Source organism: Streptomyces sp. Ru62 (assembly GCF_002920615.1).
Lineage (GTDB): Bacteria > Actinomycetota > Actinomycetes > Streptomycetales > Streptomycetaceae > Streptomyces.
The window spans coordinates 225,914-283,435 of the sequence record NZ_PQSU01000002.1; the positions used below are offsets into that span (position 1 = coordinate 225,914).

49 protein-coding genes and 1 pseudogene (2 of these 50 only partly in view) are annotated in these 57,522 nt (G+C 72.1%); 21 read left to right on the forward strand and 29 right to left on the reverse strand.

Going from position 1 to position 57,522, the window contains the following annotated elements; translation table 11 throughout:
• Positions 1-406 carry the 3' portion of a hypothetical protein gene (locus C3492_RS03465; RefSeq protein ID WP_103810213.1) on the forward strand. 149 nt of this gene lie to the left of the window's left edge, so the window shows 406 of its 555 coding nt (coding positions 150-555); its start codon lies beyond the left edge, outside the window; the stop codon is at positions 404-406.
• Positions 407-477: 71 nt separating this feature from the next.
• Here the strand turns inward: C3492_RS03465 and glmS are convergent, their stop codons facing one another.
• Together glmS and C3492_RS03475 are read right to left on the reverse strand one after the other, a co-directional pair.
• Positions 478-2,295 (reverse strand): glutamine--fructose-6-phosphate transaminase (isomerizing), encoded by a 1,818-nt coding sequence (glmS, locus tag C3492_RS03470; RefSeq protein ID WP_103810214.1) that lies wholly within the window; start codon positions 2,293-2,295, stop codon positions 478-480.
• Positions 2,296-2,357: 62 nt separating this feature from the next.
• The gene (locus C3492_RS03475; protein ID WP_103810215.1) at positions 2,358-2,615 is read right to left on the reverse strand and encodes a hypothetical protein; all 258 of its coding nucleotides are present in this window, start codon (positions 2,613-2,615) and stop codon (positions 2,358-2,360) included.
• A gap of 165 nt (positions 2,616-2,780) precedes the next feature.
• On the opposite strand from C3492_RS03475, the gene C3492_RS03480 reads away from it, so the two are divergent.
• Entirely contained in the window at positions 2,781-4,379 is a 1,599-nt protein-coding gene (locus C3492_RS03480; RefSeq protein ID WP_181140177.1) for a metallophosphoesterase family protein, read from the forward strand.
• A gap of 34 nt (positions 4,380-4,413) precedes the next feature.
• On the opposite strand, the gene C3492_RS03485 is transcribed toward C3492_RS03480, so the two are convergent.
• Positions 4,414-5,286 (reverse strand): DUF4429 domain-containing protein, encoded by an 873-nt coding sequence (locus tag C3492_RS03485; RefSeq protein ID WP_103810217.1) that lies wholly within the window; start codon positions 5,284-5,286, stop codon positions 4,414-4,416.
• A gap of 79 nt (positions 5,287-5,365) precedes the next feature.
• On the opposite strand from C3492_RS03485, the gene C3492_RS03490 reads away from it, so the two are divergent.
• Positions 5,366-6,967 (forward strand): beta-N-acetylhexosaminidase, encoded by a 1,602-nt coding sequence (locus tag C3492_RS03490; RefSeq protein WP_103810218.1) that lies wholly within the window; start codon positions 5,366-5,368, stop codon positions 6,965-6,967.
• Positions 6,968-7,043: 76 nt separating this feature from the next.
• Here the strand turns inward: C3492_RS03490 and C3492_RS03495 are convergent, their stop codons facing one another.
• From C3492_RS03495 to C3492_RS03540, 10 genes are all read right to left on the reverse strand, one after another.
• Positions 7,044-8,813, reverse strand: a complete 1,770-nt coding sequence (locus tag C3492_RS03495; protein WP_103810219.1) for an IucA/IucC family siderophore biosynthesis protein — start codon at positions 8,811-8,813, stop codon at positions 7,044-7,046.
• Entirely contained in the window at positions 8,810-9,349 is a 540-nt protein-coding gene (locus tag C3492_RS03500; RefSeq protein ID WP_103810220.1) for a GNAT family N-acetyltransferase, read from the reverse strand. The genes C3492_RS03495 and C3492_RS03500 overlap by 4 nt, the downstream gene beginning before the upstream one ends.
• Positions 9,346-10,632, reverse strand: coding sequence for a lysine N(6)-hydroxylase/L-ornithine N(5)-oxygenase family protein (locus C3492_RS03505; protein WP_103810221.1), 1,287 nt, complete (start codon positions 10,630-10,632; stop codon positions 9,346-9,348). Before C3492_RS03505 ends, C3492_RS03500 begins: the two co-directional genes overlap by 4 nt.
• Positions 10,616-12,073: a lysine decarboxylase DesA gene (desA, locus tag C3492_RS03510; RefSeq protein ID WP_103810222.1), complete on the reverse strand. Its 1,458-nt coding sequence runs from the start codon at positions 12,071-12,073 to the stop codon at positions 10,616-10,618. Before desA ends, C3492_RS03505 begins: the two co-directional genes overlap by 17 nt.
• A gap of 107 nt (positions 12,074-12,180) precedes the next feature.
• Positions 12,181-13,029: a siderophore-interacting protein gene (locus C3492_RS03515; protein ID WP_103810223.1), complete on the reverse strand. Its 849-nt coding sequence runs from the start codon at positions 13,027-13,029 to the stop codon at positions 12,181-12,183.
• Between the two features lie 50 nt (positions 13,030-13,079).
• The gene (locus C3492_RS03520; protein WP_103810224.1) at positions 13,080-14,126 is read right to left on the reverse strand and encodes an ABC transporter substrate-binding protein; all 1,047 of its coding nucleotides are present in this window, start codon (positions 14,124-14,126) and stop codon (positions 13,080-13,082) included.
• Positions 14,127-14,366: 240 nt separating this feature from the next.
• Entirely contained in the window at positions 14,367-15,527 is a 1,161-nt protein-coding gene (locus tag C3492_RS03525; protein ID WP_103810424.1) for an acyl-CoA dehydrogenase family protein, read from the reverse strand.
• A gap of 5 nt (positions 15,528-15,532) precedes the next feature.
• Complete coding sequence (locus C3492_RS03530) at positions 15,533-16,477, reverse strand: hydroxymethylglutaryl-CoA lyase (RefSeq protein WP_103810225.1); 945 nt, start codon at positions 16,475-16,477, stop codon at positions 15,533-15,535.
• Positions 16,474-18,384, reverse strand: coding sequence for a biotin carboxylase N-terminal domain-containing protein (locus C3492_RS03535; protein ID WP_103810226.1), 1,911 nt, complete (start codon positions 18,382-18,384; stop codon positions 16,474-16,476). Before C3492_RS03535 ends, C3492_RS03530 begins: the two co-directional genes overlap by 4 nt.
• Positions 18,385-18,395: 11 nt before the next feature.
• Positions 18,396-20,012, reverse strand: a complete 1,617-nt coding sequence (locus C3492_RS03540; protein ID WP_103810227.1) for a carboxyl transferase domain-containing protein — start codon at positions 20,010-20,012, stop codon at positions 18,396-18,398.
• A 97-nt stretch (positions 20,013-20,109) separates the two neighbouring features.
• Between C3492_RS03540 and C3492_RS03545 the strand changes: the two genes are divergently transcribed.
• From C3492_RS03545 to C3492_RS44435, 4 genes are all read left to right on the forward strand, one after another.
• Positions 20,110-20,706: a TetR/AcrR family transcriptional regulator gene (locus tag C3492_RS03545; RefSeq protein WP_103810228.1), complete on the forward strand. Its 597-nt coding sequence runs from the start codon at positions 20,110-20,112 to the stop codon at positions 20,704-20,706.
• 525 nt (positions 20,707-21,231) lie between these two features.
• Positions 21,232-22,389: an acyl-CoA dehydrogenase family protein gene (locus C3492_RS03550; protein ID WP_103810229.1), complete on the forward strand. Its 1,158-nt coding sequence runs from the start codon at positions 21,232-21,234 to the stop codon at positions 22,387-22,389.
• A gap of 47 nt (positions 22,390-22,436) precedes the next feature.
• On the forward strand, positions 22,437-23,309 hold the full coding sequence (gene tesB, locus C3492_RS03555; RefSeq protein ID WP_103810230.1) for an acyl-CoA thioesterase II: 873 nt from the start codon (positions 22,437-22,439) through the stop codon (positions 23,307-23,309).
• Positions 23,310-23,551: 242 nt separating this feature from the next.
• On the forward strand, positions 23,552-23,920 hold the full coding sequence (locus C3492_RS44435; RefSeq protein WP_103810231.1) for a hypothetical protein: 369 nt from the start codon (positions 23,552-23,554) through the stop codon (positions 23,918-23,920).
• 88 nt (positions 23,921-24,008) lie between these two features.
• On the opposite strand, the gene C3492_RS03565 is transcribed toward C3492_RS44435, so the two are convergent.
• Positions 24,009-24,797, reverse strand: a complete 789-nt coding sequence (locus C3492_RS03565; protein ID WP_103810232.1) for a phosphatase — start codon at positions 24,795-24,797, stop codon at positions 24,009-24,011.
• 78 nt (positions 24,798-24,875) lie between these two features.
• A complete protein-coding gene (locus tag C3492_RS03570) occupies positions 24,876-26,510 on the reverse strand; it encodes a PucR family transcriptional regulator (protein WP_181140178.1) in 1,635 nt (544 codons plus the stop codon).
• Between the two features lie 189 nt (positions 26,511-26,699).
• Here C3492_RS03570 and C3492_RS03575 point away from each other — a divergent pair, with 189 nt between their 5' ends.
• From C3492_RS03575 to C3492_RS03585, 3 genes are read left to right on the forward strand one after another with little or no spacing between them, the layout of a single operon-like run.
• Positions 26,700-28,160, forward strand: coding sequence for a sodium:solute symporter (locus C3492_RS03575; RefSeq protein ID WP_103810234.1), 1,461 nt, complete (start codon positions 26,700-26,702; stop codon positions 28,158-28,160).
• A 56-nt stretch (positions 28,161-28,216) separates the two neighbouring features.
• Positions 28,217-29,197: an agmatinase gene (gene speB / locus C3492_RS03580; protein WP_103810235.1), complete on the forward strand. Its 981-nt coding sequence runs from the start codon at positions 28,217-28,219 to the stop codon at positions 29,195-29,197.
• Positions 29,194-30,891 (forward strand): thiamine pyrophosphate-binding protein, encoded by a 1,698-nt coding sequence (locus C3492_RS03585; RefSeq protein ID WP_103810236.1) that lies wholly within the window; start codon positions 29,194-29,196, stop codon positions 30,889-30,891. Before speB ends, C3492_RS03585 begins: the two co-directional genes overlap by 4 nt.
• Before the next feature lie 418 nt (positions 30,892-31,309).
• Here the strand turns inward: C3492_RS03585 and C3492_RS46600 are convergent, their stop codons facing one another.
• Together C3492_RS46600 and C3492_RS03595 are read right to left on the reverse strand one after the other, a co-directional pair.
• A complete protein-coding gene (locus C3492_RS46600) occupies positions 31,310-31,669 on the reverse strand; it encodes a peptidase inhibitor family I36 protein (RefSeq protein ID WP_103810237.1) in 360 nt (119 codons plus the stop codon).
• 154 nt (positions 31,670-31,823) lie between these two features.
• Complete coding sequence (locus C3492_RS03595) at positions 31,824-32,243, reverse strand: hypothetical protein (RefSeq protein ID WP_103810238.1); 420 nt, start codon at positions 32,241-32,243, stop codon at positions 31,824-31,826.
• Between the two features lie 131 nt (positions 32,244-32,374).
• Here C3492_RS03595 and C3492_RS03600 point away from each other — a divergent pair, with 131 nt between their 5' ends.
• The 6 genes and pseudogenes from C3492_RS03600 to C3492_RS46790 all read left to right on the forward strand — a co-directional run.
• Positions 32,375-33,298, forward strand: coding sequence for a serine hydrolase (locus C3492_RS03600; RefSeq protein WP_103810239.1), 924 nt, complete (start codon positions 32,375-32,377; stop codon positions 33,296-33,298).
• 53 nt (positions 33,299-33,351) lie between these two features.
• Positions 33,352-34,377 (forward strand): esterase-like activity of phytase family protein, encoded by a 1,026-nt coding sequence (locus C3492_RS03605; RefSeq protein WP_103810240.1) that lies wholly within the window; start codon positions 33,352-33,354, stop codon positions 34,375-34,377.
• Between the two features lie 93 nt (positions 34,378-34,470).
• Entirely contained in the window at positions 34,471-38,199 is a 3,729-nt protein-coding gene (locus C3492_RS03610) for an ABC transporter ATP-binding protein (protein WP_103810241.1), read from the forward strand.
• A 111-nt stretch (positions 38,200-38,310) separates the two neighbouring features.
• Positions 38,311-38,715: a hypothetical protein gene (locus C3492_RS03615; protein WP_103810242.1), complete on the forward strand. Its 405-nt coding sequence runs from the start codon at positions 38,311-38,313 to the stop codon at positions 38,713-38,715.
• 123 nt (positions 38,716-38,838) lie between these two features.
• Positions 38,839-40,254, forward strand: a complete 1,416-nt coding sequence (locus C3492_RS03620) for a S28 family serine protease (RefSeq protein ID WP_103810243.1) — start codon at positions 38,839-38,841, stop codon at positions 40,252-40,254.
• Positions 40,255-40,386: 132 nt separating this feature from the next.
• Positions 40,387-40,752: pseudogene (locus C3492_RS46790) on the forward strand (hypothetical protein); the annotation flags it as partial.
• 122 nt (positions 40,753-40,874) lie between these two features.
• Here the strand turns inward: C3492_RS46790 and C3492_RS44445 are convergent.
• From C3492_RS44445 to C3492_RS03640, 3 genes are all read right to left on the reverse strand, one after another.
• Complete coding sequence (locus C3492_RS44445) at positions 40,875-41,327, reverse strand: hypothetical protein (protein WP_181140180.1); 453 nt, start codon at positions 41,325-41,327, stop codon at positions 40,875-40,877.
• Between the two features lie 231 nt (positions 41,328-41,558).
• The gene (locus tag C3492_RS03635; RefSeq protein WP_103810244.1) at positions 41,559-41,876 is read right to left on the reverse strand and encodes a CU044_2847 family protein; all 318 of its coding nucleotides are present in this window, start codon (positions 41,874-41,876) and stop codon (positions 41,559-41,561) included.
• Positions 41,877-42,027: 151 nt separating this feature from the next.
• Positions 42,028-43,917, reverse strand: coding sequence for a glycoside hydrolase family 3 protein (locus C3492_RS03640; protein ID WP_103810245.1), 1,890 nt, complete (start codon positions 43,915-43,917; stop codon positions 42,028-42,030).
• A 198-nt stretch (positions 43,918-44,115) separates the two neighbouring features.
• On the opposite strand from C3492_RS03640, the gene C3492_RS03645 reads away from it, so the two are divergent.
• Positions 44,116-44,712 carry an alpha/beta hydrolase gene (locus C3492_RS03645; RefSeq protein ID WP_103810246.1) on the forward strand — a complete coding sequence of 199 codons (597 nt, stop codon included), beginning with the start codon at positions 44,116-44,118 and terminating at the stop codon, positions 44,710-44,712.
• On the opposite strand, the gene C3492_RS03650 is transcribed toward C3492_RS03645, so the two are convergent.
• Complete coding sequence (locus C3492_RS03650) at positions 44,687-45,928, reverse strand: MFS transporter (protein ID WP_103810247.1); 1,242 nt, start codon at positions 45,926-45,928, stop codon at positions 44,687-44,689. The two genes, C3492_RS03645 and C3492_RS03650, sit on opposite strands and share 26 nt — an antisense overlap.
• 226 nt (positions 45,929-46,154) lie before the next feature.
• Positions 46,155-47,033 (reverse strand): alpha/beta fold hydrolase, encoded by an 879-nt coding sequence (locus tag C3492_RS03655; protein WP_103810248.1) that lies wholly within the window; start codon positions 47,031-47,033, stop codon positions 46,155-46,157.
• A 57-nt stretch (positions 47,034-47,090) separates the two neighbouring features.
• On the opposite strand from C3492_RS03655, the gene C3492_RS03660 reads away from it, so the two are divergent.
• Positions 47,091-47,564, forward strand: a complete 474-nt coding sequence (locus tag C3492_RS03660; RefSeq protein WP_103810249.1) for a MarR family winged helix-turn-helix transcriptional regulator — start codon at positions 47,091-47,093, stop codon at positions 47,562-47,564.
• On the opposite strand, the gene C3492_RS03665 is transcribed toward C3492_RS03660, so the two are convergent.
• The 4 genes from C3492_RS03665 to C3492_RS03680 all read right to left on the reverse strand — a co-directional run bounded on the left by C3492_RS03665 (position 47,565) and on the right by C3492_RS03680 (position 51,456).
• On the reverse strand, positions 47,565-48,365 hold the full coding sequence (locus C3492_RS03665; RefSeq protein ID WP_181140181.1) for a sugar phosphate isomerase/epimerase: 801 nt from the start codon (positions 48,363-48,365) through the stop codon (positions 47,565-47,567).
• Positions 48,366-48,600: 235 nt separating this feature from the next.
• Positions 48,601-49,527 carry a bifunctional helix-turn-helix transcriptional regulator/GNAT family N-acetyltransferase gene (locus C3492_RS03670; protein ID WP_103810250.1) on the reverse strand — a complete coding sequence of 309 codons (927 nt, stop codon included), beginning with the start codon at positions 49,525-49,527 and terminating at the stop codon, positions 48,601-48,603.
• A 77-nt stretch (positions 49,528-49,604) separates the two neighbouring features.
• Positions 49,605-50,201: a dihydrofolate reductase family protein gene (locus C3492_RS03675; protein ID WP_103810251.1), complete on the reverse strand. Its 597-nt coding sequence runs from the start codon at positions 50,199-50,201 to the stop codon at positions 49,605-49,607.
• Positions 50,202-50,409: 208 nt separating this feature from the next.
• Positions 50,410-51,456 (reverse strand): LacI family DNA-binding transcriptional regulator, encoded by a 1,047-nt coding sequence (locus C3492_RS03680; RefSeq protein ID WP_103810252.1) that lies wholly within the window; start codon positions 51,454-51,456, stop codon positions 50,410-50,412.
• 235 nt (positions 51,457-51,691) lie between these two features.
• Here C3492_RS03680 and C3492_RS03685 point away from each other — a divergent pair, with 235 nt between their 5' ends.
• Genes C3492_RS03685 through C3492_RS03695 form a run of 3 tightly spaced genes read left to right on the forward strand, consistent with a single transcriptional unit; the run spans position 51,692 to position 54,890 of the window.
• Positions 51,692-52,843 (forward strand): Gfo/Idh/MocA family protein, encoded by a 1,152-nt coding sequence (locus C3492_RS03685; protein ID WP_103810253.1) that lies wholly within the window; start codon positions 51,692-51,694, stop codon positions 52,841-52,843.
• Complete coding sequence (locus C3492_RS03690; protein WP_103810254.1) at positions 52,840-53,991, forward strand: dihydrodipicolinate synthase family protein; 1,152 nt, start codon at positions 52,840-52,842, stop codon at positions 53,989-53,991. The genes C3492_RS03685 and C3492_RS03690 overlap by 4 nt, the downstream gene beginning before the upstream one ends.
• On the forward strand, positions 53,988-54,890 hold the full coding sequence (locus C3492_RS03695) for a sugar phosphate isomerase/epimerase (RefSeq protein ID WP_258055466.1): 903 nt from the start codon (positions 53,988-53,990) through the stop codon (positions 54,888-54,890). The genes C3492_RS03690 and C3492_RS03695 overlap by 4 nt, the downstream gene beginning before the upstream one ends.
• Before the next feature lie 125 nt (positions 54,891-55,015).
• Here the strand turns inward: C3492_RS03695 and rbsD are convergent, their stop codons facing one another.
• From rbsD to C3492_RS03710, 3 genes are all read right to left on the reverse strand, one after another.
• On the reverse strand, positions 55,016-55,405 hold the full coding sequence (gene rbsD, locus C3492_RS03700) for a D-ribose pyranase (RefSeq protein ID WP_103810255.1): 390 nt from the start codon (positions 55,403-55,405) through the stop codon (positions 55,016-55,018).
• On the reverse strand, positions 55,402-56,304 hold the full coding sequence (locus tag C3492_RS03705) for a ribokinase (RefSeq protein ID WP_103810256.1): 903 nt from the start codon (positions 56,302-56,304) through the stop codon (positions 55,402-55,404). The genes rbsD and C3492_RS03705 overlap by 4 nt, the downstream gene beginning before the upstream one ends.
• A 79-nt stretch (positions 56,305-56,383) precedes the next feature.
• Positions 56,384-57,522, reverse strand: partial view of a substrate-binding domain-containing protein gene (locus C3492_RS03710; RefSeq protein WP_103810257.1) — the 3' portion only. 811 nt of this gene lie beyond the right edge of the window; 1,139 of the gene's 1,950 nt are visible here — the last part of the coding sequence; the start codon falls outside the window, past its right edge; its stop codon occupies positions 56,384-56,386.

The following is a 57,522-nucleotide window of genomic DNA, read 5'->3' on the forward strand; positions in this document are numbered from 1 at the left end:
GGGCGGGGTCGCCCTCTTCCTCGTCGGCCTGCTGGCCCTGCGCGACGGCACCTCCGGCGTGGGGTACGTCGCCCTCGGCGCCCTGTGGTTCACCTGGGCGGTGTCGGACCACGGCTCGGCCAACGCGGCCGGACTCCTCCTGCTGCTGTTCGCCCTGGTCGCCCTCACACTGACCGTCGCCGGCGGGGACACCCTCGGTCAGCTCCTGCACGGGCTGCTGTTCCTGGCCATGGTGGTGCTGGCCGTGGCGGCCTTCGCCGACAGTTCCGCCCTCGCGAAGGCCGGGGGCTGGGTGGCCGTCGCCTCGGGGGCGGTGGCCTGGTACGCGGCGACGGCGGCGCTCGCCCACTGGCCGACGGCCCTTCCGGGGCGTGCTGCGGGCCGGGGGGTGACGGCCGCCGGCTGAAGTCGAGCAGCACGGAAAGGACCCCCACGTGAAAGGTGGCACACGTGGGGGTCCGTTCTGTCTGCCGGCTGCTACTCCACCGTCACCGACTTGGCGAGGTTGCGGGGCTTGTCGATGTCCCGGCCCAGGGCCTTCGCCGTGTGGTACGCCAGGAGCTGGAGGGGGATGCCCATCAGGATCGGGTCCAGCTCGTCCTCGTTCTTCGGGACGACGACCGTCTGGTCCGCCTTCTCCTGGTGCTGGTGGGCCACCGCCAGGATCTTGCCCTCGCGGGCCTTGATCTCCTCCAGCGCGGCGCGGTTCTTCTCCAGCAGGTCGTCGTCGGGGACGATCGCGACCGTGGGGAGGGCCGGCTCGATGAGGGCCAGCGGGCCGTGCTTCAGCTCGGAGGCGGGGTAGGCCTCGGCGTGGATGTAGGAGACCTCCTTGAGCTTCAGGGAGGCCTCGCGGGCCACCGGGTAGCCCCGGACGCGGCCGATGAAGAGCATCGAGCGGGCGTCGGCGTAGCTCTCCGCGAGCTTCTTGATCTCCTCCTCCTGGTCCAGGATCTCGGTGATCTGCTGCGGCAGCTTGCGCAGGCCCTCGATGATCCGCTTGCCGTCGCGGACCGAGAGGTCGCGGGTGCGGCCTAGGTGCAGGGCGAGCAGCGCGAAGGCGACCGTGGTGTTGGTGAAGCACTTCGTGGAGACCACGCAGACCTCGGGGCCCGCGTGGACGTAGATGCCGCCGTCGGCCTCGCGGGCGATCGCGGAGCCGACGACGTTGACCACGCCGAGGACCCGCGCGCCCTTGCGCTTGAGCTCCTGCACGGCGGCCAGCACGTCGTACGTCTCACCGGACTGGGAGACCGCGATGTACAGGGTGTCGGGGTCGACGACCGCGTTGCGGTAGCGGAACTCGGAGGCGGGCTCGGCGTCGGCGGGGATGCGGGCCAGCTCCTCGATCAGCTGGGCGCCGATCATGCCCGCGTGGTACGAGGTGCCGCAGCCGAGGATCTTCACGCGGCGGATCTGCCGGGCCTCGCGGGCGTCCAGGTTGAGGCCGCCCAGGTGCACGGTGGAGAAGCGGTCGTCGATGCGGCCGCGCAGCACGCGGTCCACGGCGTCGGCCTGCTCGTGGATCTCCTTGTGCATGTAGGTGTCGTGGCCGCCCATGTCGTAGGAGGCCGCCTCCCACTCCACGGTGGTCGGCTCGGCCGAGGTGCGGGTGCCCTCGGTGGTGTACGTGCGGAAGTCGTCGGCCTTGAGGGTGGCCATCTCGCCGTCGTCCAGCGTCACTATCTGCCGGGTGTGGGCGACCAGGGCGGCGATGTCCGATGCGACGAACATCTCCTTCTCGCCGATGCCGAGGACGACCGGGGAGCCGTTGCGGGCCACCACGATGCGGTCGGAGAAGTCGGCGTGCATGACCGCGATGCCGTACGTGCCCTCGACCACCCGCAGGGCCTCGCGGACCTTGTCCTCCAGCTTCTCGGCCTGCGCGCGGGCGATCAGGTGGGTGAGGACCTCGGTGTCGGTCTCGGAGAGGAACTCGACGCCGTCGGCCTCCAGCTTGCGGCGCAGGTCGGCGGCGTTGTCGATGATGCCGTTGTGGACGACGGCGACCTTGTTGTCGGCCGACATGTGCGGGTGGGCGTTCACGTCGGACGGGGCGCCGTGGGTGGCCCAGCGGGTGTGGGCGATGCCGGTGGTGCCCTTGAAGCGCGCCGGGACCTTGGCCTCCAGGTCGCGCACCCGGCCCTTGGCCTTCACCATCTTCAGGCCGGGCGTCTTCGGGGAGCTGACGACGACGCCCGCGGAGTCGTAGCCGCGGTACTCCAGGCGCTGGAGGCCCTCCAGGAGGAGGGGAGCGACGTCACGCTTCCCGATGTATCCGACAATTCCGCACATGTATAGAGGTATCCCTTGGCTGTCGCTGGACCGGGCTGGCGCCGGCCGGGTTCCGGCTGGTTTCAGCCGTAGACCATGCGGCGCAGCTGCCTGAGCGTCAGCTCCGGCGGCGCCACCGCCCGGTACTTCAGGTCCGCCCCGATCCGTTCGAAGATCTCCGCGTTCACCAGGCCCTGGGCCTGGAGTTCGCGGTGGCGGCGACGGACGAACTCATGGATCGTCTCGTCGAAGTAGGCGAGCACGTCCTGGACCACGCGCAGCGCCTCGCCCCGGCTGAGGGGCGTGGACCGCGTCAGGTGATCAACAAGTTCGTCGTGCACCCGGTAGATCCTGGAGTACCGGCGCGTGTTTCGCAAGAATCGTGCCCGATTCCGGGCAAGCTGCTGTTGAAACTCTTATGGGGCTCTGTTCGCGAGCTGTCCATCCCACGTCCTGCGACTCGTTGTCCGAACAGACGAGTTTCAGACGCCATGGACATTCCTCGTATGGGAGTACCCGAGAAGCTGGCCGCGCGCATGAGCATGGCCGAGCAGCATGAGTACCTGCGCGCCAGATTCTCGCGGCGCACCATGATCAGGGGCGGCGCGGTCACGCTGGGCGCCGTCGCGGGTGGCGCGTTCGTGCCGGGCGCCACCGCCCAGGCGGCCGTGCCGACCCTGGGGGCACCTCCCACGCCCTTCGGGCAGTGGGGGAGGACGGCCCCCGCCGCCCAGCACGTCGACGGCGCCCTCGTCGCCCCCTTCGGCCGCCACCTCGCCTGGGGCAACGACCCGCGCACCGAGATCACCGTCTCCTGGCAGGTCCCGGTCGCCGTCAAGAAGCCGTTCATCCGCATCGGCGCCCACCCGTGGGACCTCTCGCGCAGGATCGACGCCGAGGTCCGCACCCTCCACACCCCGGCCGGTGTCGGCGCGAGCGGCGACCACACCCAGTACTACCTGCACGCCAAGCTGACCCACCTGCGCCCCGGCAAGACCTACTACTACGGCGTCGGCCACCAGGGCTTCGACCCGGCCGAGCCGCACCTGCTCGGCACGGTGGGCACGTTCACCACCGCCCCCGCGCACAAGGCGCCTTTCACCTTCACGGCCTTCGGCGACGAGGGCGTCGGCTACCACGGCCTGGCCAACAACAGCCTGCTGCTCGGCCAGAACCCGGCCTTCCACCTGCACGCCGGCGACATCGCCTACGCCGACCCGGCCGGCGCCGGCAAGACCGCCGACACAGGCTTCGACTCGCGCACCTGGGACTCCTTCCTCGCCCAGACCGAGTCGGTCGCCAAGCAGGTCCCGTGGATGCCCGCGTACGGCAACCACGACATGGAGGCCTGGTACTCGCCCAACGGTTACGGCGGCGAGGAGGCCCGCTGGAACCTCCCGGACAACGGCCCCGACAAGAAGAACCTGCCGGGCGTCTACTCCTTCGTCTACGGCAACACGGCGGTCATCTCGCTCGACGCCAACGACGTCTCCTTCGAGATCCCGGCGAACCTGGGCATATCCGGCGGAACCCAGACCAAGTGGCTGGAAGGCCAGCTGAAGAAGTTCCGCGCCTCGAAGGACGTCGACTTCATCGTCGTCTTCTTCCACCACTGCGCCTACTGCACCTCCACCGCGCACGCGTCGGAGGGGGGCGTGCGCCAGGAGTGGGTGCCGCTGTTCGAGAAGTACACGGTGGACCTGGTCATCAACGGCCACAACCACCAGTACGAGCGCACCGACGTCATCAAGGCGGGCAAGGTCGCCAAGAAGCTGCCGATCGGCGGCACGGCCTACCCCGAGACCGACGGTGTGGTCTACGTCACCGCGGGCGCCGCCGGCCGCAGCCTGTACGCGTTCTCCGCCCCGGACTCCTACGAGGGACACGAGCACGAGACCGACTCCGTGGCCTCGTTCGTCAACACCAAGGACGGCAAGGTCGACGAGACCGTCGCCTGGTCCCGGGTGCGTTACCTCAACTACTCCTTCCTGCGCGTGGACGTCGCCCCCGCGCCGAAGGGCCGGCAGACCACGCTGACGGTGTCGGGCATCGCCGAGACCGGCGACCGCATCGACCACTTCACGGTGTCCCGCAAGGCCAAGTAGGCGCCTGCCGAGCGGGCGGTCCCCGGCGCCTTCGTCACAGGCGCTTGAGGACCGCCCCCTTGGCCAGGGCGAACTCCTCGTCCGTCAGCACCCCGTCGCGGTGCAGCTCGCCCAGCTCGCGCAGCCGGCGCAGCAGCACGTCGTGGTGGTCTCCGGCGCCCTCCCCGGCCGGCCGGGGAGCGTCCTGCCGTACGTCCGGCTCCGCCGCCGAAGGATGCGGCAGGCGCGCCTGCACCGCCGCCGCGACCAGGGCCATCAGCGGATCCCTCTTGAAGCCCCACAGCTCGACCGCGTTCGGGTCGTACTTGGGCGGCGCGGTGACCGGGGCGCCGCGCACCAGGAACCGCAGGTGACCGTTCTCCAGGCCGGCCGCGGGCTGCCACTCGACGCCGGTGATGTCCGCGAGGGGGATCGTGCGCGGCCCGGCGGAGGCCTTGGCCTCCTCGGTCTTCCAGTTCCACTCCAGCCGCACCCGCTCCCCGTCGAAGCCCGCCGTGCCGTCCCCGGCCGAGGCGGACACCGGCACGGACGGGCCCGGCAGCAGATACCCGTCGACCGGCTCCGGCGGCACCCCGTCCAGCAGCAGGGCGTTGCGCACCTCGTCGGCGACGTACTCGGCGACGCCGTACCGGTCGGGCTCCACCGTCAGCTGGTACGGGTCGTGCGGCTCGGCGAGCCGGCCCCCGGTGGCGTGCAGCAGCGGGTCGGCGCCGTCGCGCAGCCGCAGCCGGAGCCGCCCCGACTTCCGGCCCTGTTCGAAGGAGACGCCGGCCAAAGCGCCGAGCGGCACGATGAGTTCGCCCAGCTCACGGCGGAGCAGGCCCACGTTCTTGTCCCGGCCCGGGGTGAGGCGCAGGGCGTCCCCGTCGAAGGCCCAAGTACCGTCCTTCTGGATGATTTCCGCCATGCGGGGATTGTTCCACCCGATCTGCGGGACAGTGGTCTCGACCAAGTCTGACGGTCACCCCCTTCCGGAGGGAGCGCTTGTGAGACGGAACCACGGCACGACTCCCCGCCTGTCCCACGTCCTCGGTTCCCTGCTGCTGCTCGCGGCGGCCGGCGTCGTCACCCTCGGCGCGGACCGCACGGCGCAGGCCGCCGCCCCGACACCCCTGGACCGGGTGGTCCCGGCCCCGGCGTCGGTGACGCCCGGCGGAACGCCGTACCGCATCACCCGTGACACCCGCATCCGCGTCGACGGATCCGCCGGGGTCCGCCGCATCGGCGGCTACCTGGCCGGCCTGCTGCGCCCGGCCACCGGCTATCCGCTGCCGGTCACCGACCACGGCACCGGCGGCATCCGACTCTCCCTGGAGCAGGGCGACTTCGGCGCCGAGGGCTACCGCCTGCACAGCGGCGCGGGCGGAGTCACCCTCACCGCGCGCACCCCCGCCGGCCTCTTCCACGGCGTCCAGACCCTGCGCCAGCTCCTCCCGGCGGCCGTCGAGAAGAGGACCGTCCAGCCCGGCCCCTGGCCGATCGCCGGCGGCACCGTCCGGGACCGCCCCCGCTACGCCTACCGGGGCGCCATGCTCGACGTCTCCCGGCACTTCTTCACGGTCGCCCAAGTCAAGCGCTACATCGACCAGTTGGCGCTCTACAAGGTCAACGAGCTGCATCTGCACCTCAGCGACGACCAGGGCTGGCGCATCGCGATCGACTCCTGGCCGCGCCTGGCCTCCTACGGCGGCTCCACCCAGGTCGGCGGCGGCCCGGGCGGCCACTACACCAAGGCCGACTACCGGGAGATCGTGCGGTACGCGGCCTCCCGCTACCTGGAGGTCGTGCCCGAGATCGACATGCCCGGCCACACCAACGCGGCCCTCGCCTCCTACGCCCGGCTCAACTGCGACGGCGTGGCACCCCCGCTGTACACCGGGACCGAGGTCGGCTTCAGCTCGCTGTGCGTGCCCAAGGAGGCCACCTACGACTTCGTGGACGACGTCGTCCGGGAGGTGGCCGCCCTCACCCCCGGCCGCTACCTGCACATCGGCGGCGACGAGGCGCACTCCACCAGCCACGCGGACTACGTGACGTTCATGGACCGGGTGCAGCCGGTCGTCGCCCGCTACGGCAAGACGGTCATCGGCTGGCACCAGCTCACCGGCGCGCACCCGGCGAAGGGCGCCCTCGCCCAGTACTGGGGCCTGGACGACACCAGCGCGGCGGAGAAGGCACAGGTAGCCGAGGCCGCCCGGAACGGCACGGGCCTGATCCTGTCCCCGGCCGACCGGACCTACCTCGACATGAAGTACACGCGGAACACCGGCCCCGGCGCGGACTGGGCGGGCCTGGTGGAGGTGAAGCGGTCGTACGACTGGGATCCGGGCGCCTATCTCACCGGGGTGCCGGCCTCGGCGGTCCGGGGCGTCGAGGCACCCCTGTGGACGGAGAACGTGACGGACACCGCCGAGATCGAGTACATGGCGTTCCCGCGGCTCGCCGGCGCGGCCGAGCTGGGCTGGTCACCGGCGGCCGGCCACGACTGGAACGCCTACCGGGTCCGGCTGGCGGCCCAGGGTCCCCGCTGGGACGCCCTCGGCATCCGCTACTACCGCTCACCCCAGGTGCCCTGGCCGGCCCGCTGACCGGAAGCCGACGGGCACCCCGCAGGACCGTACTCCGGGGTGCCCGTCAGGTCTGTGCCCGTCGTCCGCGGTGCCGTCAGAACCCGGCGATCGGGTTCTTCAGGGTGCCGACGAGCTGGAGCGCGCCGGACGGGTCGGCGAGGTCCACCATCTGCCTGTTGTCGCGCAGCTGGAGACGGTTCAGGCAGGACAGCGCGAACTCGGGGGCGAACATGTCGTACTGGCGGAACCTGTCCGCCAGGTGCGGATTCGCCTCCTGGTACTCGCGGGTGACCTCGGCGACCGTGCGCCAGAAGCCGTCCTCCTCCAGGATGCCCTCGGCGGCGAGGCGGGCGGCGAGGAAGCGGAAGAAGCAGTCGAAGACGTCCGTGAAGACGGACAGCAGCTTCTTGTCCTCGGGGACCTCGACGCGGATCCGCCGCACCTCGGGCGGCAGGGCCGCGTCCGGGTCCATGACGGCGATCTCCTCGGCGATGTCCTTGTAGACCGCCCGCCGCACGGCCCCGTCCCGCAGCACCAGGATCGTGTTCTCGCCGTGCGGCATGAACACCAGGTCGTAGGCGTAGAAGCTGTGCAGCAGCGGGGTGTAGTAGGCCCGCAGGTACTGCCGCAGCCACTCGGTGGGGGCCAGGCACGAGCGTTCGATCAGGGCGCCCGCGAAGGAGGCGCCCTCGTCGTCCACGTGCAGCAGCGAGGCCATGGTGGCCAGGGTCTCGCCGTCCCGCAGCGAGGACACCGGGCTCTCCCGCCACAGCGCGGCCAGCATCTTGCGGTACGGCGAGTAGCGGTCGGTGGCCCGCTCGTACTCCAGGTGCCGGTAGCCGACGGCGGCCCGCTCCCGGATGATGGACAGGCCCGTCGACTTCAGCACCGGGTCGCTGTCGATCAGCTGGGCCAGCCAGTCGTTGATGGCCGGGGTCGCCTCCATGTAGGCGGCGGACAGACCGCGCATGAAGCCCATGTTGAGGACCGACAGGGCGGTCTTCACGTAGTGCTTGTGCGGGTCGCTGGTGTTGAAGAAGGTGCGGATCGACTGCTGGGCCAGGTACTCGTCGTCGCCCTCGCCCAGGCAGACCAGATACTGGCGGGCCACCTCGGCGGCGAACGTGACGCTGAGCTTGTTCCACCACTGCCAGGGGTGGACCGGCATGAACAGGTAGTCGGCGGGGTCCAGGCCCCGGTCGGTGAGGACGGCACGGAACCGCTCCACCGTCTTCTCGCCCAGCTCCGCCCGCAGGAACGACTCGTACTCGATCCCGGCACCGGCCGTGAACGCGGCCCGCGAGCGGTGCGCGGCCAGCCACACCAGCCGCACCGGGCTCGCCGTCTCCGGCGCGTACGACAGGTACTCGTGGACGCCGAAGCCGAGCCGTCCGTTGTTCGCGACGAAGCACGGATGGCCCTCGGTCATCCCGGTCTCGATCGCCTGGAAGCCGCTCCGCGCCAGCTCGGCCGAGGTCACGCGGGGCTTGGTGAGCTTGTAGCAGGTGCCCGAGAGGGTGGAGGAGATCTCCTCCAGGTAGACCGGCAGGACCTCGTCGCTCAGCCCCAGCGACTCCTTCAGCTCGATGAAGAAGTCCAGGGCGGCCAGCGGGAGTTCGGTGCCTTCGCGGTGCCGGGTGAGGGAGCCGGGGTCGATCTCCCAGTGGTCGAGGGCCCGCCGCACGGCGCTGAACCGGTAGGTGGTGAGCCCGTCGTCGCTGCGGACGACGTACCGGCCGCCGTCCTCCTCGGGCGTGATCAGCCGCTCGTGCGCGAACTCGGCGAGCGCCTTGCGCAGCAGCAGCCGGTTGGCGGTCGCCCAGCGCTCGGGGGACAGATGGGCCACGGCGTCGGCGAGGGTCATATGGTCACCGCCTTCTCGAACTGCTCGCGGGTGCAGAAGCTCAGCAGCGCCCGCTTCTCCGGCTTGTCGATCTCCCGCTCGGGCACGAACCCGACGGCCGCGTTCAGGGCGTGCACCGCCGTGTTGCGGACGTCCGGCTCGACGACGACCCGCCGCACCGCCGGGTCCTCGAAGAGACGGGCCATGACGGCGGTGATGACGGCCCTGGTGAAGCCGTGCACGGGGGTGTCGGTGGCCGGGGTCAGGAAGTGCATCCCGACATCGCCCGGCAGTGGCTCGTACAGCCCGGCCAGCTCCCGGTGCGCAGGGTCGTACGTCTCCGTCAGGAAGACGGGCGTGCCGTCGCGCAGCCCGAGCAGGGCGTGGTGGTGCTCGTCCGCCGCGATCTCCATGTAGGCGCGCTCGACGTCCTCCAGCCGCGCGTCCTGCATCATCCAGAAGGCCGCCTTGGGATGGGTGACCCAGGAGTGCAGCAGCTCGGCGTCGGTGAGCGGGTCGACGGGACGGAACGTGAAGGTCAGGGTCGTGCCGGTCATACCGCGAACTCCTGGAAGGCGATGGTCTTCTCCACCGGGTAGTACTCCGTGCCGAGCAGTTCCCGGATGATGTACGCGTTCCGGTACGCGCCCATGCCCAGGTCGGGGCTGGTGATGCTGTGGGTGTGGACGCCGGCGTTCTGGAGGAAGACCCCGCGGCCGGTGACGTCCACGGAGTAGTTGCGGGCGACGTCGAAGCGGCCGTGGCCGTCGAAGCGGAGCCGGTCCTGGACCGGGGCGAGGAACGCCGGCGGGGTGTAGTGGTAGCCGGTGGCCAGGACCAGGCCCTCGCTGCGGATCTCGAAGTCCTTGCCCTGCTCGTCCTGGTGGAAGCCGAGGGTGTACGTGCCGTCCTGGTACGTCGCCGTGCGCAGCGTGGAGTTGGTGAGCAGCCGGGTGGGGACCGGGCGGTCGCCGCTCTCGACGTTCTTCTGGTACAGCAGGTCGAAGATCGCGTCGATGAGGTCCGAGTTGATGCCCTTGAACAGGCCCTTCTGCTGCTTCTCCAGCCGGTAGCGGGTCTCCTCGGGCAGCGCCCGGAAGTAGTCGACGTAGTCCGGGGAGGTCATCTCCAGGGTCAGTTTGGTGTACTCCAGCGGGAAGAACCGCGGGGAGCGGGTGACCCAGTTGAGCCGGTAGCCGTGGACGTCGATCCCGGCGAGGAGTTCGTGGTAGATCTCGGCCGCGCTCTGGCCGCTGCCGACGATCGTGATGGACTTCTTCTCCAGCAGCTCCGCCTTGCGGTGCATGTACTGGGAGGTGTGCAGGAAGTCGCCGCCCAGCCCCTGGCACGCCTGCGGCACGAAAGGGACCGTGCCGGTGCCGAGGACCAGGTGCCGGGCCCGGTAGGTGTCCCCGGCGCCGGTGCGGACGACGTACCGCTCGTCCTCGTACGTCACCTCGGTGACCGTGGTGCCGAAGCGGACGCTGCTCAGTTTGTTCGCGGCCCAGCGGCAGTAGTCGTCGTACTCGACCCGCAGCGGGTAGAAGTTCTCGCGGATGTAGAACGAGTACAGTCTGCCCTTCTCCTTCAGGTAGTTGAGGAAGGAGTACGGCGAGGTCGGGTCGGCCAGGGTGACCAGGTCCGACATGAACGGGGTCTGGAGGTGGGCGCCGTCCAGGAACATGCCGGCGTGCCACTCGAAGTCGGGCTTGGACTCCAGGAAGACGCCGTCCAGTTCGGCGATCGGCTCGGTGAGGCAGGCGAGACCGAGGTTGAAGGGGCCGAGCCCGATCCCCACGAAGTCGTAGGTCTTGCCGTGGGCTTCAGGACGCGCGGTCAAGGGACTCTCCCAGGTACTGCTCGGCGTGGCCGGCGATCAGATCGAGGACGGCGGCGATGTCGGCCGTCTGTGTCTCGGGGTTGAGCAGGGTGAACTTCAGGTAGTGGCGGCCGCCCACCTTGGTGCCCGCGACCACGGCGTCACCGGAGGCGAACAGGGCCTTGCGGGCGTGGAGGTTGGCGCGGTCGGTCTCGGCCGGGTCGGTGACGGCCGCGGGGATGTAGCGGAAGACGAGGGTGGAGAGGCTGGGCTCGACGACGACGTCGTAACGGGGGTCGGCCACGAGCAGCTTCCAGCCCTCCCGGGCCAGGTCGCAGACCTCGTCGAAGAGCCGGCCGATGCCGTCGGCGCCCATCGTGCGCAGCGTCATCCACAGTTTGAGGGCGTCGAAGCGGCGGGTGGTCTGGAGGGACTTGTCGACCTGGTTGGGAATGCGTTCCTGCACCATGCGGCGCGGGTTGAGGTACTCCGCGTGGTAGGTGGCGTGCCGCAGGGTGGCCGCGTCCCGGACCAGTACGGCGGACGAACTGACCGGCTGGAAGAAGGACTTGTGGTAGTCGACGGTGACCGAGTCGGCGCGTTCGATGCCGTCGATCCGGTCCCGGTACTTCAGGGAGGCGAGCAGGCCGCAGCCGTAGGCCGCGTCGACGTGCATCCAGACGCCGTACTGGGCGCACAGCCCGGCGATCTCCGGGAGCGGGTCGATGGAGCCGAAGTCGGTGGTGCCGGCGGTGGCGACGACGGCCATGGGGATCAGGCCGTCCTGCCGGCAGCGCTCCAGCTCATGGGCGAGGGCGACCGTCTGCATGCGCTTGTCGTGGTCGACGGGGACGGTGACGACGGCGTCCGGCCCGAGCCCGAGCAGTTTCGCGGACTTCCTGACGCTGAAGTGGCTGACCTCGGAGGCGAACACGCGCAGCCGGCCGAGCGAGTCGCCTCCTTCCCGCCCTGGCCCGGCCTCCTCCCGGGCCAGCAGCAGCGCCTGGAGGTTGGACTGGGTGCCGCCGGAGGTGAAGACGCCGTCGGCGGCCGGGCCGAGGCCGATACGGGCGGCCGTCCAGTCGATGAGCTTGCGCTCGATGAGGGTGCCGCCGGCCGACTGGTCCCAGGTGTCCAGCGAGGAGTTGACCGCGGAGAGCACGGCTTCGCCGAGTACCGCCGGGATGACGACCGGGCAGTTGAGGTGGGCGAGGTAGCGGGGGTGGTGGAAGTAGACCGCGTCCCGGAGGTAGACGTCCTCCAGTTCGTCCAGCACGGCGAAGGTGTCGCCCAGCGGGCGGTCGAGGTCGATCGCGTCGATGGCGGGGGAGAGGGCGTCCACGGTGATGCCGGTGAACGGACGGTCGGTGGTGGCGAGTTTGGCCGCCACCCGCTCGACTCCTTCGGTCACGGAGCGGCGGTAGTGCTCCGCGGTGAGGCCATTGAGCAGGTGCGAGCGCATGTGGGGGTCCTCCGAGGGGACGGTCCGTGCGAGATCAACTTAGGTTAGCCTAACCTAAATTCTACGGGTCAGGGCATGCCGTGACCCGTGGCCGATGTCACGAAGGGTCAGGTTTGTTCCGCGGCGCGGAGCTGTTCCTCCGTCATCCCCTGCCGCCAGTAGCCGACGAAGGTGACGCGCCGCCGGTCCACCCCGCGCTCACCGACGAAGTGCCGCCGCAGCGCCTTCACCTGACCGGACTCACCGGCGATCCACACGTACGCCCGCTCGGCGTCCGGCAGGGGGGCGGCTCGTACGGCGTCGACGGCCATGGGGGACCCGTCGTGCCGTACGAGCCACGTGATCTCCGCGTCCGCCTCCGTGCGCACGTCCTGGATGTCTCCGGCGTGGGGCACCTCCAGCCAGGCCCGGGCCCGGGTGCCGGCGGGGAGGGCTTCGAGGATCGCGGTCGCGGCGGGCACGGCGGTCTCGTCGCCGCACAGCACGACGGGACCGGTGTCCTCGGGCGGACGGAACCGGATCGCCCGGTTGTCGGCGACGGCCGGGCCGAGCAGCAGCACCCGGTCACCTGCGGCGGCGCGCGCGGCCCAGCGGGAGGCGGGGCCGGCGGGCGCGGCGGCACCCGGCTCCACGCCGTGCAGGGCGAAGTCGATGTCGATCTCGTCGGGGTCGCGGCGCAGTGCCCGGAGCGTGTACGAGCGCATCACCGCCCGCACGTCGTCCGGGAGTTCCCGCCATCCCTGCCACCAGCCCTCGCCCAGCTCCAGCGGGACCACGGGTTCGCTCTGCCCGGGGTGCGGCAGGAAGAGCGACAGGGACTGGTCCCGCCCGTCCGAGTGGAAGGCGTGCAGATCGGCGCCGCCGAAGGTGACCCGGACCAGAGACGGACCGAGCCGCCTCGTCCGTACGACCTGGAGGGCGAAGAAACGGAACGGGGCGGCTACGGCCGTCGTCATATGGAGCTCCTGAGGGTGGGGGTCAGGACTTTGTCAGTGGTGCTTACGGGTCAACTGACCTTCTTGGCCTTCTCCAGGGCTTCCGCCAGGTTCGTCAGCAGCGGCACGCACTTGTCGTACGACAGGATCGGCTCGGGGGACCGGGGGATGACCTGACCCGCCTTCACCGCGGGCAGCTTCTTCCAGGTGGCCTTGGTGATGTCGGCGGGCTGGATCGCCGAGGTGCGGTCGTCCATCATGATGATGTCGGCCTGGTACTTGTCGACGTTCTCCCAGCTCAGCGACTCGTACCAGCCACCGCCCTGCTTCTTGGCGCTCTCCGGCGGCTCCACGAAGTTCACGCCGAGGGCCTTGAAGTACTCCAGGTCGATGGAGAGGTTGGTGCCGGAGACGTAGAAGAGCTGGTCGCTGGCGCTGCCCGCCATCACCTTGATGCCGGGCTTGGCCTTGGCGGCGGCGCGCAGCCGGGCGGCGGCGTTCTCGAACCGCTTCCTGGCGTCGGTGACCTCGGCGGCCTTCATGTCCGCGCCGAGCGACTCGGCGAGGTCCCACATGCGCTGCAGCGGCTCGGTGAGCTGGCGGTCGTAGACGGAGATGCCGACGCTGGGAGCCAGCTGGGCGATCTTCTTCTTCGACTCCTCGGGGACGTACCAGAGGGTGCCGGCGTCGTCGAACATCGTGGAGATGAGCACGTCCGGGGCGAGGGAGGCGTACTTCTCGACGCTGAACTGGCCCCAGGTGTTGCCGAGGACCGTCACCTTGCTGATGTCCATGTCACCGGCCTGCACATCGGGCTTGCCGGCGGTGGTCTTCGTCGGGCCGAAGACGCCCTTCACCTGGATGCCGTAGTCGTACAGCGCGGCGCCGACACCCGTGAACGCGACGATGTTCGCGGGGACCTTGTCCAGCTTCACGGTCGTGCCGCGGTCGTCCTTGAACGACCAGGGCCCGGACGCGCCGGCCTTCGCCTCCGTGCCGGAGCCGCCGTCTTTGCCCTTGTCGTCCCCGCAGGCGGCGAGCGCGGCACCGAGTCCGAGGGCGCCGCCGGCGGCGAGCAGGCCACGGCGAGTGAGGTGGGTGACACGGGCATGGGGCATGGGTATGACTGCTTTCGAACGGGGCGGAGCGCCCGCCGGACAAGTTCGAAGGTAGGTTAGCCTAACCTCAGCTGATGTCCAGGGGGCGGGTACCTGCCCGTTCACCCGGTGCGCGCGTCGTGGACGACTCCCAGCCGGCCCGGAGTTGGCGGTGCGCGTCCTGCGCGCCGGCCGCACACATGGCAGGGGACCGACAGCCGGGTGCTGTCGGTCCCGTGTGCGGCGGGGGCGGGGGCCCGGTCAGCTCACCAGGCCCAGTTCGCGGGCGATCAGCATCCGCTGGACCTCGCTCGTGCCCTCGCCGATCTCCAGGATCTTGGAGTCGCGCCACATGCGGGCCACCGGGTACTCGTTCATGAAGCCGTAGCCGCCGTGGATCTGGGTGGCCTCGCGGGCGTTGTCGACGGCGACCGTGGAGGAGTAGAGCTTGGCCAGGGCCGCCTCCTTCTTGAAGGGTTCACCGGCCACCAGACGGCTGGCGGCGTCGCGCCAGGCGAGGCGGGCGGTGTGGGCCTTCATCTCCATGTCGGCGATCTTGAACTGGATCGCCTGGTTGGCCCCGATGGGCTTGCCGAAGGCGCGGCGTTCCTTGGCGTACTTCACCGACTCGTCCACGCAGCCCTGGGCCAGGCCCGTCGCCAGGGCCGCGATGGCGATGCGGCCCTCGTCCAGGATGCGCAGGAACTGGGCGTAGCCACGGCCCTGTTCGCCCAGGAGGTTGGCGGCCGGGACCCGGACGTCGGTGAACGACAGCTCACGGGTGTCCGACGCGTTCCAGCCGACCTTCGAGTAGGGCGCCGCCACCGTGAACCCCGGCGTGCCCGACGGGACGATGATCGCCGAGATCTCCGGCCGGCCGTCCGGCTTGCGTCCGGTGACGGCGGTGACGGTCACCAGCCCCGTGATGTCCGTGCCCGAGTTCGTGATGAAGCACTTGGTGCCGTTGATCACCCACTCGTCGGTGTCCGGGTCGAGGCGGGCCGTCGTACGGGTCGCCCCCGCGTCGCTGCCGCCGTCGGGTTCCGTGAGGCCGAACGCCCCCAGGATCTCGCCGGTGCACAGCCGGGGCAGCCACTGCCGCTTCTGCTCCTCCGTGCCGAACAGGTGCAGCGGCATCGCGCCCAGCGAGACCCCCGCCTCCAGGGTGATGGCCACCGACGAGTCGACGCGGGCCAGCTCCTCCAGCGCGATGCCGAGCGCCAGGTAGTCGCCGCCCATGCCGCCGTACTCCTCCGGGAACGGCAGCCCGAACAGGCCCATGCGGCCCATCTCCCGGACGATCTCGTACGGGAACTCGTGCCGCTCGTAGAAGTCGCCGATCTTCGGCGCCACGACATCGTGCGCGAACTCCTCCACCGTACGGCGGAGGTCCTCCAGCTCGGGGCTGAGACGGTGGTCCATGCTGATCACTGGTCCTTGTGGGAGAGAGCGCGGACGGTACGGGACGGGCTGGGCCGGCCCAGCTGTTCGGCCATCCACACGCTCGTGGCGGTCAGACGGCCGAGGTCGACCCCCGTCTCGATGCCGAGCCCGTGCAGCATCCAGACGAGGTCCTCGGTGGCGAGGTTGCCGGTGGCGGACTTGGCGTACGGACAGCCGCCGAGGCCGCCCGCGGAGGCATCGACCGTGGTGACGCCGTGCTGGAGCGCCGCCAGGGTGTTGGCGAGCGCCTGGCCGTAGGTGTCGTGGAAGTGCACGCCGATCACCTCCGTCGGCACGCCCCGGTCGTTCAGCAGCCCGAGCAGTTCGCGCACCTGGCCGGCCGTGGCCACGCCGATCGTGTCGCCGAGGCTCAGCTCGTCACAGCCCATGTCCCGCAGGGCCGTGCAGACCCGGGCCACCTGGTGCGGCGGCACCGCGCCCTCCCACGGGTCGCCGAAGCACATGGACACATAGCCGCGCACGTGCACGCCCCGGTCCTTGGCCTCGCGCACCACCGGTTCGAACACCGCGAGCGACTCGTCCAGCGTGCGGTTGAGGTTGGCCTTCGCGAAGGACTCCGTGGCGCTGGCGAACACGGCGACGCGCCCGGCGCCGAGGGCCAGCGCCCGGTCCAGGCCGCGCCGGTTGGGCACCAGCACCGGCAGGGTCACCCCGGGCAGGTCGCTCACCAGCGGGAACAGCTCCTCGGCATCGGCGAGTTGGGGCACCCACTTGGGGTGCACGAAGCTCGTCGCCTCGATCGTCGTCAGGCCCGCGCCGGCCAGCCGCCGGATGAACTCCGCCTTGACCGCCGTGGGCACGGCCGTCTTCTCGTTCTGCAACCCGTCCCGGGCGCCGACCTCGTGGATCCGCACCCGCGCGGGCAGGCCCGGGGCCGGTACGACCATGGGCAGACCGTCGACGCTCATTCCGCCTCCTTGGGGGCGATGACCGCCAGCACCTGGTCCATGGCGACCGTCGTGCCCGGTGTCACGTCCAGCTCGGCGACCGTGCCGGCGTGCGGGGCGGAGATGACGTGCTCCATCTTCATCGCCTCCACCACCAGCAGGCTCTGCCCGGCGGCCACCTCGTCGCCGACGGCCACCTTGACCACCGTCACCGTGCCGGGCATGGGCGCGGTCAGCGAGTCGGCACCCGCGTGGGCCGCGCGGTTCAGCGACGCGGCCACCGGGTCGTGGTCGCGCACCTGCCAGGCGTCCCCGTCGCGGCCGATCCAGTCCCCGGCCCGGTGGAAGGTGTGCCGGACGCCGTCGAGGGTGACGGTCACACGGTCGCCGGTGACGGTGTGGGTGCCCCGGGGCGTGTACGTCACCGGGTCCTGCGCCCGCACATGGAAGGCGGGCGGCTTCGGAATGCCGCCGAGGCGCCAGCCGCTCGGCACCGAGAAGGGGTCGACCCAGCCCTCCGTACGCGGCTGAAGCCGCTCCAGGCGTACGGCCGCCGCCGCCTCGTACACCTCCTCGGGCACGTCCGTGGAGACCAGGTCGTCCACGACGCGCTCGACCAGGCCCGTGTCCAACTCGCCCGCGACGACCGCCGGGTGCGCGAGCAGCCGGCGCAGGAAGCCCGCGTTGGTCTGCACGCCGAGCGTGACCGTCTGCGCGAGTGCCGAGCGGAGCTTGCGGAGCGCCGTCTCCCGGTCGGGGCCGTACGCGATCACCTTGGACAGCATCGGGTCGTACAGGCTGCCCACCTCGGTGCCCTCGGTGAGCCCGGAGTCGGTGCGCACGCCGTCGCCCTGCGGTTCGTTCAGCAGCAGGACCGTGCCGCCGGACGGCAGGAACCCGCGCGCGGGGTCCTCCGCGCAGATCCGGGCCTCCACCGCGTGGCCGGTCAGCCGCAGGTCCTGCTGCGCGAAGGCCAGCGGCTCCCCGGCGGCCACCCGCAGCTGCCACTCCACCAGGTCGAGCCCGGTGACGAGTTCGGTGACCGGGTGTTCCACCTGGAGGCGGGTGTTCATCTCCATGAAGTAGTACTGCGAGGGGTCGCCGCCCGGCACGATGAACTCCACCGTGCCCGCGCCCCGGTACCCGCACGAGCGGGCCGCCTGTACGGCCGCCTCGCCCATCGCGGCCCGGGTCCGCTCGTCGAGGAGCACGCTCGGCGCCTCCTCGATGATCTTCTGGTGGCGCCGCTGGAGGGAGCACTCGCGCTCGCCCAGGTGGACCACGTTGCCGTGGCCGTCGGCCAGCACCTGGATCTCGATGTGCCGGGGCCGGTCGACCCACCGCTCCACCAGCAGGGTGTCGTCGCCGAAGGAGGCGCGGGCCTCGCGGCGCGCGGCGGCGATCTCCTCCTCCAGCACGGTCATGTCCCGCACCAGCCGCATGCCCTTGCCGCCGCCCCCGGCCGACGGCTTCAGCAGCACAGGAGCGCCCAGCGCGCGGGCGGCCTCGGCCAGTTCGGGGTCGCGGCCGCCCGGCACCACCGGCACCCCGGCCGCCTGCACCGTCTCCTTGGCGCGGATCTTGTCGCCCATGAGCGCGATGGCGTCCGCCGGCGGGCCGATGAACACCAGCCCCGCCTCCTCGCAGGCGCGCGCGAAGCCCGCGTTCTCCGCGAGGAAGCCGTAGCCGGGGTGGACGGCCTGGGCGCCGGTGCGGGCGGCGGCCTCCAGCAGCCGCTCCACCGACAGATAGCTCTCGGCGGCCGGCGCCGGACCGATCCGTACCGCCGTGTCGGCCGCCCGGACGTGCCGCGCGTCGGCGTCGGCGTCGGAGAAGACCGCCACCGAGCGCACGCCCAGCGAGCGGAGCGTACGGATGACGCGTACGGCGATCTCGCCCCGGTTGGCCACCAGCACTGTGTCGAACACGGTTCCCCTCCTCACATCCGGAAGACGCCGAACTGGGGGTCTCCCAGGGGCGCGTTGGCGCAGGCCGTCAGGGCGAGGCCCAGCACCTGACGGGTCTCCAGCGGGTCGATGACGCCGTCGTCCCAGAGCCGGGCGGTGGCGTAGTAGGCGTTGCCCTGGCGTTCGTACTGCGCGCGGATCGGCGCCTTGAACGCCTCCTCGTCCTCGGCGGGCCAGGACTCCCCGCGCGCCTCCAGCTGGTCCCGTTTGACGGTCGCCAGCACGGACGCGGCCTGCTCGCCGCCCATGACGGAGATCTTGGCGCCCGGCCACATCCACAGGAAGCGGGGCGAGTAGGCCCGGCCGCACATCGAGTAGTTGCCCGCGCCGTACGAGCCGCCGACGACCACCGTCAGCTTCGGCACGCGCGTGCAGGCGACCGCGGTCACCATCTTGGCGCCGTGCTTGGCGATGCCGCCGGCCTCGTAGTCCTTGCCGACCATGAAGCCGGAGATGTTCTGGAGGAACACCAGCGGGATGCCGCGCTGGTCGCACAGTTCGATGAAGTGGGCGCCCTTCTGGGCGGACTCGGAGAACAGGATGCCGTTGTTGGCGACGATCCCGACCGGGTGGCCGTGGATGCGCGCGAAGCCGGTGACCAGGGTCTGCCCGAACTCGCTCTTGAACTCGGCGAACCGGGAGCCGTCGACGACGCGCGCGATGATCTCGCGGACGTCGTAGGGGGTGCGGGAGTCGACGGGGACCGCGCCGTAGAGCCCGTAGGGGTCCACCTTCGGCTCGGTGACGGGTGCGACCTCCCAGGGCGGCGACTGCCGGACCGGGAGCGTGGCGACGATGTTCCGGACGATCCTGAGGGCGTGCGCGTCGTCCTCGGCGAGGTGGTCGGTGACCCCGGACACCCGGGAGTGGACCTCGCCGCCGCCCAGCTCCTCCGCCGTGACGACCTCGCCGGTGGCCGCCTTCACCAGGGGCGGGCCGCCCAGGAAGATCGTGCCCTGACCGCGCACGATCACCGCCTCGTCGCTCATCGCCGGGACGTACGCCCCGCCGGCCGTGCAGGAGCCGAGCACGGCCGCGATCTGCGGGATGCCCGCGCCGGACATCCGGGCCTGGTTGTAGAAGATCCGCCCGAAGTGGTCCCGGTCCGGGAAGACCTCGTCCTGCATCGGCAGGAAGGCCCCGCCGGAGTCGACCAGGTAGACGCACGGCAGCCGGTTGTCGAGGGCCACCTCCTGGGCGCGGAGGTGCTTCTTCACCGTCATCGGGTAGTACGTGCCGCCCTTGACCGTGGCGTCGTTCGCGACGATCACGCACTCGCGCCCGCTGACCCGGCCGATCCCGGCGATCACCCCGGCGGCCGGGGCCTGTCCCTCGTACATCCCGTCGGCCGCGAGCGGGGCCAGCTCCAGGAAGGGCGAGCCCGGGTCGAGCAGTGTGTCCACCCTGTCCCTCGGCAGCAGCTTGCCGCGCGCGGTGTGCCGGGCCCGTGCCTTCTCGCCGCCGCCGAGGGCCGCCGCGGCCAGTTTGGCGCGCAGCTCCTCCACCAGGGCGAGATGCGCCTGTTCATTGGCCCGCCAGGCCTCCGACGCGGGATCTGCCGCGCTCTGGAGCTCCGGTGCCTCGTGCATCCTGCGGTTCCCCTCACCGGTGATCGAACCTGTTAATGAGCGTTAACCATTGCCACCAGGTTAACGACCGCTAACCTCGCTGTCTAGAATTGGCTGCATGGTCACCAGAACCGACGCCCCCACCCGCCGCGAGCAGATCCTCAAGGAGGCCGCCCGGCTGTTCGCCGAGCGCGGGTTCCACGGCGTCGGGGTCGACGAGATAGGCGCCGCGGTCGGCATCAGCGGCCCCGGCCTCTACCGGCACTTCCCGGGCAAGGACGCGATGCTCGCCGAACTGCTGGTCGGCATCAGCGGGCAGTTGCTGACCGGGGCCAAGCGCCGGCTGGCGGAGGCCGACGGGGTCCCCGCGACCCGCATCCTCGACTCCCTGATCGAGGGCCACATCGACTTCGCCCTGGACGACCGCCCGCTGATCACCCTGCACGACCGCGAGCTTGACCGCCTGCGGGACAGCGACCGCAAGCTGGTGCGGCAGCTCCAGCGGCAGTACGTGGAGCTGTGGGTGGAGGTGGTCCGCGCGGTGTACCCGGGCCTGACCGAACCGGCCGCCCGCTCGGCCGTCCACTCGGTCTTCGGCCTGCTCAACTCCACCCCCCACCTCGGGCGCGCCGGCACGCTCCCCGGCCGGGGCACGACGGCGGCCCTGCTGCACCGCATGGCGCGGGGCGCGTTCGAGGCGGCGGGCGAGCGGTAGCCCGGCCCCGCTGTTCGCGCAGGTCAGCGGCATGATCTGCGGCCCCCTGTGCCGATGGAGGGGGGAGCCGTGGCGACCGACACGGCCGGGGGAGTGACGGGTTCGGGAGTGCCGCGGGGGCCGGCCGCGCTCGCCGTGGCGGCGACGCTGACGGCTGCCGCCGGGGGTGACCGGACGGGGGACTGCGCGCGGGGCGACGCCATCGCCCTGTCGGCGCGGGCGTCGTTCCGCGTCGGCTGCGCGCACGCGCGGGTGGGCGCCGAGTACGGGGTGAGCACGCCGCGTCAGGGTCACCGGACCCGTGCGCGGCACGCTGTCCGGCTGCGGCTTGCGGTACCGGCGGGGCGCCGTGGAACACCGGCAGGACGTCGGCTGCGAGACGGACGTCCGGCTCGGCCCCGCCCCTCGGGGGAGCGTGACGAGCGTTACGGCGGAACCCCCCTGGACGGGATTCCGTACTCGCCGGTACGGTTGAGTGAGCAAGCGCTTAGACATGCCCGATGTCAGGTACGTGGAGGTGGCGGCGTGCGCCGTACGGTGTTCAACGAGGATCACGAGGCGTTCCGGGAGACCCTTCGCGCCTTCATCGAGGCCGAGGTCGTGCCGGTGTACGACGAGTGGTTCGCCGCCGGCCAGGCGCCGCGCGACTTCTACTACAAGCTCGGCGAGCTGGGCATCTTCGGCATCAGCGTGCCCGAGGAGTTCGGCGGCGCGGGCCTGGACACCCACAAGTTCGAGGCCGTCCTCTACGAGGAGACCGCCCGCGCCGGCGTGCAGTTCGGCGGTTCCGGCGTGCACGTGCTGCTCGCCCTGCCCTACATCAAGATGCTCGCCACCGACGAGCAGAAGAAGCGCTACCTGCCGAAGTTCGTCACCGGCGAGGAGATGTGGGCCATCGCGATGACCGAGCCGGGCACCGGCTCCGACCTCGCGGGCATGAAGACCACCGCCAAGCTCTCCGAGGACGGCACGCACTACGTCCTCAACGGCGCCAAGACCTTCATCACCGGCGGTGTGCACGCCGACAAGGTGATCGTCTGTGCCCGCACGGCCGCGCCGACCGCCGAGGACCGCCGTCACGGCATCTCCCTGTTCGCCGTGGACACCAAGTCCGAGGGCTACTCCATCGGCCGCAAGCTGGACAAGCTGGGCCTGCGCACCTCCGACACCGCAGAGCTGGCCTTCGTCGACGTCAAGGTCCCGGTCGAGGACCTGCTCGGCGAGGAGAACAAGGGCTTCTACTACCTCGGCCACAACCTGGCCTCCGAGCGCTGGGGCATCGCCTTCGGCGCCTACGCCCAGGCCAAGGCCGCCGTCCGGTTCGCCAAGCAGTACGTGCAGGAGCGCACCGTCTTCGGCAAGCCGGTCGCCCACTTCCAGAACACCAAGTTCGAGCTGGCCGCCTGCCAGGCCGAGGTGGACGCCGCCGAGGCCGTCGCCGACCGCGCCCTGGAGGCGCTGGACGCCGGTGAGCTCACCCCCGCCGAGGCCGCCTCCGCGAAGCTCTTCTGCACCGAGGTCGCCCACCGCGTGATCGACCGCTGCCTCCAGCTCCACGGCGGCTACGGCTACATGAACGAGTACCCGATCGCCCGCCTGTACGCGGACAACCGCGTCAACCGCATCTACGGCGGTACCAGCGAGATCATGAAGACGATCATCGCCAAGGACATGGGCCTGTAAGGCCCCGGACACCGACGCGCGATCACTGGCCGGTACAACTGCACACCATGAGCCAGGCACTCCAGGATCTCCTCGATCTGCTCGACCTGGAGCAGATCGAGGAGGACATCTTCCGCGGCCGGTCCCGCTCCGCCGTCGTCCCCCGCGTCTTCGGCGGGCAGGTCGCGGCACAGGCGCTGGTCGCCGCCGGGCGGACGGTCCCCGTGGACCGGCCCGCCCACTCCCTGCACGCGTACTTCCTGCGCCCCGGCGACCCGGGCGCGCCGATCGTCTACACCGTGGACCGCATCCGTGACGGCCGGTCCTTCACCACCCGCCGGGTGGTCGCCGTCCAGCACGGCAAGCCGATCTTCCACCTGTCGGCGTCCTTCCAGGTGTACGAGGACGGGCTGGAGCACCAGGCGCCCATGCCCGCCGCGCCCGACCCGGCGACCCTGCCGACCTCCCAGGAGCGGCTGCGCGGCTACGGCCACCTCGCCCCCGACGTCGTGGAACGGTTCCTTGAGGCGCGCGAGGCGATCGACCTCAGATACGTGGACGAGCCGCCGTACGGGCGGTACGGCGAGCCGCGGGAGCCGCACTCCCAGGTGTGGTTCCGCACCAACGGCAAGCTCGATGACGATCCCCTGCTGCACGTCGTCCTCGCCACCTACGTCTCCGACATGACCCTGCTCGACTCCGTGCTGCTCGCGCACGGGCGCGGCGGCTGGGCCGTCGGGGACGTCGTCGGCGCCTCTCTGGACCACGCGATGTGGTTCCACCGCCCCTTCCGGGCCGACGAATGGTTGCTGTACGACCAGGAGTCACCGTCCGCGCACGGCGGCCGGGGCCTCGGCCAGGCCCGCATCTACACCCAGGACGGGCGGCTCGCCATCTCGGTCATCCAGGAGGGCGTTGTCCGCGTGCCGAGACGGCTGTGACAGGGGCGCTCTCCGAGATGACGCGTGACCTATGTGGGATTAGGCTCTCTGAGTGAAGGCCGCAGTGAACGGCATGCCCGGCAGACCCGGTGTGTGAGGTGCCCGGCACCGTTCGGTTCCAACTGGCTGCGGCGACATTTGAAGACCGCGCCGCATTCTTCCCCTTTCGCAGCGGCGACGGCCATCCACCTCGCGCCTCCCCCAGGGAGCCGTGAGAGACGATGGAGATGGAAGGTATTCCCATGCGATCACAGCGCGCGAGGCGTCTTGTCGCGATTTCCGCCAGCGGTCTGCTGCTGGCCGGCGGAGCCGCGATCGGCACCGCCGGAACCGCCTCTGCCTCGACCCACACCGACCACAGTTCCTACAGCTGGAACTGGGGCGACGATGACGACGACAACGGCTACGGCGGCGACCACGGCGGCTACGGCGGTGACCACGGCGGCTACGGCGGCGACCACGGCGGTGGCGGAGGCCACGGCGGCGGTGGCGGCCACGGCGGCGGTGGCGGCGGCCACGGCGGCGGCGGTGGCGGCCACGGCGGCGGCGGTGGCGGTCACGGCGGCGGTGGCGGTGGCCACGGCGGCGGTGGCGGTGGCGGCGGTCACTGAGCCGACCAGGAACTGACGACGTGCGGCCCCGGCCTACGGGGCCGCACCTCGTCGTTGACAGAACATCAGTGACAGGCGTGACGCGACGTCAGACCAGGCCCGCCGCGGCGAGCAGGTACGCCGTCATCGGGTCGTAGTGACGCGGGCTCACCACATGGTCGTCGAGCGGGACGACGACCTGCACGGTGCCCTCGGCCTCGGCGAGGAACAGCGCCGGGTCGTTGCAGTCGGCGTACCCCACGGAGTCGACGCCGTGCTGTCCCGCGTACCCGGCCCAGCCGTGGTCGGCGACCACCAGGTCCGGCAGCGGGCGCCCCTCCCGCCCAAGTCCCGTCAGGATGGCCCGCATCGGTTCACCGGAGTGGGTGTGCCACAGGGTCGCCCCGTGCTCCAGCACGGCCACGTCCGCGAACTGCATCACGTAGCCCTCGTCCGTCCGCAGCCCGTCCGGGATGACGACGATCTCGCAGCCGGCGGCGCGAAGCGCGGCGGCCGTGGCCCGGTGGACGTCCAGCAGACCGCCCGGGTGCCCGGTCGCGAACAGCACCCGCTGCCGGTCCTCGGCCGCCTTGCGCAGCCGTGCCGCCATGCGGTCGAGGGCGTCCACCGTCAACTCGGGGTCGATGGTGTCCTGCCCGTACCGGTACTCCGGGTCGTCGTTGACGCCCACCCGCTCGGCCATGACCGCGAGCACGTCCTGCTCGTCCGTCCAGCGGTCGCCGAGTTCCAGGCCGAGCCAGTAGTTGCGGACACCGTTGGCGAGCTGACGGTAGTGGGAGAGGTTGTTCTCGCGGGGCGTGGCGACGTCCCCCGCGATACGCGTGCGCACCAGGTGGTCGACGAGCTGGGCGCGGCTGGGGGTCCCGGATATCGGCATGCCTCCCATTGTGGGGCAGTGCGCGGCGCGCGTCCTCGGCATACCGAACGCTGGGACGGCGGTCACGCACGGTCGCCGTCAGTCACGGCGCAGCGCGAACCACAACTCCATGCGCACGTCCGGGTCGTCCAGGTCGGCGGCCAACAGGGCGGCGCAGCGGGCGATCCGCTGCCGCACGGTGTTGCGGTGCACGTCCAGCGCCACCGCCGTACGGTCCCAACTGCCGTGCAGGGACAGCCAGGTGCGCAGGGTGTCGGCGAGCGCGGGCTGTCCCGCGAGGGGGGCGAGCAGCGTACGGGCGTGGGTCTCGGCGTCGGCCGGCGGCACCAGGTCCGCGAGCGCCGGCCGGGCCGCGTGCCGGACCAGCGGGGTGCGGGTGGCACGGGCCCGGGCGAGGGCTCGGGCGGCCTGGGTGTCGGCGGCCGGCCACTCCGGGGGCCCGGCCGCGGCACTCACCCCGAGCGTCCAGCCGGGCTGCGGCTCCGGTTCCCGGTCCGCCGGCACCAGTACCCGTACGACGTCGCGGGCGAGGTCGACCAGGGGCGAACCCAGGGCGGCGCCCAGCGCGGAGGCGGCGACCGCGTCCGGGGCCTGGGCCTCCGGCCGCGCGTGCACCACGAGCCACTGCCCGGTGCCGAGCAGTGGCGCCACCTCCTCGGGCGGGGCGCCGAGCAGCAGCCGGACGAGCGCGGAGGACCGGGCCGCCCCGGCCCCGCTCTGGTGCTCACCGGTCAGCAGGGCCAGCAGGACGGCGGCGACGGAGGCGATGGTGTGATCACCGGGGTCCCGCCGGGGCGCGGCCACCCCGAGCACGAACCCTTCCCCGGCCCCGAGGGCGTAGACGGCGAGGTGGGTGGCGCCGTGGGTGTCGGTGGCGGAGGTGGGGTGCGGACGGGCGGCCGGTGCGCTCGGCGTGCTCGGCGTGCTCGGTGCGGAAGGGGTCGGGTGCGGCCGGCCGCGGGGAGCGGTCGGCGGGGGAGGGGCCGGCTGCGGTCGGCCGGGGTGAGAGGCCGTCGCGGCGTGCGGTCGGGCGGGGGCGGCGGTCGGCGGAGCAGCGGCCGGGTGCCTGACCACCCCCGCCAGCTCCGCCAGTGCCGTCCGGGCACCCTCCGGTGTCTCCCGGCCCGCCCCCGCGATCTCCGTGCCGTCGGGGCCGTAGAGCACCGCCCGGCCGCCCAGCCGCTGGGCGAGCTGGCGCAGCACCGAGGGAACCGGATCGGGCCGGGAGGCGGCGGCCGCCAGACTCTGCTGCGCCTCGGTGACCCGGCGCAGCTCGGCCAGCCGGGCCTGTGCCATCAGCTGCCAGACCGCCCGGGCCACCCCGGAGAACGTGGTCTGCGGCGGGACCTCCAGCAGCGGCAGCCCGTACCGGTCGCAGGCGGCGACCAGGGCGCGCGGGACCGTGTCGTGCACGGGGGCCACCCCGAAGCCGAGGGCCGCGCCGCCCGCCGCCACGATCCGGGAGACGTAGTCGTCGAAGTAGGTGCCCGAGCCCGCCGCCTCGGGGATGTGCACCCCGGCGGTGAGCAGCAGCTCGCCGCCCAGGAGGTAGGGGTAGGGGTCGGCCATCTCCGAGGTGTGCGCCCAGTGGATCACGATCCCCGGGTCCGTCGGCCCGGCGATCTGCCGCAGGGCCAGGTCGTCGCGGGCCAGCAGCGCCTGGAGCGTGACCGGTGGGGTCGGTGGGACCGCTGGGGCGGTCGTCTCCGGCATGGTGTGCGTTCCCTCCATCCCGCCCCGTTCATATGGATGAAACGTACACTTCGCAGTCGCTTTCCGGCCACCTAGCCTCAAGGGGCACGGCAGCCGCGGGTACGGGCGGATGTCCCCGCGAGCCGCTGCCGACACATCCCCGAAGCACCTGCACGACACGCCACCGGACAGTGCGCGAAGGAGGGCCCCATGGCCGTCGACTACACAGTGATCGTCGTCTATCTCGCCGGCATGCTCGCCATGGGCTGGTGGGGCATGCGCCGCGCCAGGTCCAAGAGCGAGTTCCTGGTGGCCGGCCGCCGACTCGGGCCCGCCATGTACTCCGGCACCATGGCGGCGATCGTCCTCGGCGGTGCCTCCACCATCGGCGGCGTGGGCCTCGGTTACCAGTACGGCCTCTCCGGCGCCTGGATGGTCTTCACCATCGGTCTCGGTCTGCTCGCCCTCTCCGTCTTCTTCTCGGCCCGGATCGCCCGCCTGAAGGTGTACACGGTCTCCGAGATGCTCGACCTGCGCTACGGCGGCCGGGCCGGCGTGATCTCCGGCGTGGTCATGTGGGCGTACACCCTCATGCTCGCGGTGACCTCCACCATCGCCTACGCCACGATCTTCGACGTGCTCTTCGACATGAACCGCACGGTCGCGATCATCCTCGGCGGCTCGATCGTCGTCGCCTACTCGACCCTCGGCGGCATGTGGTCCATCACCCTGACCGACATGGTCCAGTTCGTCGTCAAGACCATCGGCGTGCTGCTCCTCCTCCTGCCGATCGCGGTCGTCAAGGCGGGCGGCTTCTCCGAGATGAAGGCCAAGCTGCCGACCGGGTACTTCGACCCGCTCGGCATCGGCGGCGAGACGATCTTCACCTACGTGCTCATCTACACGTTCGGCATGCTGATCGGCCAGGACATCTGGCAGCGCGTGTTCACCGCCCGCAGCGACAAGACCGCCAAGTGGGGCGGCACGGTGGCCGGAACCTACTGTCTGGCCTACGCCCTGGCCGGCGCGGTGATCGGCACGGCCGCCAAGGTGCTCTACCCCAAGCTGGGCAGCCCCGACGACGCCTTCGCCACCATCGTCAAGGACGAACTCCCCGTCGGCGTGCGCGGACTGGTCCTGGCCGCCGCCCTCGCCGCCGTGATGTCGACGTCCTCCGGCGCCCTGATCGCCTGCGCCACGGTCGCCAACAACGACATCTGGTCCCGTCTGCGCGGGGCCGTGCGACGGGACGGCGAGGACCACGACGAGGTCAGGGGCAACCGCGCGTTCATCCTGGTCATGGGCCTCGCCGTGATCGGCACGGCGATCGCTCTGAACAACGTGGTCGAGGCGCTCACCGTGGCGTACAACCTCCTCGTCGGCGGGCTGCTCGTGCCCATCCTGGGCGGCCTGCTGTGGAAGCGCGGCACGGTCCAGGGCGCGCTGGCCTCGGTGATCGTCGGCGGCCTCGCGGTCATCGGTCTGATGGCCGGCTACGGCATCCTCGCCAACGAGCCCGTCTACTACGGTTTGCTGGCCTCCCTCGCGGCCTACGTCGCCGTCTCCCTGGCCACGAGGCCCACCGACGAGACGGTCCTCGCCACCTGGCGCGAGCGCCTCGCCGGACGCTCCTCCGAACTCCCGTCCGAACCGGTCCCGGCTCACCAGTAGAGTCATAGGGAAAGCAGTACAAGCGCGATGAAGCGCTGGAAAGAAGGCATTTCACCATGAGCAGCAACGAGACGCCCCGCGGCCCCGTCGACTCCTCCCGCATCCCGCGGTACGCCGGCCCCGCGACCTTCGCCCGGCTGCCCCGCCTGGACGAGGTCGGCACCGCCGACGTCGCCGTCGTGGGCGTGCCGTTCGACTCCGGCGTCTCGTACCGGCCGGGCGCCCGCTTCGGCGGCAACGCCATCCGCGAAGCGTCCCGGCTGCTGCGCCCGTACAACCCGGCGCAGGACGCCTCCCCGTTCGCCCTCGCCCAGGTCGCGGACGGCGGCGACATCGCCGTGAACCCGTTCAACATCAACGAGGCCGTCGAGACCATCGAGGCCGCCGCCGACGACCTGCTCGGCACCGGCGCCCGTCTGATGACCCTCGGCGGCGACCACACCATCGCCCTGCCGCTGCTGCGCTCGGTGGCGAAGAAGCACGGCCCGGTCGCCCTGCTCCACTTCGACGCCCACCTGGACACCTGGGACACCTACTTCGGCGCCGAGTACACGCACGGCACCCCGTTCCGCCGCGCGGTCGAGGAGGGCATCCTCGACACCTCCGCCCTGTCCCACGTCGGCACCCGCGGCCCGCTGTACGGCAAGCAGGACCTCACGGACGACGAGAAGATGGGCTTCGGCATCGTCACCTCCGCCGACATCTACCGCCGGGGTGCCGACGAGGTGGCCGACCAGCTCCGCCAGCGCATCGGCGACCGCCCGCTGTACATCTCCATCGACATCGACTGCCTCGACCCGGCCCACGCGCCCGGCACCGGCACCCCGGAGGCGGGCGGCATGACCTCCCGCGAGCTGCTGGAGATCCTGCGCGGCCTGGCCGGCTGCAACCTGGTCTCGGCGGACGTCGTCGAGGTCGCCCCGGCCTACGACCACGCCGAGATCACCTCGGTCGCCGCCTCCCACACGGCGTACGAACTGACCACCATCATGAGCCGCCAGATCGCGGCGGCCCGGAAGGACGCGGAAGCGAAGTGACCCACGACCACGACCTGGTACTCCGCCCGACGCCGGCGCAGATCACCGCCGCCCTGAACCCTCCCCCGGGGCGCAACGGCGGAGACCTGGTCGTGGAGACGCTGGCCGGGCTGGGCGCGACGACCGTCTTCGGCCTCCCAGGCCAGCACGCCCTCGGCATGTTCGACGCGCTCCGCCGCTCCTCCCTGCGCTATGTGGGCCTGCGGGTCGAGAACAACGCGGGCTTCGCGGCGGACGCGTACGGCAGGATCACGGGCGAGGCGGCACCGCTGCTGCTCTCGACGGGTCCGGGCGCGCTGACGTCACTGGCCGCGCTCCAGGAGGCTGCGGCGGCCAGCGCGCCGGTGCTGGCTATCAGCAGCCAGGTCCCGACGGCGGGCCTGGGCGGCGGCCGGCACGGCTACCTCCATGAACTCCCGGACCAGGCGGCCTCGTTCCGGGGCGTGGTGAAGTCGGTCCACACGGTCCGCACCCCCTCCCAGATCCCCTCCGCCCTCGCCGCGGCCTGGAAGTCGGCCCTGACGGCCCCGCACGGCCCGGTGTGGGTGGAGATCCCGCAGGACGTCCTGCTGGCCGAGACCTCGCTGCCCGTGGTGACCGCGATGGACGCGACCCCGGACGACCTGGTCCCGCGCCCCGAACTGACGGCGGTGGCGGCCGACCTGCTCTCCCGCGCCGCCCGCCCGGCGATCATCGCGGGCGGCGGGGTCGTCCGCGCGGACGCGTCGGGCAAGCTGCGCCGGCTGGCCGAGAAGCTCCAGGCGCCGGTCGTGACGACCTTCGGCGGCAAGGGCGCGTTCCCCTGGCACCACCCCCTGTCGTTGCAGTCCTGGCTGGAGGACCGGCACACGACGGACTTCCTGGAGGACGCGGACGTCCTGCTGGTGGTCGGCTCGGGCCTCGGTGAACTGTCCTCCAACTACCACACGTTCAGGCCCCGGGGCCGAGTGATCCAGATCGAGGCGGACCTCGGCAAACTGGAGTCCAACCACCCGGCCCTCGGCATCCACGCGGACGCCCGCCTCGCCCTCCAGGCGCTGCTGGAGACGGTGGAGGAGCGCGCGGACGCCTCGGCGCCCGAGCGGGTACGGGACCTCCTGGCCCGCGTCGCCGAGCGCATCGCGTCCCAGGACCTGACCCTGGAGCAGAACGTGCTGGCATCGGTGCGCCGCGCCCTGCCCGCCGGCTCCCCGTCCTTCTGGGACATGACGATCCTGGCCTACTGGGCCTGGTCCGCGTTCGACGCGCAGGGCCCGAACACCATGCACTCGGCCCAGGGCGCGGGCGGCCTCGGCTACGGCTTCCCGGCGGCCCTGGGCGCGGCGGCGGCGGACCCGACGCGCCCGGTCCTGGCGGTGTCGGGCGACGGCGGCGCCCTGTACTCGATCGCGGAGCTGGCTACGGCGAGGCAGTACGACCTGAACGTCACCTGGCTGATCGTCGACGACGGCGGCTACGGCATCCTCCGCGAGTACATGACGGACGCCTTCGGCCAGGCGACGGCGACGGAACTCACCCGCCCCGACTACGTCGCCCTCGCCGAGTCCTTCGGCGTGCCGGGGGTGCGCACGACCCCGGAAACCCTGGAGGAGGACCTGGCGAAGGCGCTCGGCACCCCGGGCCCGTCGGTGGTCGTACTCCCGGCGCTCCTGCGGATGTTCGCGCCGACGCACCTGGGTCAGCCGGCCGGCTAGTCGGGCAACTGCGCAGGCCACGAAGTGACTTGAGTGGTCGGAAGGTGCCGAGCCGGCCAGGGGCGGCCAGTATGCTCTGTGCCGCTGGTGCTTCGATCGTGGCACCGCGGAACGCGAGCCGGAACCGCTTCCCCGGTGGGCGCGGGTCACGGTCGGGGTTCGGCCCGAGGGGGACGGCTTCGCCGGATGGCGAGGTGAGTCCGACCGGCTGCAGATCGGCCGGACCCACCCGGCGCATGCACTGCGGTCCGGCTCCGGTGCCCGCCGGGGCCGGACCTCGCCGCGCTGACGGCGCCGACGAGTTCGCGCCCGTATCCCTGCGGCACGGCGCCGGTACAGTGCACGTCACCAGCCACTGCAGGCCGAGCGCTGTACGGTTTTCGGCATCAGGCGAACAGCCAGGCGGTACCGCCTCCCCTCAGCAGCCGCCCGGCCCCACCCCGTCCATCCGGCCGCCGAAGTCGCCGAGGTAGCGGGAGCGCCAGTCGCCGTTGAAGACGTCCCGTTTCTCCACCGGACCCCAGTTGATGAAGCAGGCGCGGGTCGATGCGACGAAGGAACCCACGTGGTCGTGGAGGCTCGGCGGCAGGTCGCGGTAGCCGCTGCGGGCCGTCCACTCCCAGTACGAGCCGCCGAAGCCCTCGCCGCTCCAGAAACAGACGGAGCCGTCGGGGCAGGAGGGCTGGGCGGCACGGGCCGTCGCGGTCCCGGCGGGCAGGAGTACGGCGGACACGGCGAGGGCGGCGGCCAGCGTCCAGGCGCGGAGCTGTTGCTTCATGTGGCTCTCCAGGAAGGGGAGTCGGGACGCCCGGCAGCGCGCCGGGCACCGCCATGGTGGGGGCGGGCCGACGGAACACGCCCGGCGGCGGGACCGCCTTCGCCGGTGTGAGGGAAGAAGTGGGACTAGTACGACCACGGGGGCCGGAAGCTGTCTACGCGTCACGCCCGTCGACGTGAGGGGTGTTTCCGCACGCGTGAGGGTCGGCGAGAAGCAGAACGGAGCAGACGGCGGAGCAGGCCGGCCCCGCGTACAGCAGAGGCGGGGCCCAGAACCACACCTCCTCGGTGTCGTGGCCGCTGGTCCAGTGGCAGGTGACGGACGGGGGGAAGCCGTCCACGCTCACCGAGGTCAGGCCGTAGTCCCGTCCGGCATCCCGGTACACGCCGTCGCCGCCCCTCTCCCCGCACAGGTCGAGCGGGTTCGTGAAGGCGAGCCCGTAGACGGTCGCCGCCCCGTAGCCGGCGATCGCCGCCGCGGCCCCGATCACGGCCCACCGGGCCGACCGCGAGGGCTTCCTCCTGGTCGCGGGCGGGCCGAACTTCGCCGTGACCGCCGTACGCCGGGACGGCACCTGTGAGGAACTCCCCTTCTGCGAACGCGCGTACAACTATCGACCACCCTGGCGAGTCAAGTCATGCAGCGCACGGGTGCGCTCAACGGCGTTCAGGGGGACGCCCGTACGACGTTCAAGGGGAACTTTCCATGACTCACCGGATATCCGGCCGGGCCGGCGTGCTCGCGGCCGCCGTCAGTGCCGCGCTGCTCGTCCCGGCGGTCACCGCCGCCACCCCGGCCGCCGCGGCCACGCCCACCGTGACCTGCACGTCCGCCAAGGCGGGCCTGGCCGCCAAGCTGAAGAAGGACATCACGGCCGCCCTCACCAACCGCAAGGGCACGGTCGCCATCGGCCTGTACGACCGCGGCACCAAGACCACCTGCACCCTGCGGGCCACCAGCGCGTACGACTCGGCCAGCACGGTCAAGGTCACCGTGCTCGCCACGCTGCTGTGGGACGCGAAGAAGCACAACCGGTACCTGACGAGCACCGAGCAGTCGCTCGCCAAGGCCATGATCACCCAGTCCGACAACAACGCGACCAGCAAGCTCTGGAAGCAGCTCGGCATGACCAAGATCAAGGGCTTCCTGGCCGCCGCCGGCATGACCAAGACCGTGCCGGGCGCGAACGGCTACTGGGGCCTGACCCAGGAGAACGTCAACGACGAGCAGAAGCTCCTGAAGCTCGTCACCGCCAAGAACAGCGTGCTGAGCGACAACTCCCGCGCCTACATCCTGAAGCTGATGGGCCAGGTCGTCTCCTCGCAGCGCTGGGGCACCCCGGCCGGCGCGCCGTCCTCCGTCTCCGTGCACGTGAAGAACGGCTGGCTGCAGCGTTCCACGCACGGCTGGCGGGTGCACAGCCTGGGCACCTTCAACGGCGCCGGCCGCGACTACATGATCACCGTGCTGACGCAGGACAACAGCACCATGAGCTACGGCGTCACCACGATCCAGAACGTCGCCAAGGCGATCCACAAGGACCTGGTGCCGACCACCAGCGGCGTCACCCGCTACACCCCGACCAGCCAGCCGCGCGAGGCGTTCGTCGCCGTACCGCCGCGGAGCTGACCCTTCACGAGGCGGTCTCGCGCACGTCACCGACGAGTCCTACGGTGAGAGCCATGCGCCTGAGAACCGTACTCGCCACCCTCACCGCCGGCCTGGCGGCGGCCACCTGTCTGGCCGCCGCCGGGCCGGCCGCCGCCGGCACCACCGCGCGCCACGCCTGCTCGGCCACCGTGTCGATCGACCGCTTCTCCGACGCGCTGGACAAGACGACGTACGACGGCACCTTCGTCGGCAACTTCTCCGCCCTCGCGGTGGACCGGGACGGCTCGCTCGCGGCCCTGGCCGACCGCTCGTCGCTGTTCCGCCTGGACGCCCGTACTCTCCAGCCGCGGGCGGCCGTGCGCCTCGCCGACGAGAAGGGCGCCGACCTCGACTCCGAGGGCCTCGTCATCGACCGGGACGGCACCCGGCTGATCTCCTCCGAGACCGAGCCGTCCGTCCGCCGCTACGCGCGCGACGGCACGATCCTCGACCGCCTCCCGGTCCCGTCCGCCCTCCAGGTCGCCCCGGCCGGCCGCGCCACCACCAACCAGACCTTCGAGGGTCTGACGCTGCTGCCCGGCGGCCACACCCTGCTGGCCTCCATGGAGTACGCGCTCGCGGGCGACTCCGCCGGCATCGTCCGCTTCCAGACGTGGACCCGCCACCACGGCCGCTTCACGATCGGCGCCCAGTACGCCTACCGCACCGACGCCGGCCTCGGCGTCCCGGAGGTCCAGGCGACCCCCGACGGCCGCCTCCTCGTCCTGGAGCGCGGCTTCACCGCCGGCGTCGGCAACACGGTCCGCCTCTACCTGGCCGACCCCCGCCACGCCACGGACACGAGCGGCACCGAGAACCTCACCGGTCAGCCAGGGGTCCGCCTGGTCGAGAAGACGCTGCTGGCCGACATCGCCGGCTGCCCCTCCCTCGGCGCCACGGCGAGGCAGCCCCAGCCGAACCCCCTCCTGGACAACATCGAGGGCATGACGATCACGGGCCGCGACCACGCCGGCCGCCTGAAGGTCCTCCTGGTGAGCGACGACAACCAGAACGCGGCCCAGACGACCAGGTTCTACTACCTGCGGGTACGTGTCTGACCGCTGCCCCGGATTGTTGCGGAGGGATGAAATCCGCATCGTCCGGCGTTGACGCCTTCCGGTAGAGCAGGCCGAAAAACTGGAGGCACCGGCGTGGCAGCGCAACGGGGATGGGCACGACGTCTGGCGGGGTACGCCTGGCGGTATCCGAAGGACGTCGTCCTCGCCCTCGGCTCCTCGCTCGCCGGCATGGCCGTCCTGGCCGTCGTCCCGCTGATCACCAAGGTGATCATCGACGACGTGATCGGCGGCCACACCCGCGCCATGGCCCCCTGGGCCGGCGCCCTGATAGGCGCCGCCGTCCTGGTCTACGCCCTCACCTACATCCGCCGCTTCTACGGCGGCCGGCTCGCCCTCGACGTCCAGTACGACCTGCGGACCGAGATGTACGGCACGATCACCCGGCTGGACGGCCGCCGCCAGGACGAGCTGTCCACCGGGCAGGTCGTCGGCCGTGCCACCAGCGACCTCCAGCTGATCCAGGGCCTGCTCTTCATGCTCCCGATGACCATCGGGAACCTCCTCCTCTTCCTGCTCTCCCTGGTGATCATGGCGTGGCTGTCGCTGCCGCTGACCCTGGTCGCCCTGGCCGTCGCGCCCGCCCTCGGCTGGATCGCCAAGCGCAGCCGCAGCAGGCTGCACCCGGCCACCTGGTACGCGCAGGCCCAGGCCGCCGCCGTGGCCGGTGTGGTGGACGGCGCGGTGAGCGGCGTCCGCGTGGTGAAGGGGTTCGGGCAGGAGGACCAGGAGACGAACAAGCTGCGCGAGGTCGGCCGCCGGCTCTTCGCGGGGCGCCTGCGCACGATCCGCCTGAACAGCAAGTTCACCCCGGCCCTCCAGGCCGTGCCCGCACTCGGCCAGGTCGCGATGCTGGCCCTCGGCGGCTGGCTCGCCGTACGCGGGCACATCACGCTGGGCACCTTCGTGGCCTTCTCCACCTACCTGGCCCAGCTCGTCGGCCCGGTCCGCATGCTCGCGATGGTCCTCACCGTCGGCCAGCAGGCCCGCGCCGGCACCGAGCGCGTCCTGGAGCTGATCGACACCGAGCCGACCCTCAAGGACGGCACCAAGACCCTCCCCGCCGACGCACCCGCGACCGTCGAGTTCGACGACGTGTCCTTCGGCTACGACCGCGAGCGTCCCGTGCTGGACGGGCTGAGCTTCGAGATCCGGCCCGGCGAGACCCTCGCCGTCGTCGGCTCCTCCGGCTCCGGCAAGTCCACCCTCTCCCTGCTCCTGCCGCGCTTCTACGACGTCACCCACGGCGCCGTCCTGATCGGTGGCCACGACGTCCGCGAACTGACCCTGGAGTCACTGCGGGCCGCGATCGGACTGGTCCCGGAGGATTCGTTCCTCTTCTCCGACACCGTCCGCGACAACATCGCCTACGGCCGCCCGGACGCCACCGACGAGGAGATCGAGGCCGCCGCCCGCGCCGCCCAGGCGGACGGCTTCATCAGGGAGCTGCCCCACGGCTACGAGACCAAGGTCGGCGAGCAGGGCCTGACCCTCTCCGGCGGCCAGCGCCAGCGCATCGCCCTCGCCCGCGCCCTGCTCACCGACCCGCGCCTGCTGGTCCTGGACGACGCCACCTCGGCCGTGGACGCCCGCGTCGAGCACGAGATCCACGATGCGCTGAAGCACGTGATGGAGGGCCGTACGACCCTGCTCATCGCCCACCGCCGCTCCACCCTCAACCTCGCCGACCGCATCGCCGTGCTCGACGGCGGCCGGCTCGCCGACGTCGGCACGCACGAGGAGCTCCAGGAGCGCTCGGCCCTCTACCGCCGTCTGCTCACCGACCCGGACGAGCTCGGCGGGGTCTCCCCGGGCCGCGCCCTGCCGGCCGAGCCCCGCGAGGACACCTCCGTCCGCGACGAGCTGGAGGCGGAGTTCGACGCGGAGCGGGGCGTCACCCCCCGGCTGTGGACCGGCGACCGCGAGCCCAAGAACGCCGAGGACAGGGCGTTGGCCGGCAGCCCGGCCACCCCGGAGCTGCTCGCCCAGGTCGAGGCGCTGCCCCCGGCCACCGACACCCCGGACATCGACGAGGCCCGCGCCGTCCTGCCCGAGGACTCCTACGGCCTGCGCCGCCTGCTGCGCGGCTTCCGCCTGCCGCTGCTCGTCAGCCTGCTGCTGGTCGCCGTCGACGCGGGCGCCGGCCTGCTGCTGCCGGTGCTGATCCGGCACGGCATCGACTCCGGCGTCACCAAGATGGCGATCGGCGCGGTCTGGTCGGCTGCGCTGCTGGGCCTGCTGACCGTGCTCGTCCAGTGGGCCGCGCAGATCGGCGAGACCCGGATGACCGGCCGTACCGGCGAACGCGTGCTGTACACGCTGCGGCTGAAGATCTTCGCCCAGCTCCAGCGGCTCGGCCTGGACTACTACGAGCGCGAGCTGACCGGCCGGATCATGACCCGGATGACGACGGACGTCGACGCGCTCTCCACCTTCCTGCAGACCGGCCTGGTCACGGCGTTCGTCTCGGTCGTCACCTTCTTCGGGATCATGGTCGCGCTGCTGGTGCTCGACCTCCAGCTCGCGCTCGTCGTCTTCGCCACCCTGCCCCCGCTGATCGTGGCCACCTTCTTCTTCCGCCGGGCGAGCGTGAAGGCGTACGAACTCGCCCGCGAGCGGGTGTCGACGGTGAACGCCGACCTCCAGGAGACCGTGGCCGGGCTGCGCATCGTGCAGGCCTTCCGGCGGGAGCGGGACGGCGGGCGGCGGTTCGCCGAGCGCAGCGACGCCTACCGCAGCGCCCGCATCCGCGGCCAGCGGCTGATATCCGTCTACTTCCCGTTCGTGCAGCTGCTGTCCTCGGTGGCCGCGGCGGCCGTGCTGATCGCGGGCGCGGGCCGGGTGGAGGCGGCCACGCTGACCACGGGCGCCCTGGTGGCGTACCTGCTCTACATCGACCTGTTCTTCGCGCCCGTCCAGCAGCTCTCCCAGGTCTTCGACGGCTACCAGCAGGCCACGGTCTCGCTGGGCCGCATCCAGGAGCTGCTGCGCGAGCCCACGTCCACGCGGACCGCCGACGAACCTCTCGACGTGCTCTCCCTGCGCGGTGACATCGCCTTCGAGGGCGTGCGCTTCGCGTACGGCGCCGAGGAGGAGGCGCTGTCCGGCATCGACCTGACGATCCCGGCCGGGCAGACGGTCGCGTTCGTCGGCGAGACGGGCGCGGGCAAGTCGACGCTGGTGAAGCTGGTGGCCCGGTTCTACGACCCGACCGCCGGGCGGGTCACGGTCGACGGCACGGATCTGCGCGCCCTCGACCTCACGTCGTACCGCCACCGGCTCGGGGTCGTCCCGCAGGAGGCGTACCTCTTCCCGGGCACCGTCCGCGACGCCATCGCCTACGGCCGTCCCGAGGCCACCGACGCCGAGGTGGAGGCGGCGGCCCGCGCGGTCGGCGCGCACGAGATGATCGCCACGCTGGAGGGCGGCTATCTGCACGAGGTCGCCGAGCGCGGCCGCAACCTCTCGGCGGGCCAGCGCCAGCTCATCGCCCTCGCCCGCGCGGAGCTGGTCGACCCGGACATCCTGCTCCTGGACGAGGCCACGGCGGCCCTGGACCTGGCCACCGAGGCGCAGGTCAACCAGGCCACCGACCGGCTGGCGGGCCGCCGTACGACCCTGGTGGTCGCCCACCGGCTGACCACCGCCGCCCGCGCGGACCGGGTGGTGGTGATGGACCACGGACGGGTCGCGGAGGACGGCACCCACGAGGAGCTGCTGGCCCGCGGCGGCCGGTACGCCGAGCTGTGGCGGACCTTCGTCGGCCAGTCCGAGCCGGAGGAGCCGGTCGGCGCCTCCCGCTGAGGTCTCCCGTGCCGGGTCGTCTCCCTGACGGTCGTGCAACCATCCGACACACCCGTGCGTCCGTACATCAGTACGGGCACGGGGTGTGTGACCGGGACGGGGAGGACGACAGTGGACAGTGGTGCGATACGCCGGCGGCCGCGCAGGCGACTGGTGCTCGCCGCGGCCGTGCTGGCCGCGTCCGGGGTGCTCGGGCTGACGGTGACGGGGACCGCGCGGGCCGAGTCGGCGAGCGGCTGCGCCGGGCGCGAGGTGCGCACGCTCCCGTTCCAGTCCGGAGTCACCCACGTCTACAAGCGCAACGGCTACGTCTGTGCCGTCACCGTCGCCAGACAGCCCGGGCCCACCCGGACCATGTCGGTCAGTGTGCAGGCCCGCGGCAACCGGCCGGTCGTCGACAAGGGCCGCTACAAGCACCACGCCGGTCCGGTGACCGTGCACGCCGGCCACCGCTGCGTGTGGATCAAGGGCTCGGTGGGCAAGTACTCGGTCAGCTCGGGCTGGATCCTGTGCTGAATGTCCTGCGCTGACCGCGGCCCGGCGTCCGGCCGGTGATGCGGAGCGCTCAATTCCCTCTGGTGGGACAGCAGTTGCTGGGATAGCTTCCGGCGCACATCTGTCTCACAGGGGAGAGTGCGCATGCGCAAGGCGCTCAGATGGCTGCTGGCGCTCACGGTGTTCATAGGAACCCTGAGCACGGCGGCCGGCGCGGCCACCGCCGCCGAGTCCGAGCCCACCGACATCAAGGACCGGCTCCTGTCGATACCCGGCATGAGCCTGATCCAGGAGAAGCCGTACCCCGGCTACCGCTACTTCGTCCTGAACTACACCCAGCCGGTCGACCACCGCCACCCCGACCGGGGCACCTTCCAGCAGCGCATCACCGTGCTGCACAAGGACACCAGCCGCCCCACGGTCTTCTACACCAGCGGCTACAACGTCTCCACGACGCCCTCGCGCCGCGAGCCCACCCAGATCGTGGACGGCAACCAGGTCTCCCTGGAATACCGCTTCTTCACCCCGTCCCGCCCGGCCCCGGCCGACTGGTCCACGCTCGACATCTGGCAGGCGGCGAGCGACCAGCACCGGGTGTACGAGGCCCTGAAGCCCCTGTACTCCGCCAACTGGCTGGCCACCGGCGGCTCCAAGGGCGGCATGACGGCCACGTACTACGAGCGCTTCTACCCCCGCGACATGGACGGCGTGGTGGCCTACGTCGCCCCCAACGACGTGGTGAACAAGGAGGACTCGGCGTACGACCGCTTCTTCGAGCGGGTCGGCACCAAGGAGTGCCGGGACCGGCTGAACGCCGTCCAGCGCGAGGCGCTGGTGCGGCGCGGGCCGCTGGAGAAGAAGTACGCCGCGTACGCCGCCGAGAACGGCTACACCTTCACCACCATCGGCAGCCTCGACAAGGCCTACGAGGCGGTCGTCCTCGACTACGTCTGGGGCTTCTGGCAGTACAGCCTGCTGAAGGACTGCGACACCGTCCCGGCGGACGCGGCCACCGCGACCGACGAGGAGATCTGGAACTCGGTCGACACGATCTCCGGCTTCTCCGCCTACACCGACCAGGGCCTGGAGACGTACACCCCGTACTACTACCAGGCGGGCACGCAGCTGGGCGCCCCGACGATCCACTTCCCGCACATCGAGCGGAAGTTGATCCGCTACGGCTACCAGCCCCCGCGCAACTTCGTGCCCCGCTCGATCCCGATGCGCTTCCAGCCGGACGCCATGCGGGACGTGGACACCTGGGTCCGCCACCACGCCGACCACATGCTCTTCGTCTACGGCCAGAACGACCCCTGGGGCTCGGAACGCTTCCGTCTCGGCGCGGGCGCCCGTGACGCGTACGTCTTCACGGCACCCGGGGCGAACCACGGCGCGAACGTGGCGGGCCTGATCCCGGACCAGAAGTCCCTGGCCACCGCCCGCATCCTGGACTGGGCGGGTGTCTCCCCGGCCGCCGTGGCCGAGGCGAAGCCGCTGGCCAGGTACGACGCGAGGCTGGACGCACGGGACACGGAGAGGGAGCCGGCGTTGCGGCCGTGACCTGTCGTCGAGGCGAACACCGACGGCGGGCCCGGGGTGGCCCGCCGTCAGTGCGACGGGCAGACGGGGCGGACCGATCGGCCCGGCAGGTACGCGTCCGGCTCGGGCAAGTCGTCGCTGATCCAGGCGGGGGTGCTGCCGGCGCTGGCGAAGGGGACGGTGGTGCCGGGCAACGACCGGTGGCTGCCGGTGCTGGCCCGGCCGAGGCAGGATCTGGCGGCCGAGGTCGAGCGGGCCGGGCTGCCGGTGCGGGGCGCGACGGGGTCGTGGCGGCGGCCCGGCGCAGACTCGCGGCCGAACCGGCCGCCGAGCGGGTCCTGCTGGTCGTCGACCAGTTCGAGGAGTTCCTCACCGAGTCCTCCGAGGACCGGCGACGGCACCGCGCGGCGTACGACGGCACCGCTCGGCTGTGGGACCCGGCCACCGGTGTGGGACGTCAGCACCGGCAGGACTCGTGTCACCCTCACCGGGCACGGCGGCGAGGTCAGCTCGGTGGCGTTCAGTCCAGACGGACACGCCCTCGCCACCGGCAGCGTCCTCCCGGCTCAGGTCGCGGTTGACGGCGCCGCAGATCTTCTGGACGGCCGCGGAGGGGCTGAGCAGCGGCCCGAGGAGCAGGGTCAGACGGTGCCCGCCCGCCAGGTTCGCCACCACCTGCCGTACGGCCTCGCCCCGCCCCTCGAACCAGGGCGCGTGCTCCGCCGTGAACGGTCCAGGCCCCGGTACGGGCAGACCTGCTGTGCCGTCAGCCGGGGCCGGATCTCGCGCAGGGCCTCGGTCGGGGTGGCGTAGGCGATGTTCTGTCCGCGAGCGAGCGCGTCGGGCGCCGTGATCTCGGTGAGCATGCCGATGACGAGGCCGGTCCGCAGATCGAGGACGGGCCCGCCGCTGAAGCCGGTGGTGAGGTCGTTGGCTTCGGTCAGCTGGAGGAGCCGGCCCCTGTTCGCGGTGGCCGTCAGCGGGTCGCCCGCCCGGCCGTAGCCGGAGTGCCCGGTCGGCGGTGCCTGCGCCGGGAAGCCGTACGACTGGACTTTGTGGCCCGCGCAGCCCTTCGCCGAGCCGAGCGGCAGCACTCTCGTGCCGGGGCGCGGCCTCCAGGCGTACGAAGGCGACGTCGTCGTGCTCGGGCGCCCGCCAGTCCTCGACGCGCCCCTCCAACCGTTCGGCAGACATGCGCGCAGGTGACGAGGACGTCCTCGGCGACCAGGAAACCCGCTCCGGCCACCCTCCCGTCCGGGGTGTGGAGCCGGGCCACCGCCATCGGGAGGACCAAGGGCAGCCCTTCGTCCGTTCCTCCGGCGGTGCTAGGCATGCGTGTCCTGCCAGGACATCGTCACCTGGAGGTGGCAGGTGGCCCGGCCCTTGGTGATCACCGCCCCGGCCTCGACCGCGAGGTCCACCCCGAACTCGACGGTGATCCCGTCGGGCCGGGCCTTGCGCAACTGCGCCAGGGCGGTCTGTGCCGCCTGGGTGATCGGTTCCAGCGCCTCCTGGAGAGTCCGGGGTGCCTCGTGCAGGAACTCCCCGGCGCGCCCGGCCTTCACCGGTCCCTCCAGGCCGGCCGGTGCCTCGACCAGGATGGAGCCCCCGCCCTCCAGCGGGATCCGGGTCAGGAGTGTCACGGCGCCTCCTCCGTCGCGCGGGGGCGTCGGTCCCCGGTCCAGCCAGGATCGGTCACACCTGACGTGCGCCGCAGCCGGGAGGGGGCCGTACGGAGGAGACGCCGGACGGCGGGCGGGTGCCCGCCAGGAGGTCGCGGCGGGCGGGTGCCCGCTAGTAGGTCAGCCCGTGACCGATCGGGTACAGCACCCGCGTGGGGTCGTCCGCCCGCTGCACCGGCACCGGCAGCTTCCCGCGCGGTCCGACCCGGCCCGCGATCACCCGTGCGGCGGCGCGCAGTTCGACGTCCGTCCAGCAGTACGTGGCCAGGCAGGCGCGGACGGAGGGGAGCTGCGCGATGTCGTACGGGTTGCGGACGGCCAGCGCGACCACCGGCGTGCCCGTGGCCAGCAGACGTTCCACCAGGGTGCGCTGGGTGCTGGACGCCGTCACGTTGTACGTGGCCACGATCACCGCGTCCGCGTCCCGCGCGGCGGTGACCGCCTGGTCGATGGCCGCCGCGGAGGGCGAGGTGCCGGTGGACAGGGCCGTGGCGGTGAAGCCCAGGTCGGTGAGGGCGGCGGCCAGCACGCCGGTGGGCGGGCCGGTGGTGCCGGACGGGGAGGCCGGGTCGGCGCCGACGACCAGCAGCCTGCGCCGCGTGCGGCGGTCGAGGGGCAGGGTGGCGTCCTCGTTGACCAGCAGGGTGGTGGTGCGTTCGGCGATGCGGTCGGCCGTGGCCAGATGGGCTTTGGTGCCCACCGTCCGGTCGACGTCCGCCCGGTCGGCCCACGGGCGGTCGAAGAGTCCGCGCCGGGCCTTCAGGCGCAGGATGCGCAGGATCGATTCGTCCAGGCGGGCCTCGGTCAGCTCGCCCTCCCGCACGGCCCTCAGCACCGCTTTCCAGGCCACGTCCAGCGACGGCGGGTTGAGCAACTGGTCCACGCCGGCCTTGAGCGCGAGCACCGGCACCCGGTCGTCGCCGTACTTGGTGCGCACACCCTGCATGCCGAGCGAGTCGGTGATCACGACCCCGTCGTAGCCGAGTTCCCCGCGCAGGATGCCGGTCAGGATCGGGCGGGAGAGGGTCGCCGGGTCGCCGGAGTCGTCCAGGGCCGGGAACTGGATGTGCGCGGTCATGATCGAGTCGATGCCCGCCCGGATCGCGGCCCGGAAGGGTACGGCGTCCAGCTCCTCCCACAGTTCACGGCTGTGGGTGATGACCGGGAAGCCGTAGTGGCTGTCGACGGCGGTGTCCCCGTGGCCCGGGAAGTGCTTGGCGGTGGCGGCGACCCCCGCCGCCTGATAGCCCTTCACCTCGGCGGCGACCAGCCCGGCCACGGCCTCCGGGTCGGCGCCGAAGGAGCGGACGCCGATGACCGGGTTGGCCGGGTTGACGTTCACGTCGGCGTCGGGGGAGTAGTCCTGGTTGACGCCCATCGCGCGCAGCTCGGCACCGGAGATCCGGCCCAGGGCGCGGGCGTCGGAGCGGGAGCCGCCCGCGCCGATCGCCATGGCGCCGGGGAAGAGGGTGGCGGGCTTGCCGATCCGGCACACCGCGCCGTGCTCCTGGTCGGTGGCGATGAGCACCGGCAGGCCGCGCGGCTGGTCCAGGGAGGCCCGCTGGATGCCGTTGGAGAGGTCGGCGATCTGGTGCGGGTCGCGGGTGTTGTGCGCCCAGGCGAAGTAGATGATGCCGCCGACCCGGTACTTGGCGATCAGCTCGGCGGCGGTGCGGACGCCGATCTCGTTGAGGTTGGCGTCGATGTCGGCCTGGTCGGGGGCGGTTGCGGAGTGGCCGTAGACCCGCATCACGAAGAGCTGGCCGACCTTCTCCTCCAGCGTCATGCGGGAGATCAGGGCGCGCAGCCGGCGGTCGTCGGGGGTGGCGGCGTGGGCGGTCGTCGGTACGGTCAGCGCGGCGGTGAGGCCCGCGGTCGCGGCGAGGACGGCGCGCCTGGACGGACGCGCGGTGTGTCTGCCCGCGCCGGCGGAGTTCTCCGTGCCTTCCGTGCCGGTGCCGCTTCCCGTGCCGGTGTCGCTACCCGTGCTGGTGTGGTGCACGTGCGCTCCTTCCAGAGGAGAACCGCTGAAGGAAACTTCCGAGGAGTCACCAATATCCGGGAAGTTTCTTTCCGTCAAGGGAATGCACAGTACCCACGAACGGCGGCCGACCGGGCATTCGCGGTGCGCGTCCGGACGTTCCCCGGCCTCCAAGGGGCTCGCTGGACCGGTGGGCGCCGGCCGTGGAGGATCACCGGTATGACCACACGCGCGTACCTGATCCTGCACGGCTGGCAGAACCACCGCCCGCCGGAGCACTGGCAGCACTGGCTCGCCGACCGGCTCACCGCACTCGGCCACCGGGTCGGCTATCCGCAGCTGCCCGACGCCGACGACCCCGACCTGGACGTCTGGCTCGGCGAACTCGCCCGCCACCTGGAGGAGTTGAACGACGTCCCCGGCGAGCGGGTCGTGGTGGCCCACAGTCTGTCCGCCGTGCTGTGGCTGCACGCCGCCGCCCGGGGCATGAAGCAGCAGCGGTACGCGGACCGGGTGCTGCTCGTCTCCCCGCCGTCCGGTCCCGTCCTCGCCGGGTACCCGGAGGTGGCCGCCTTCGCCCCGCCCGCGCTGGACTTCACCCTGCCCGGGCCGACGCGGCTGGTCGCGGGCGACGACGACCCGTACTGCCCCGGGGGCGCGGACACGGTCTTCGCCGAGCCGCTCGGCATCCCCGCCGACGTCCTGCCCGGCGCCGCCCACCTCGACCTGGACGCCGGGTACGGTCCCTGGCCGGCGGTCCTTGACTGGTGCCTCAGCGGCACCGCACCGCTCACGGTGCGTCCGGCACCGCGCTAGCCCCGTCCCGCAGTTCGGGTGTCGTCGTCGCGACCGCCGCCACCGCCAGCACGCACAGCAGACCGCCGCTGATCAGGGCGGTCGTGCCCGACGTCCAGCCGGCGAGCAGGCCGCCGCGCGCGTTGCCGAGGCTGGGACCCGCCTGGCCGACGATCTGCTCGGCCGCCGTGACCCGGCCGAGCAGCGCGTCCGGGGTGCGGGTCTGCACGATCGTGGAGCGGGAGACCACGGCCGTGGCGTCCGCCGCGCCGGCCAGCGCGAGCAGGACCAGGCCCAGCCAGGGGTTGCCGGCCAGGCCGAACAGCACCAGGGCCGCGCCCCAGGTGGCGGACGCGCACAGCATCACCGGGCCCGGCCGGGCGAGCCGGGTCAGCGGGCCGGACAGCGCGGTCGCGGCGACCCCGCCCACCGCCAGCGCCGACAGGAACAGGCCGAGGGTGCGCGGGTCGTCCCCGAACCGCTCGGCGTTCACCAGCGGGAACAGGCTCACCGGGAACGACAGCACGGTGGCGGCGAGGTCGGTGACCAGCGCGCCCCGCACCACCCGGTGCCCGGCCAGGAACCGCAGCCCGTCCAGCACCCCGTGCAGCCCGGCCCGCGACGGCTCGCCCTGCGGCGGCAGCGCCGGCAGCCCGCGGGCGCCGTAGAAGGCGAGGCCGAAGCTGAGGGCGTCCAGCAGATAGCAGACGCCGATGCCGAACCAGCCGAGCAGCAGCCCGGCCAGGGCGGGACCGAGCAGCATCATCGACTGACCGGTCACCTGCTGGAGCGCCAGCCCGGCGGCCACCTGCTCCTTGGGCAGCAGCCGCGGTACGAACACCCCGGCGGCCGGGGCGCCCAGCGCGCCGAAGCCCGACTGCACGGCGACGAGGAGCAGGACGACCGCCGGCGGCACGTGCCCGGTGAAGCCCTGCACGGCGAGCAGCAGCGAGCAGGCCGCCTGGCCCACGGTCGCCGCGAGGAAGACCCGGCGCCGGTCGGCCCGGTCCACCCACGCCCCGGCGAACAGCCCGAACACCACCAGCGGCAGTGCCTGGGCCAGCCCGACGGCGCCGGTCCACGCGGTGCTGCGGGTCTGGTCCCAGACCTGGTACATGACCGTCACCATGGTCATGAACCCGCCCAGCACGGACACGGTCCGGCCGATCAGCAGCCGCCGGAAGACAGGTGAGGTGCGCAGGGGGCGTACATCGATGAGCGAGCGGGTGAGGCTCATGAGCGGAAGTGGGCGCACGGCCCCGGTGGCTGGATCACCGGGGGAGGGTAACCGGCCGCCGACGCCCTGGCCAGCGAATTCGGCGCGGGCATCGGCTGTGACGCGGGTGGACCAGCGGGGGCCGGGGCCTGGGCCCCGGAGCACCGCGCACGTGACGCCGCTCGGCCGCTCGCCGGGCGACGACGCGAAGCGTCGACAGGCCCTCCAGGGCCGTGCGAGGTCGTGATCAGCGGGTGCCCGAGGGAGGTCGACGCACCGCGGCCTCACCCGGGCCCCGGTCAGGAAGGGTTTCGAGGAACTCGGCCAGGAGGGCGTTGAACCGGGCCGGCTGCTCCATGTTGGGGAAGTGTGCGGTGTTCTCCACCGACACCGCGCGGCCGTCGGGCACCGTGCGGACCAGACGCTCGGCCATCGCGATGTGATCGCTCACGTCGAGGGCGCCGATGATCGCCAGGACGGGAACGTCGATAAAGGCCGCGCGCCGCCAGGTCTGCGGAACCGGTACGCGATGGTCCGGTTCGCCGGCCCTGTGCTTGGAGATCGTCCGGGACGCCATCGCGCGCAGGCGGCTCACGACGTCCGCATCGACTTCGCCGGGCGAGCGGTGCGGGCCCGCAGCGAAGCGCACGTGCCCGTCGAGCCAGCCCTCGATGTCGCCGGCCGCCAGTGCACCGTTCTGCTCCCCGAGGACCTCCAGGCTCCAGGGATCCTCGAAGTACGGTTCGCTGGTCCCCACGCCGCTGACGACCACGGCGCGCACCAGTTCGGGATGTTCGAGCGCGGTGTCGACCGCGGTGCCCCCGCCCATCGAGACCCCGACGAGCACCGCGGGCCCGGCATCGAGACGGCGCAGCAGCGCTGCCAGATCGTCGGCCGGACGGAACGGCCGGGTCGCGTTCGAGGAGGCGCCGTGTCCGCGGGCGTCCGGTGCGATGACCCGGTAGTGCGGGGCGAACGCCGTTGTCTGGTCGTCCCACATGCTGTGATCGAAGAACCCGGCATGGAGCAGCACCAGCGGCTGCCCCGTGCCGGTGTCGCGATAGGCGAGGGAGCCGTCGGAGGTCGCGAACGAACGCGTCCCGGAGTGCTCGGCGAAGGCAGCCATGACAACCAAGGTGTCATCATTGTCGAGGATTGGCAACCGAGGTGTCATTCTTGGGGCATGACAGGCACCGACACCCCACTGCCGCCCGACGAGCTCGCCGACCGACTGACGGAGGTGTTCACCCTGGTGGGGCCGCTGTACCGGCGGGTGCACCGCAAGGTGGAGCAGGCCGAGCCGATCGAGGGGCTGTCCGTCGGCGTGCGCGCGGTCCTGGATCTGTTGCGTCAGCACGGACCCATGACCGTCCCTCAACTCGGCCGCGCCCAGACGCTCAGCCGGCAGTTCGTGCAGCGCATGGTCAACGATGCCGCCGCGCAGCACCTGGTCGAGGTCATCCCCAACCCCGCCCACCAGCGGTCCTCACTGATCCGGCTGACCGCCGACGGCATGGCCGCCATCACCGCGGTACGCGCCCGCGAACACGCGGCCCTGCGGCAGGTGGGCGGCAACCTCACCGGCGCCGAAGTGGACGCGTGCGTGCACGTCCTGACCCGGATGCTCGCGCTCTTCGACGACGCCGACGTGCCCTAGCTAGGCCGCTTCGCCCAGCACCCTCAGCAGATGCTCGCGGCCGGCGCCGAGCAGCCCCGGAAGCGGCGCGGCCCCCTCGTACCAGCGCTTCTCGTACTCCCAGCACAGCCAGCCGTCCCAGTGGTGCCGGGACAGCACGTCCACGCACTCGGTGAGCGGCAGCACGCCGGTGCCGAGCGGCAGGGGGGTGGGGTCCTCGGCGGAGGCGATGTCCTTGACCTGGACGTAGCCCAGGTGCGGGGCGAGGGCCGCGTAGGTGTCCGACGGCTGCTCACCACCCAGCCAGGTGTGCATCACGTCCCACAGCGCGCCCACCTGCCGGTGCCCGACCGGGCCGAGGATCCGGATCGCGTCGGCGCCGGTGCGGTGCGAGTCGTGGGTCTCCAGCAGGATCCGGACGCCCAGGGCGGCGGCGTCCTCGGCGGCGGTGCCGAGCCGCCGGGCGGCGATCGCGTCCGACTCCTCGCGGGGCCGCTCCGGGTCGGCGCCGGGGAAGACCCGGACGAAGGGCGCGCCGAGGTCGTGGGCCAGCCGCAGGAGGTCCCGGATCTCCGCGAGTACGGGCGCGTCGTCGCCCGGGGCGGCGACGCGCGCGTACCCGGCGAGGCCCAGCAGCTCGACCCCGGCGTCCCGGAACAGGGCCGCGGTCTCGGCGCGTCGGGCGGGTGCCAGGCCGGGGTGCACCGGCTCCTCGGGATGGGCGCGCAGTTCGACACCGTGGTAGCCGTGCGCGGTCGCGAGCGCGAGGACCTCCGGGACGGGCAGGCCGGGGACACCGAGAGTGGAGAACGCCAGCTTCATGGGCAGGGACCCTACTCGCCCCGCCCGCCACTCGCGCGATCCACACAACACGATCCACCACGCTGGGCCGACCGGGGCCGGGGACACCGCGCTCCGGGGTCACTGGGTGCTGTGGAGGGATGATGCCCTGCGTCGCTCGCCTGGTGCGGCCGGTGCGCGTGCCAGGTCGTGGCCGGTGTGGACCTGGCCGGCGATGAAGGCGAGGTCGTAGGGCGCTGTCGAAGGACGCCCCGCGTCACTCGCCCGGCCCGCGCAGCGCCAGCCGCCAGTCCTGGCCGATCAGGTCCTTGCCGAACGAGTGATGGGGGCGCTCGGCGACCAGGGCGAACCCGTGCCGCTGGTAGAGGCGGCGGGCGCTGTCGAGCACGTCGTTGGTCCACAGCACCAGCTCCGGGTAGCCGGCCCCACGGGCGAAGTCGATCACGGCCCGCACCAGCCGGTCGCCGACGCCGCGCCCGCGCACCTCGGGCTCCACGAGCAGCAGCCGCAGCCGTGCGGTGCCGGGCGCGTCGTCGCGTACGCACATCACACAGCCCACGGGCCGCCCGGCCAGCTCCGCGATCCACACCCGCTCCAGATGCGGATCGTGATCCTCCGCGTAGTCGGCGACGATCCGGGCGACAAGCCCCTCGTACTCGGCGTTCCACCCGTACTCGGCCGCGTACAGCGCGCCGTTGCGCTGCACGATCCACCCCAGCTCCCCGGCCCGCGGCTCCCGCACCACCACGTCCGCGGCCCACTTCTCCCCGCCCAGGATGTCCCGGATGGTCCGCATGGCCTCGGCCAGCCGGGGCCGGTCCGCGGGAGCGACGCCGTCGAGCAGCGCCCCGACGGACTCCCGTGCCCGCTCGTCCAGCAGCGCGGCCGTCTCACGCCCGCGCGCGGTCAGCGTGATTCGGCGCCGCCGCGGATCGTCCTGCGACGGCTCCCGCCCGATCAGCCCGCCCTCCTCGAACCGGTTCAGGATCCGGCTCAGGTACCCGGCGTCGAGCCCCAGCCCACCGCGCAGGTCGGCCGCGTCCAGATACGGCGCGTGCGCGAGCTCGTACAGCACCCGCGCCTCGGTCAGGGTGTACGGGGCGTACAGGTGGCGCTCGTAGTCGAGGGCGCCGATCACACTCGTGTAGAACCGGTTGAAGGCGCGGACGTCCTGGACGGTCATGATCGCCCCCGGATACTTGACCCAGTCAGAGATCCTGCTCCTTTGAGCCTAGGCCGCCCGCGTGCCCCCGTCCACGCCTACGACCGCCCGGCCGGCCGGTACACGTTCACCTGCGCCCCGGTCTTCGCGGTGGCCGACGACACCAGCTCCCAACTGCGCAGCCCCCCGTCGGCCGGGAAGACCGACTTCCCGCCGCCGAGCAGCACGGGCATGACGACGAGCGTCAACTCGTCCACGAGCCCCGCCGCGATCAGCGCCCGCACCAGCGTGGGACTGCCCATCATCGCCAGGTCCCCGCCCTCGGCGGCCCGCAGCTCGCGTACCTTGTCCAGGGCCTGCGCCCCCGGAATCCGCTCGGTGTTCTCCCAGCTCAGCTCGGACTCGCCGAGCGTGTCGGAGACGACGTACTTCTTCATGGAGTTCAGCCGGTCGGCGAACGGGTCCCCCGCCCGCTCCGGCCACGCGGCGGCCATCGTCAGATACGTGCGCCGCCCGTACAGCAGCGCCTCGGCCTTCTCCAGCCCCGCGGCGAAGGCCCCGCCCACGACCTCCGGATCGAAGAACGGATGCGACCACCCGCCGTGCGCGAACCCCCCGTCGGTGTCCTCCTCGGGGCCGCCCGGGGCCTGTACGACTCCGTCAAGACTGATGAACTCGGTGACGACGACACGCATGGATCCGCTCCTTGTCAGAGGTGGTGCGCTTGCTGTCTACGACGATGAAGACGGCCGACACCCGCAAAACTCATCGGCGCTGTCCAGGAAGCCGCAGTGCAACCAACCTAGGGGCGCGGGGAACTGCGCGCCCAGCCCTCACACACCGGCGCCCGGCACACCACCACAGCCCCCACCCCCGATGCCGCCCCCACGACACCCCGCACCCTCACCCCCGCGGAACCCCGGAGGACCCCCGCACCATCAACTCCCCCCGCACCGAGGCGATCCCCCCGGGCGGCGGCTCCTCGCGCCCCATCGCGATGCGCCCGGCCCGTGCTCCGGCCTCCGCCAGCGGCAACCGGACCGTCGTGAGGGACGGCACCGCGTCGATGCTGAACGGCAGGTCGTCGAAGCCGGCCACCGAGACGTCCTCGGGAATCCGCAGTCCGGACTCCCGCAGCGCGGCGCAGGCGCCGAGGGCGACGGAGTCGTTCGCGGCCACGATCGCCGTCAACGAGGGGTCGCGGCGCAGCAGCTCCAGCGTGGCCTCGTGACCGGACCGGCGGTCGTAGCGGCCGTGGACCGTCCGGCGCGGGTCCTCCTCGATGCCCGCCGCCGCGAGCGCCGCGCGGTGGCCCTCCAGGCGGTGCCGGGTGGTCGTGCGTTCCTCGGGGCCCGCGATGTAGCCGAGCCGGCGGTGGCCGAGGCCGATGAGGTGGTCGGTCAGCGCGCGGGCGCCGCCGCGGTTGTCGAAGGTCAGCGCGACGGCCTGGGTGTCCGGCGCCGGCGGGCGTCCGCACAGCACCACCCGGGTCCCGGCGTCCGCCAGCTTGCGCAGCTTGGCCGCGACCGCGGCCGCGTGCGGCGCGTCCTCCACGGCCCCGCCGGTCAGCACCACGGCCGCGGCCCGCTGCCGCTGGAGCAGCGTCAGATACGTCAGCTCGCGCTCGGGGGAGCCGCCCGTGTTGCAGACGACCGCGAGGCGTTCGCCGCCCGCGCGCCCGCCCGGGCCCCCGATCTCCGCCTGGATCGCACTCGCCATGATTCCGAAGAACGGGTCGGCGATGTCGTTGACGAGGATGCCGACCAGGTCGGAGGTGGCCGCGGCGAGGGCGCTGGCGGGGCCGTTGAGGACGTAGTCCAGCTCGTCCACCGCGCGCAGCACCCGCTCGCGGGTGGACGCGGCGACCGGGTAGTTGCCGTTCAGCACGCGCGACACCGTCGCGGGGGAGACCTGGGCGCGGGCCGCCACGTCCGCCAGGGTCACCGTCATCTCGTCGTCCTCCGGTCGCGCGTCGTCGGGTACGCCCTCGTAGACAGCGGGGCGTCCGTCCTGGTTCCGAGCAGACCTTAAGGCCACGGCCCCCGGTTGTTCGCCCGCTCGAACAAATCGAAGCGGACACGGTCTTGTACAGACCACTTCCAGAGGCTAGCTTCTCCTCGTATAGAAAGCGCTTGCTATCCGATGGCTGAACTGCCTGCTCCACCAGCCCACGAAGGGGACTCACGTGACACGCAAGACGGTGCGTATCGCCATGAACGGCGTGACCGGGCGCATGGGCTACCGCCAGCACCTCGTCCGGTCGATCCTCGCCCTGCGCGACCAGGGCGGCCTCGACCTCGGCGACGGCACCGTGCTCTGGCCCGAACCGGTCCTGCTCGGCCGCCGGGAGCACGCCCTGCGGGAGATCGCCGAGCGGCACGGCCTGGAGGAGGTCTCCACCGACGTGGACGCCGTCCTCGCCGACCCGTCCGTCGACATCTACTTCGACTCCCAGGTCACCTCCGCCCGCGAGGAGGCCCTCACGAAGGCGATCGCGGCCGGCAAGCACGTCTACACCGAGAAGCCCACCGCCACCGGACTCGACGGCGCCCTCGCCCTCGCCCGCCTCGCCCACGACAAGGGTGTCAAGCACGGCGTCGTCCAGGACAAGATCTTCCTGCCGGGCCTGCTGAAGCTGAAGCGCCTCGTCGACGGCGGCTTCTTCGGCCGCATCCTCTCCGTGCGCGGCGAGTTCGGCTACTGGGTCTTCGAGGGCGACTGGCAGCCCGCCCAGCGCCCCTCCTGGAACTACCGCGCCGAGGACGGCGGTGGCATCGTTGTCGACATGTTCCCGCACTGGGAATACGTCCTCCACGAGCTGTTCGGCCGGGTCACCTCCGTCCAGGCCCTCGCCGCCACCCACATCCCCCAGCGCTGGGACGAGAACGGCAAGCCCTACGACGCCACCGCCGACGACGCCGCCTACGGCGTCTTCGAACTCGAAGGCGGTGCCGTCGCCCAGATCAACTCCTCCTGGGCGGTCCGCGTCCACCGCGACGAACTGGTCGAGTTCCAGGTCGACGGCACCGAGGGCTCGGCAGTCGCCGGCCTGCGCCGATGCCGCGTCCAGCACCGCAGCGCCACCCCCAAGCCGGTCTGGAACCCGGACGTGCCCGCCACCGAGGTCTTCCGCGACCAGTGGCAGGAGGTGCCCGACAACGCCGAGTTCGACAACGGCTTCAAGGCCCAGTGGGAGCTGTTCCTCAAGCACGTCTACGCCGACGCCCCCTACCACTGGGACCTGCTGGCCGGCGCCCGGGGCGTCCAGCTCGCCGAACTGGGCCTGAGGTCCTCCGCCGAGGGCCGCCGCATCGACGTACCGGAGATCTCCCTGTGACCATCCGACTCCCCGCGGCGGACGGCACCCTGCGCTCGTACGAGCCGCGCACCGCCCCCCTCTCCCTCGTCCCCGGCACCCCCCTCACCTCCCGCACGGTCTTCTCGGCGGCCCATGTCGTCGCCGACCCGTTCGCCGACGTCCCGCCCGACGCGCCCGCCGCCGTGGACTGGGACGCCACCCTCGCCTTCCGCCGCCACCTGTGGTCCCACGGGCTCGGTGTCGCCGAGGCGATGGACACCGCCCAGCGGGGAATGGGCCTGGACTGGGCGGGCGCCGCCGAACTGATCCGGCGCAGTGCCGCGGAGGCGCGCGCGGTCGGCGGCCGTATCGCCTGCGGTGCCGGCACGGACCAGCTCGCCGGGGGCACCCTCGCCCGGATCCGGGCCGCGTACGAGGAGCAGCTCGCGCTCGTGGAGGAGGCGGGCGCCCAGGCCATCGTCATGGCGTCCCGGGCGCTGGCCGCGACGGCGAAGGGCCCCGAGGACTACCTGGAGGTCTACGGCCACCTCCTGCGCCAGGCCGCCGAACCGGTGATCCTGCACTGGCTCGGCCCGATGTTCGACCCGGCCCTGGAGGGTTACTGGGGCTCGTCCGACCTGGACGCGGCCACCGAGACCTTCCTGGAGGTGATCGCGGCCCACCCCGACAAGGTCGACGGCGTCAAGATCTCCCTGCTGGACGCGCGGCGCGAGGTCGACCTCAGACGGCGGCTGCCGCGGGGCGTGCGCTGCTACACCGGCGACGACTTCCACTACCCGGAGCTGATCGCGGGCGACGAGCAGGGCTTCAGTCACGCCCTGCTCGGCATCTTCGACCCCCTCGGCCCGCTCGCGGCCGAGGCGGTACGGGCCCTGGACACGGGCGACGTCCAGGGCTTCCGCGAACTCCTCGACCCCACGGTGGAGTTGTCCCGCCACCTGTTCCAGCCGCCCACCCGCTTCTACAAGACGGGGGTGGTGTTCCTCGCCTGGCTCGCCGGCCACCAGGGCCACTTCACCATGGTCGGCGGCCTCCAGTCGGCCCGCTCCCTGCCGCACTTCGCCCGCGCCTACGAACTCGCCGACGGACTCGGCCTGTTCCCGGACCCGAAGCTCGCCGAGGAACGGATGAAGACCCTTCTGTCGCTGTACGGGGTGAACCAGTGAGCACGGCGGAACTCGCACGCTTCTCCATCAACCAGATGACGGTCAGGCAGCTCTCCCTCCCGGAACTGGTCGACGCCTGTGTCGCGCTGGGCGTCCCCGGTGTGGGCCTGTGGCGCGAGCCGGTGCAGCGGTACGGCGTGGAGGCCGCGGCCAAGCTGGTGGGGGACGCGGGCCTGACGGTGACGACGCTGTGCCGGGGCGGCTTCCTCACCGCGACCGACCCCGTCGAGCGGGCCGAGGCGCTGGGCGACAACCACGCCGCGATCGACGAGGCCGCCACCCTCGGCACCGACACCCTGGTCCTGGTCTCCGGCGGACTCCCCGCCGGCAGCAAGGACCTGCGCGGCGCCCGTGAGCGCATCGCCGACGCGCTGGCCGTCCTCGCCCCCTACGCGGCCGAACGCGGCGTACGCCTCGCCATCGAGCCGCTGCACCCGATGTACGCGGCCGACCGCTGTGTCGTCTCCACCCTCGCCCAGGCCCTGGACCTCGCCGAACGCTTCCCCGCGCACCAGGTCGGGGTGGCCGTGGACACGTACCACGTCTGGTGGGACGACCAGGCACCCGCGCAGATCGCCCGCGCGGGCACGGCGGGCCGCATCCACACCTTCCAGCTCGCCGACTGGACCACCCCCCTGCCCGAGGGCGTCCTCAACGGGCGCGGTCAGATCGGCGACGGAGCGATCGACATGCGCGAGTGGAAGAGCCGGGTGGAAGCCGCCGGGTACACCGGTCCCATCGAGGTCGAGCTGTTCAACGAGCGGTTGTGGGCACGGGACGGGCGTGAGGTGCTGGCGGAGTCGGCGGAGCGGTTCCTGGAGCACGTCGTCCGCCGGCGGACCGCCGAGGGAAATTCCCCGGAAGCGGGTGCAACCATTCCGCCGCCTGCGGTGTCGTAACTGTCGTCGGAACCACGGGGGACCCGGGGGGGGATCGGGTTCCGGCAAGGGAGGGGAACGCCGAGGGGGCGTCCCGGGCCTACGGGCCGGGGAGGCCCCCTCGAAACGTTCCGGCCGTCTCCGCCCTAGAAGAACACCCCGCAGCGCAGCAGGACGTTCGCGTACGGCCGGGCCTCGCCGGTGCGGACGATCAGCCGGGCCCCGGCCGACAGCTCCTTCAGCCGCTCGTGCGGGACGAGGGCCAGCTCCGGGAAGCGGGCCTGGAGCAGCCCGGCCGCCGCCGGATTGGCCGCCCGTACCTCCTGCGCGGCCGTGGCGCCCTCCACCACCAGCTCGGCCAGCAGGCCGTCCAGCACCTCGGCGAAGGACGGCACACCGGCACGGAAGGCCAGGTCCACCACCCGGGGCCCGTCGGGTATCGGCATACCGGCGTCGCAGACCAGCACCCCGTGTCCGTGGCCCAGTTCCGCCAGGGCGCCGGACAGATGACGGTTGAGGATCCCCGCCTTCTTCACAGAGCCTCGACCTCCTCCGCCGTCGGGTACGACTCCTGCGCGCCCCGCCGGGTCACGGCCGCCGCGCCGACGCGGGCCGCGTAGGCCGCCGCGTCCGCCAGGTCCGCACCCGACCCGAGCTTCCAGGCCAGGGCGGCCGTGAACGCGTCCCCGGCACCCGTGGTGTCCACCGCGTCCACCTTCACCGACGGCACCCGGGCCGTCCCCGAGCCGTCGGCCACCAGCGCCCCCTCCGCGCCCAGCGTCACCACCACCGAGCGGGGACCCTCGGCCAGCAGCAGCCGGGCCCAGTCCTCGGGGTCGTCGCTCGCACAGGCGTCCCCGAGGACGACCCGTGCCTCGTGCTCGTTGAGGATCAGCGGGTCACACGCCGCCAGCACCTCCGCGGGCAGCTCGCGCGGCGGCGACGGGTTCAGCACGAAGCGACTGTCCGGTCCCAGGTTCCGTACGACCTCCACGACCGTCTCCAGTGGGATCTCCAGCTGCGCCGACACCACCCGGGAGGCGCGCAGGACGCCCGCCGTCGCCCGGACGTCCGCCGGCAGCAGGCGGGAGTTGGCGCCCGGCGACACCACGATGCTGTTGTCGCCGGACGGGTCGACGGTGATCAGCGCGACGCCCGTCGGGGCCCCGCCCACCAGCACGCCCACCGTGTCGACCCCGGCCGTGCGCAGGGAGTCGAGCAGCAGCCGGCCGTGGCCGTCGTCGCCGACCCGCGCCAGCAGGGCCGTGGCGGCACCGAGCCGGGCCGCGGCGACCGCCTGGTTGGCGCCCTTGCCGCCCGGGTGCACGGCCAGATCGCCGCCGAGCACCGTCTCGCCGGCGGCCGGCCGCCGCTCGACGCCGATCACCAGGTCGGCGTTGGCCGATCCCACGACCAGAAGGTCGTAGTCGTACATCAGTTGACTCCCCTGAGAGATGACGCCAGGCGGGCCGGCCCCGGAAGTCCCGGGGCCGCCCCGCCCGAGTCGCCTGTTGTCAGCCGGTGAAGCCGGCCACGTTGTCCTTCGTGACCACCTTCACCGGCACCTTCACCGTCGGGTCCACCTTGTCGCCCCTGACCGCCTTGAGGGCGTTGTCCACGGCGATCTTCCCCAGCTGCGAGGGCTGCTGGGCGACGGACGCGTACAGCGTGCCGTTCTTGACCGCGGTCAGGCCGTCCGGGGTGCCGTCGAAGCCGACGACCTGCACGGACCTGCCGGCCTTGGAGCCGAGCGCCTTGATCGCGCCCAGGGCCATCTCGTCGTTGGCGGCGATGACGCCCTGCACGTCCGGGTGGGCCTGGAGCAGGTTCGACATCACGTCGAGGCCCTTGGTGCGGTCGAAGTCGGCGGGCTGCTGCGCGAGCACCTGGATGCCCGGGTAGGCCTTGAGGCCCTGGGCGAACCCGGCCGCCCGCTCCCGGGCCGCCGACGTGCCCGCCTGGCCCTGGAGGATGACGATCTTGCCCTTGCCGCCCAGCTTCTCGGCGATGGTCTTCGCGGCCAGCTCACCACCGGCCACGTTGTCGGAGGCGACCAGCGTGTCCACGGACGCGTGGTTGACACCGCGGTCCACGGCGATGACCGGGATCCTCGCCTTGTCGGCGGCCTTCACGGAGTTGCTCGCCGCGTCCGAGTCCACCGGGTTGACGATGATCGCGCCCAGGCCCGAACTGGTGAAGTTCTGGAGCTGGTTGGCCTGCTGCGAGGCGTCGTTCTGGGCGTCGGTGACGGTCAGGTCCACGCCCAGCTTCTTCGCCTCGGCCTGGGCACCCGACCGGATCTGCACGAAGAAGGGGTTGTTCAGCGTGGACAGGGACAGACCCATCTTCGGGGCCGTGGACGACGAGGAACCGCTGTGCAGGAAGGAGGTCGCGCCGACGATGGCCACGGTCACCACGGCGGCCAGCGCGTACGTCGCCGCCTGCTTGCCCTTCGGCCCGCCCGTGCCGGCGGCCACCGGGGTCGCCCCGGCCTTGCGGCGCACGGTGTCCAGCAGTACCGCCAGCGCGATCACGACACCGATCACGACCTGCTGCCAGAACGCGGACACCGACAGCAGGTTCAGGCCGTTGCGGAGCACCGCCAGGATCAGCGCGCCGATCAGCGTGCCGGACGCCTTGCCGGTGCCACCCG

Bases quoted from the DNA above. Each gene is read 5' to 3' on its own strand.
- C3492_RS03575 (WP_103810234.1), top strand. From the start codon at position 26,700: ATGGCCGTCGACTACACAGTGATCGTCGTCTATCTCGCCGGCATGCTC.
- C3492_RS03495 (WP_103810219.1), bottom strand. From the start codon at position 8,813: ATGACCCTCGCCGACGCCGTGGCCCATCTGTCCCCCGAGCGCTGGGCG.
- C3492_RS03515 (WP_103810223.1), bottom strand. From the start codon at position 13,029: ATGACGACGGCCGTAGCCGCCCCGTTCCGTTTCTTCGCCCTCCAGGTC.
- C3492_RS03620 (WP_103810243.1), top strand. From the start codon at position 38,839: ATGCGCAAGGCGCTCAGATGGCTGCTGGCGCTCACGGTGTTCATAGGA.
- C3492_RS03525 (WP_103810424.1), bottom strand. From the start codon at position 15,527: ATGGACCACCGTCTCAGCCCCGAGCTGGAGGACCTCCGCCGTACGGTG.
- desA (WP_103810222.1), bottom strand. From the start codon at position 12,073: ATGCGCTCGCACCTGCTCAATGGCCTCACCGCGGAGCACTACCGCCGC.
- C3492_RS03500 (WP_103810220.1), bottom strand. From the start codon at position 9,349: ATGACCGGCACGACCCTGACCTTCACGTTCCGTCCCGTCGACCCGCTC.
- C3492_RS03655 (WP_103810248.1), bottom strand. From the start codon at position 47,033: ATGGCTGCCTTCGCCGAGCACTCCGGGACGCGTTCGTTCGCGACCTCC.
- glmS (WP_103810214.1), bottom strand. From the start codon at position 2,295: ATGTGCGGAATTGTCGGATACATCGGGAAGCGTGACGTCGCTCCCCTC.
- C3492_RS44435 (WP_103810231.1), top strand. From the start codon at position 23,552: ATGCGATCACAGCGCGCGAGGCGTCTTGTCGCGATTTCCGCCAGCGGT.
- C3492_RS46600 (WP_103810237.1), bottom strand. From the start codon at position 31,669: ATGAAGCAACAGCTCCGCGCCTGGACGCTGGCCGCCGCCCTCGCCGTG.
- C3492_RS03705 (WP_103810256.1), bottom strand. From the start codon at position 56,304: ATGTACGACTACGACCTTCTGGTCGTGGGATCGGCCAACGCCGACCTG.
- C3492_RS03645 (WP_103810246.1), top strand. From the start codon at position 44,116: ATGACCACACGCGCGTACCTGATCCTGCACGGCTGGCAGAACCACCGC.
- C3492_RS03670 (WP_103810250.1), bottom strand. From the start codon at position 49,527: ATGACCGTCCAGGACGTCCGCGCCTTCAACCGGTTCTACACGAGTGTG.
- speB (WP_103810235.1), top strand. From the start codon at position 28,217: ATGAGCAGCAACGAGACGCCCCGCGGCCCCGTCGACTCCTCCCGCATC.
- C3492_RS03485 (WP_103810217.1), bottom strand. From the start codon at position 5,286: ATGGCGGAAATCATCCAGAAGGACGGTACTTGGGCCTTCGACGGGGAC.
- C3492_RS03565 (WP_103810232.1), bottom strand. From the start codon at position 24,797: ATGCCGATATCCGGGACCCCCAGCCGCGCCCAGCTCGTCGACCACCTG.
- C3492_RS03650 (WP_103810247.1), bottom strand. From the start codon at position 45,928: ATGAGCCTCACCCGCTCGCTCATCGATGTACGCCCCCTGCGCACCTCA.
- C3492_RS03665 (WP_181140181.1), bottom strand. From the start codon at position 48,365: ATGAAGCTGGCGTTCTCCACTCTCGGTGTCCCCGGCCTGCCCGTCCCG.
- tesB (WP_103810230.1), top strand. From the start codon at position 22,437: ATGAGCCAGGCACTCCAGGATCTCCTCGATCTGCTCGACCTGGAGCAG.
- C3492_RS03570 (WP_181140178.1), bottom strand. From the start codon at position 26,510: ATGCCGGAGACGACCGCCCCAGCGGTCCCACCGACCCCACCGGTCACG.
- C3492_RS03480 (WP_181140177.1), top strand. From the start codon at position 2,781: ATGGGAGTACCCGAGAAGCTGGCCGCGCGCATGAGCATGGCCGAGCAG.
- C3492_RS03530 (WP_103810225.1), bottom strand. From the start codon at position 16,477: ATGAGCGTCGACGGTCTGCCCATGGTCGTACCGGCCCCGGGCCTGCCC.
- C3492_RS03675 (WP_103810251.1), bottom strand. From the start codon at position 50,201: ATGCGTGTCGTCGTCACCGAGTTCATCAGTCTTGACGGAGTCGTACAG.
- C3492_RS03605 (WP_103810240.1), top strand. From the start codon at position 33,352: ATGCGCCTGAGAACCGTACTCGCCACCCTCACCGCCGGCCTGGCGGCG.
- C3492_RS03540 (WP_103810227.1), bottom strand. From the start codon at position 20,012: ATGCACGAGGCACCGGAGCTCCAGAGCGCGGCAGATCCCGCGTCGGAG.
- C3492_RS03600 (WP_103810239.1), top strand. From the start codon at position 32,375: ATGACTCACCGGATATCCGGCCGGGCCGGCGTGCTCGCGGCCGCCGTC.
- C3492_RS03660 (WP_103810249.1), top strand. From the start codon at position 47,091: ATGACAGGCACCGACACCCCACTGCCGCCCGACGAGCTCGCCGACCGA.
- C3492_RS03520 (WP_103810224.1), bottom strand. From the start codon at position 14,126: ATGCCCCATGCCCGTGTCACCCACCTCACTCGCCGTGGCCTGCTCGCC.
- C3492_RS03680 (WP_103810252.1), bottom strand. From the start codon at position 51,456: ATGACGGTGACCCTGGCGGACGTGGCGGCCCGCGCCCAGGTCTCCCCC.
- C3492_RS03545 (WP_103810228.1), top strand. From the start codon at position 20,110: ATGGTCACCAGAACCGACGCCCCCACCCGCCGCGAGCAGATCCTCAAG.